General features: G+C 68.1%; 60 protein-coding genes (2 of these 60 running past the window's edge). 39 read left to right on the forward strand and 21 right to left on the reverse strand.

Annotation, left to right across the window (positions count from 1 at the left end):
* The 21 genes from HSX43_RS02575 to HSX43_RS02675 all read left to right on the forward strand — a co-directional run.
* A protein-coding gene (locus tag HSX43_RS02575) for a circularly permuted type 2 ATP-grasp protein (RefSeq protein ID WP_179378513.1) crosses the window boundary here: on the forward strand, positions 1-564 show its 3' end. It extends 864 nt beyond the left edge of the window; only the last 564 of its 1428 coding nucleotides appear in the window; its start codon lies beyond the left edge, outside the window; the stop codon is at positions 562-564.
* Between the two features lie 58 nt (positions 565-622).
* Positions 623-1564, forward strand: a complete 942-nt coding sequence (locus HSX43_RS02580; RefSeq protein WP_179378514.1) for an alpha-E domain-containing protein — start codon at positions 623-625, stop codon at positions 1562-1564.
* Positions 1561-2391 (forward strand): transglutaminase family protein, encoded by an 831-nt coding sequence (locus tag HSX43_RS02585; protein ID WP_179378515.1) that lies wholly within the window; start codon positions 1561-1563, stop codon positions 2389-2391. The genes HSX43_RS02580 and HSX43_RS02585 overlap by 4 nt, the downstream gene beginning before the upstream one ends.
* Positions 2392-2499: 108 nt before the next feature.
* Positions 2500-3231, forward strand: a complete 732-nt coding sequence (locus HSX43_RS02590; protein WP_179378516.1) for a proteasome-type protease — start codon at positions 2500-2502, stop codon at positions 3229-3231.
* A 59-nt stretch (positions 3232-3290) separates the two neighbouring features.
* Positions 3291-3944, forward strand: a complete 654-nt coding sequence (locus tag HSX43_RS02595) for an ABC transporter ATP-binding protein (protein WP_179378517.1) — start codon at positions 3291-3293, stop codon at positions 3942-3944.
* Positions 3941-6313, forward strand: a complete 2373-nt coding sequence (locus HSX43_RS02600) for an FtsX-like permease family protein (RefSeq protein ID WP_179378518.1) — start codon at positions 3941-3943, stop codon at positions 6311-6313. The genes HSX43_RS02595 and HSX43_RS02600 overlap by 4 nt, the downstream gene beginning before the upstream one ends.
* Positions 6303-7319, forward strand: coding sequence for a lipocalin-like domain-containing protein (locus tag HSX43_RS02605; RefSeq protein WP_179378519.1), 1017 nt, complete (start codon positions 6303-6305; stop codon positions 7317-7319). Before HSX43_RS02600 ends, HSX43_RS02605 begins: the two co-directional genes overlap by 11 nt.
* Entirely contained in the window at positions 7312-7851 is a 540-nt protein-coding gene (locus tag HSX43_RS02610; RefSeq protein WP_179378520.1) for a pyridoxamine 5'-phosphate oxidase family protein, read from the forward strand. The genes HSX43_RS02605 and HSX43_RS02610 overlap by 8 nt, the downstream gene beginning before the upstream one ends.
* A gap of 50 nt (positions 7852-7901) precedes the next feature.
* On the forward strand, positions 7902-8720 hold the full coding sequence (locus HSX43_RS02615) for a flagellar motor protein MotB (RefSeq protein WP_179378521.1): 819 nt from the start codon (positions 7902-7904) through the stop codon (positions 8718-8720).
* A gap of 137 nt (positions 8721-8857) precedes the next feature.
* The gene (locus HSX43_RS02620) at positions 8858-10168 is read left to right on the forward strand and encodes a flagellar hook protein FlgE (RefSeq protein ID WP_179378522.1); all 1311 of its coding nucleotides are present in this window, start codon (positions 8858-8860) and stop codon (positions 10166-10168) included.
* Positions 10169-10193: 25 nt separating this feature from the next.
* Positions 10194-11636: a FlgK family flagellar hook-associated protein gene (locus HSX43_RS02625; protein WP_179378523.1), complete on the forward strand. Its 1443-nt coding sequence runs from the start codon at positions 10194-10196 to the stop codon at positions 11634-11636.
* A gap of 1 nt (position 11637) precedes the next feature.
* Complete coding sequence (locus HSX43_RS02630; RefSeq protein ID WP_179378524.1) at positions 11638-12636, forward strand: flagellin; 999 nt, start codon at positions 11638-11640, stop codon at positions 12634-12636.
* Between the two features lie 14 nt (positions 12637-12650).
* A complete protein-coding gene (locus HSX43_RS02635) occupies positions 12651-13766 on the forward strand; it encodes a flagellar basal body P-ring protein FlgI (RefSeq protein WP_179378525.1) in 1116 nt (371 codons plus the stop codon).
* 315 nt (positions 13767-14081) lie between these two features.
* On the forward strand, positions 14082-14888 hold the full coding sequence (locus HSX43_RS02640) for a S49 family peptidase (protein WP_179378526.1): 807 nt from the start codon (positions 14082-14084) through the stop codon (positions 14886-14888).
* Positions 14888-15049, forward strand: a complete 162-nt coding sequence (locus tag HSX43_RS02645) for a hypothetical protein (protein ID WP_179378527.1) — start codon at positions 14888-14890, stop codon at positions 15047-15049. Before HSX43_RS02640 ends, HSX43_RS02645 begins: the two co-directional genes overlap by 1 nt.
* A 6-nt stretch (positions 15050-15055) precedes the next feature.
* Complete coding sequence (locus HSX43_RS02650) at positions 15056-15982, forward strand: calcium/sodium antiporter (RefSeq protein ID WP_179378528.1); 927 nt, start codon at positions 15056-15058, stop codon at positions 15980-15982.
* Entirely contained in the window at positions 15979-16749 is a 771-nt protein-coding gene (locus HSX43_RS02655) for an SDR family oxidoreductase (RefSeq protein WP_179378529.1), read from the forward strand. Before HSX43_RS02650 ends, HSX43_RS02655 begins: the two co-directional genes overlap by 4 nt.
* A 289-nt stretch (positions 16750-17038) precedes the next feature.
* Positions 17039-18907, forward strand: a complete 1869-nt coding sequence (uvrC, locus tag HSX43_RS02660) for an excinuclease ABC subunit UvrC (protein ID WP_179378530.1) — start codon at positions 17039-17041, stop codon at positions 18905-18907.
* A gap of 107 nt (positions 18908-19014) precedes the next feature.
* Positions 19015-19683: a CDP-diacylglycerol--glycerol-3-phosphate 3-phosphatidyltransferase gene (gene pgsA, locus HSX43_RS02665; protein ID WP_179378531.1), complete on the forward strand. Its 669-nt coding sequence runs from the start codon at positions 19015-19017 to the stop codon at positions 19681-19683.
* Between the two features lie 2 nt (positions 19684-19685).
* Positions 19686-19931: a molybdopterin converting factor subunit 1 gene (moaD, locus tag HSX43_RS02670; RefSeq protein WP_407929356.1), complete on the forward strand. Its 246-nt coding sequence runs from the start codon at positions 19686-19688 to the stop codon at positions 19929-19931.
* A complete protein-coding gene (locus HSX43_RS02675; protein WP_179378533.1) occupies positions 19931-20380 on the forward strand; it encodes a molybdenum cofactor biosynthesis protein MoaE in 450 nt (149 codons plus the stop codon). The genes moaD and HSX43_RS02675 overlap by 1 nt, the downstream gene beginning before the upstream one ends.
* A gap of 4 nt (positions 20381-20384) precedes the next feature.
* Here HSX43_RS02675 and HSX43_RS02680 read toward each other — a convergent pair whose 3' ends face one another.
* Complete coding sequence (locus tag HSX43_RS02680) at positions 20385-21377, reverse strand: Hint domain-containing protein (protein ID WP_179378534.1); 993 nt, start codon at positions 21375-21377, stop codon at positions 20385-20387.
* Between the two features lie 143 nt (positions 21378-21520).
* Between HSX43_RS02680 and HSX43_RS02685 the strand changes: the two genes are divergently transcribed.
* Positions 21521-22300 carry an SDR family oxidoreductase gene (locus HSX43_RS02685; RefSeq protein ID WP_179378535.1) on the forward strand — a complete coding sequence of 260 codons (780 nt, stop codon included), beginning with the start codon at positions 21521-21523 and terminating at the stop codon, positions 22298-22300.
* Here the strand turns inward: HSX43_RS02685 and HSX43_RS02690 are convergent.
* The 8 genes from HSX43_RS02690 to HSX43_RS02725 all read right to left on the reverse strand — a co-directional run bounded on the left by HSX43_RS02690 (position 22245) and on the right by HSX43_RS02725 (position 28349).
* The gene (locus tag HSX43_RS02690; RefSeq protein WP_179378536.1) at positions 22245-22985 is read right to left on the reverse strand and encodes a tryptophan-rich sensory protein; all 741 of its coding nucleotides are present in this window, start codon (positions 22983-22985) and stop codon (positions 22245-22247) included. The genes HSX43_RS02685 and HSX43_RS02690 overlap by 56 nt on opposite strands.
* 132 nt (positions 22986-23117) lie before the next feature.
* Positions 23118-24575 carry an ABC transporter substrate-binding protein gene (locus tag HSX43_RS02695; RefSeq protein ID WP_179378537.1) on the reverse strand — a complete coding sequence of 486 codons (1458 nt, stop codon included), beginning with the start codon at positions 24573-24575 and terminating at the stop codon, positions 23118-23120.
* Between the two features lie 65 nt (positions 24576-24640).
* The gene (locus HSX43_RS02700) at positions 24641-25228 is read right to left on the reverse strand and encodes an SCO family protein (RefSeq protein WP_179378538.1); all 588 of its coding nucleotides are present in this window, start codon (positions 25226-25228) and stop codon (positions 24641-24643) included.
* On the reverse strand, positions 25228-25788 hold the full coding sequence (locus HSX43_RS02705) for a hypothetical protein (RefSeq protein ID WP_179378539.1): 561 nt from the start codon (positions 25786-25788) through the stop codon (positions 25228-25230). The genes HSX43_RS02700 and HSX43_RS02705 overlap by 1 nt, the downstream gene beginning before the upstream one ends.
* Positions 25785-26237, reverse strand: coding sequence for a hypothetical protein (locus tag HSX43_RS02710; protein WP_179378540.1), 453 nt, complete (start codon positions 26235-26237; stop codon positions 25785-25787). Before HSX43_RS02710 ends, HSX43_RS02705 begins: the two co-directional genes overlap by 4 nt.
* Before the next feature lie 95 nt (positions 26238-26332).
* Positions 26333-26677 carry a YigZ family protein gene (locus tag HSX43_RS02715; protein ID WP_179378541.1) on the reverse strand — a complete coding sequence of 115 codons (345 nt, stop codon included), beginning with the start codon at positions 26675-26677 and terminating at the stop codon, positions 26333-26335.
* Positions 26674-27084: a FosX/FosE/FosI family fosfomycin resistance hydrolase gene (gene fosX, locus HSX43_RS02720; protein WP_328794972.1), complete on the reverse strand. Its 411-nt coding sequence runs from the start codon at positions 27082-27084 to the stop codon at positions 26674-26676. The genes HSX43_RS02715 and fosX overlap by 4 nt, the downstream gene beginning before the upstream one ends.
* Entirely contained in the window at positions 27081-28349 is a 1269-nt protein-coding gene (locus tag HSX43_RS02725) for an acetylornithine deacetylase/succinyl-diaminopimelate desuccinylase family protein (protein WP_179378543.1), read from the reverse strand. The genes fosX and HSX43_RS02725 overlap by 4 nt, the downstream gene beginning before the upstream one ends.
* Positions 28350-28475: 126 nt before the next feature.
* On the opposite strand from HSX43_RS02725, the gene HSX43_RS02730 reads away from it, so the two are divergent.
* The 10 genes from HSX43_RS02730 to HSX43_RS02775 are packed head-to-tail and all read left to right on the forward strand — an operon-like array spanning position 28476 to position 36628.
* A complete protein-coding gene (locus tag HSX43_RS02730; protein WP_179378544.1) occupies positions 28476-29546 on the forward strand; it encodes a coiled-coil domain-containing protein in 1071 nt (356 codons plus the stop codon).
* Positions 29543-29734, forward strand: coding sequence for a hypothetical protein (locus HSX43_RS02735; RefSeq protein ID WP_179378545.1), 192 nt, complete (start codon positions 29543-29545; stop codon positions 29732-29734). Before HSX43_RS02730 ends, HSX43_RS02735 begins: the two co-directional genes overlap by 4 nt.
* Positions 29731-30231, forward strand: a complete 501-nt coding sequence (locus tag HSX43_RS02740; RefSeq protein ID WP_179378546.1) for a hypothetical protein — start codon at positions 29731-29733, stop codon at positions 30229-30231. The genes HSX43_RS02735 and HSX43_RS02740 overlap by 4 nt, the downstream gene beginning before the upstream one ends.
* Before the next feature lie 3 nt (positions 30232-30234).
* Positions 30235-31350: a hypothetical protein gene (locus HSX43_RS02745; protein ID WP_179378547.1), complete on the forward strand. Its 1116-nt coding sequence runs from the start codon at positions 30235-30237 to the stop codon at positions 31348-31350.
* A gap of 52 nt (positions 31351-31402) precedes the next feature.
* On the forward strand, positions 31403-33319 hold the full coding sequence (locus tag HSX43_RS02750; protein WP_179378548.1) for an AAA family ATPase: 1917 nt from the start codon (positions 31403-31405) through the stop codon (positions 33317-33319).
* Positions 33316-33627, forward strand: a complete 312-nt coding sequence (locus HSX43_RS02755) for a hypothetical protein (RefSeq protein ID WP_179378549.1) — start codon at positions 33316-33318, stop codon at positions 33625-33627. The genes HSX43_RS02750 and HSX43_RS02755 overlap by 4 nt, the downstream gene beginning before the upstream one ends.
* Positions 33624-34376: a hypothetical protein gene (locus HSX43_RS02760; RefSeq protein WP_179378550.1), complete on the forward strand. Its 753-nt coding sequence runs from the start codon at positions 33624-33626 to the stop codon at positions 34374-34376. The genes HSX43_RS02755 and HSX43_RS02760 overlap by 4 nt, the downstream gene beginning before the upstream one ends.
* Positions 34376-35695 (forward strand): DUF6638 family protein, encoded by a 1320-nt coding sequence (locus HSX43_RS02765; RefSeq protein ID WP_179378551.1) that lies wholly within the window; start codon positions 34376-34378, stop codon positions 35693-35695. The genes HSX43_RS02760 and HSX43_RS02765 overlap by 1 nt, the downstream gene beginning before the upstream one ends.
* 2 nt (positions 35696-35697) lie before the next feature.
* Complete coding sequence (locus HSX43_RS02770) at positions 35698-35964, forward strand: hypothetical protein (RefSeq protein WP_179378552.1); 267 nt, start codon at positions 35698-35700, stop codon at positions 35962-35964.
* A gap of 10 nt (positions 35965-35974) precedes the next feature.
* Entirely contained in the window at positions 35975-36628 is a 654-nt protein-coding gene (locus HSX43_RS02775; RefSeq protein ID WP_179378553.1) for a DUF1523 family protein, read from the forward strand.
* 48 nt (positions 36629-36676) lie between these two features.
* Here the strand turns inward: HSX43_RS02775 and mnhG are convergent, their stop codons facing one another.
* From mnhG to HSX43_RS02810, 7 genes are read right to left on the reverse strand one after another with little or no spacing between them, the layout of a single operon-like run.
* Positions 36677-37018 (reverse strand): monovalent cation/H(+) antiporter subunit G, encoded by a 342-nt coding sequence (mnhG, locus tag HSX43_RS02780; protein ID WP_179378554.1) that lies wholly within the window; start codon positions 37016-37018, stop codon positions 36677-36679.
* The gene (locus HSX43_RS02785; protein ID WP_235962449.1) at positions 37015-37365 is read right to left on the reverse strand and encodes a monovalent cation/H+ antiporter complex subunit F; all 351 of its coding nucleotides are present in this window, start codon (positions 37363-37365) and stop codon (positions 37015-37017) included. The genes mnhG and HSX43_RS02785 overlap by 4 nt, the downstream gene beginning before the upstream one ends.
* A 10-nt stretch (positions 37366-37375) precedes the next feature.
* Entirely contained in the window at positions 37376-37852 is a 477-nt protein-coding gene (locus HSX43_RS02790) for a Na+/H+ antiporter subunit E (RefSeq protein ID WP_179378555.1), read from the reverse strand.
* Positions 37849-39363, reverse strand: coding sequence for a Na+/H+ antiporter subunit D (locus HSX43_RS02795; protein ID WP_179378556.1), 1515 nt, complete (start codon positions 39361-39363; stop codon positions 37849-37851). Before HSX43_RS02795 ends, HSX43_RS02790 begins: the two co-directional genes overlap by 4 nt.
* Complete coding sequence (locus HSX43_RS02800; protein ID WP_179378557.1) at positions 39360-39719, reverse strand: Na+/H+ antiporter subunit C; 360 nt, start codon at positions 39717-39719, stop codon at positions 39360-39362. Before HSX43_RS02800 ends, HSX43_RS02795 begins: the two co-directional genes overlap by 4 nt.
* A gap of 1 nt (position 39720) precedes the next feature.
* The gene (locus tag HSX43_RS02805) at positions 39721-40140 is read right to left on the reverse strand and encodes a Na+/H+ antiporter subunit B (RefSeq protein WP_179378558.1); all 420 of its coding nucleotides are present in this window, start codon (positions 40138-40140) and stop codon (positions 39721-39723) included.
* The gene (locus tag HSX43_RS02810) at positions 40137-42374 is read right to left on the reverse strand and encodes a putative monovalent cation/H+ antiporter subunit A (protein ID WP_179378559.1); all 2238 of its coding nucleotides are present in this window, start codon (positions 42372-42374) and stop codon (positions 40137-40139) included. The genes HSX43_RS02805 and HSX43_RS02810 overlap by 4 nt, the downstream gene beginning before the upstream one ends.
* Positions 42375-42472: 98 nt before the next feature.
* On the opposite strand from HSX43_RS02810, the gene HSX43_RS02815 reads away from it, so the two are divergent.
* Both HSX43_RS02815 and HSX43_RS02820 read left to right on the forward strand, forming a co-directional pair.
* Positions 42473-43393, forward strand: coding sequence for a hydrogen peroxide-inducible genes activator (locus HSX43_RS02815; RefSeq protein ID WP_179378560.1), 921 nt, complete (start codon positions 42473-42475; stop codon positions 43391-43393).
* A gap of 47 nt (positions 43394-43440) precedes the next feature.
* Positions 43441-44187 carry a sulfite exporter TauE/SafE family protein gene (locus tag HSX43_RS02820; RefSeq protein ID WP_179378561.1) on the forward strand — a complete coding sequence of 249 codons (747 nt, stop codon included), beginning with the start codon at positions 43441-43443 and terminating at the stop codon, positions 44185-44187.
* Positions 44188-44239: 52 nt separating this feature from the next.
* Here the strand turns inward: HSX43_RS02820 and HSX43_RS02825 are convergent, their stop codons facing one another.
* Both HSX43_RS02825 and deoC read right to left on the reverse strand, forming a co-directional pair.
* On the reverse strand, positions 44240-46549 hold the full coding sequence (locus HSX43_RS02825) for an aldehyde dehydrogenase family protein (RefSeq protein ID WP_179378562.1): 2310 nt from the start codon (positions 46547-46549) through the stop codon (positions 44240-44242).
* A gap of 56 nt (positions 46550-46605) precedes the next feature.
* Complete coding sequence (gene deoC / locus HSX43_RS02830) at positions 46606-47559, reverse strand: deoxyribose-phosphate aldolase (protein WP_328794978.1); 954 nt, start codon at positions 47557-47559, stop codon at positions 46606-46608.
* A gap of 118 nt (positions 47560-47677) precedes the next feature.
* Here deoC and HSX43_RS02835 point away from each other — a divergent pair, with 118 nt between their 5' ends.
* Positions 47678-48691 (forward strand): hypothetical protein, encoded by a 1014-nt coding sequence (locus HSX43_RS02835; RefSeq protein WP_179378564.1) that lies wholly within the window; start codon positions 47678-47680, stop codon positions 48689-48691.
* A 30-nt stretch (positions 48692-48721) separates the two neighbouring features.
* On the opposite strand, the gene HSX43_RS02840 is transcribed toward HSX43_RS02835, so the two are convergent.
* The gene (locus tag HSX43_RS02840) at positions 48722-49516 is read right to left on the reverse strand and encodes an inositol monophosphatase family protein (RefSeq protein ID WP_179378565.1); all 795 of its coding nucleotides are present in this window, start codon (positions 49514-49516) and stop codon (positions 48722-48724) included.
* Between the two features lie 201 nt (positions 49517-49717).
* Between HSX43_RS02840 and radC the strand changes: the two genes are divergently transcribed.
* Complete coding sequence (gene radC / locus HSX43_RS02845; protein ID WP_407929352.1) at positions 49718-50632, forward strand: RadC family protein; 915 nt, start codon at positions 49718-49720, stop codon at positions 50630-50632.
* Between the two features lie 30 nt (positions 50633-50662).
* Here radC and HSX43_RS02850 read toward each other — a convergent pair whose 3' ends face one another.
* The gene (locus HSX43_RS02850; protein ID WP_179378566.1) at positions 50663-51331 is read right to left on the reverse strand and encodes a glutathione S-transferase family protein; all 669 of its coding nucleotides are present in this window, start codon (positions 51329-51331) and stop codon (positions 50663-50665) included.
* Positions 51332-51406: 75 nt separating this feature from the next.
* Here HSX43_RS02850 and HSX43_RS02855 point away from each other — a divergent pair, with 75 nt between their 5' ends.
* Positions 51407-51988 carry a TetR/AcrR family transcriptional regulator gene (locus HSX43_RS02855; RefSeq protein ID WP_179378567.1) on the forward strand — a complete coding sequence of 194 codons (582 nt, stop codon included), beginning with the start codon at positions 51407-51409 and terminating at the stop codon, positions 51986-51988.
* A 3-nt stretch (positions 51989-51991) separates the two neighbouring features.
* On the opposite strand, the gene HSX43_RS02860 is transcribed toward HSX43_RS02855, so the two are convergent.
* Positions 51992-52936 carry a LysR family transcriptional regulator gene (locus tag HSX43_RS02860; protein WP_235962451.1) on the reverse strand — a complete coding sequence of 315 codons (945 nt, stop codon included), beginning with the start codon at positions 52934-52936 and terminating at the stop codon, positions 51992-51994.
* A gap of 77 nt (positions 52937-53013) precedes the next feature.
* Here HSX43_RS02860 and metF point away from each other — a divergent pair, with 77 nt between their 5' ends.
* Together metF and HSX43_RS02870 are read left to right on the forward strand one after the other, a co-directional pair.
* The gene (gene metF / locus HSX43_RS02865; RefSeq protein WP_179378569.1) at positions 53014-53877 is read left to right on the forward strand and encodes a methylenetetrahydrofolate reductase [NAD(P)H]; all 864 of its coding nucleotides are present in this window, start codon (positions 53014-53016) and stop codon (positions 53875-53877) included.
* Positions 53878-53944: 67 nt separating this feature from the next.
* A protein-coding gene (locus HSX43_RS02870) for a PaaI family thioesterase (protein WP_179378570.1) crosses the window boundary here: on the forward strand, positions 53945-54385 show its 5' portion. Its footprint extends 33 nt past the window's final position; only the first 441 of its 474 coding nucleotides appear in the window; its start codon is at positions 53945-53947; the stop codon falls past the right edge of the window.

Consider the following 54385-nt stretch of genomic DNA (forward strand, 5'->3'; position numbering starts at 1 on the left):
GACAGCCAGCTCGGCGTGCCGGGCATCTTCGACGTCTATCGCGCTGGGGGCATCACCATAGCGAACGCGCCCGGCACGGGGGTCAGCGACGACAAGGCGATCTACAGCTACATGCCCGAGATCGTCGAGTTCTACACCGGCGAAAAGGCGATGCTCGAGAACGTGCCGACCTGGCGCTGCTCCGATCCGGACAGTCTGGGCCATGTGCTCGACAACCTGGAGGAGCTCGTCGTCAAGGAGGTGCATGGCTCGGGCGGCTACGGGATGCTCATCGGGCCGACGGCCTCGAAGAAGGACGTCCGCGAGTTCCGCAAGAAGCTCGAGGCGCGTCCAGGCAACTACATCGCCCAGCCGACGCTGTCGCTCTCGACCTGTCCGATCTTCGCCAAGACGGGCCTCACGCCGCGCCACGTCGATCTGCGGCCCTTCGTCCTCGTGTCGCCGAACGGGATCGACATCACGCCCGGCGGGCTGACGCGGGTGGCGCTCAAGAAGGGCTCTCTCGTCGTCAACTCCTCGCAGGGCGGCGGCACCAAGGACACCTGGGTCCTGGAGGAGGAGTGATGGGGACGCACGTGACATCGATCCGGACTGCCGGCCGTCCGACGGGAGGACGGCACTGATGCTGGGCAAGACCGCAGGCGGATTGTTCTGGATGTTCCGTTATCTGGAGCGGTCCGAGAATATCGCGCGTCTCGTCGAGACGGGACAGCGCATCGCCCTGACCCGGCCCGACACGGCCGAGGGCGAATGGGCCAGCGTGCTCAAGACGGCCTGGGCGCATGATGCGTACCTCGAGGCCCATGACACGATCCAGGGCGACGTCGTCGTCAACTGGCTCCTTCGCGATCGCGACAACCCCTCCTGTGTGCTCAACTGCGTCGAGAACGCCCGGACGAACGCGCGGCTCGTGCGCACCGGCCTCACGCGGGAGGTCTGGGAAGCGGTGAACGAGTGCTGGATGACGCTGAAGGAGGATCTCGCCCGCAAGGTGCAGCCGAAGGACCTGCCGCGCGTCCTCGGCACGATCAAGCAGCGGTCTGCCTTCGTGCGCGGAGCCCTGCACGGCACGATGCTGCGCCGCGACGTCTACGACTTCGCCCGCATCGGCACCTTCATCGAACGCGCCGACGCCACCGCGCGGCTCCTCGACGTGAAATACTACGTGCTGCTTCCCTCGGCGGCGGGCGTCGGCTCGCCGCTCGACAATGCCCAGTGGGAGATGATCCTGCGGTCGGTTGCCGCCGAAGGGGCCTTCCGCACGCTCCACGGCCGGACCCGGACGCCCCGCGACATCGCGCGGTTCCTCATCCTGGACGGCCGCCTGCCGCGCAGCCTGGCGTTCTGCTATGCCAAGATCGGCGACAATCTCGGCTACCTCGAGAGCGACTACGGTGTCCGCTTGCCGAGCCACGATCAGGCCGATGCGATCTGCCAGCACCTGCAGCAATCGACCATCGACAGCATTTTCGAGACCGGTCTGCACCAGGTCCTGCAGGATTTCCTGCGCCGCAATGCCGGCCTCGCCGCGCAAATCGAAAGCGACTACAGGTTCATGCAATGACCGAGACGCCCCAGACCGCCACGCTCGACATCCGCCACAGCACGACCTACCGCTGGACGGCCCCCGTCAGCTACGCGCTCCAGCAGCTGCGTCTCACCCCCAAGAGCCGGCGCGGCCAGGACGTACTCGACTGGAAGACGGAGATCACGGGCGGCCAGGTCGAGACGTCCTTCGACGACAGCCACCACAACCGCACGGAGCTCGTCTCCGCGAATGCCGGAAGTCGCGAGATCACGATCACCGCACAGGGGCGCGTGCGGCTGGAGGATACGTTGGGCGTCATCGGTCAGCAGCAGGGATACATGCCGCTCTGGATGTTCCTGCGCGCGACCGACCTGACCCGTCGCGGCAGCGGCACGCTCGGCCTCGCCCGCGACGTCCGCGAGATCGAGGAGCCGCTCGAACGGCTCCACGCGCTCTCCGCCGCGATCCGGGAGACGGTGGCCTACGACACCGGCGAGATGGACGTTGCGCGCACCGCAGAGGAGGCGATCGCCGCAGGCACGGGCGTCTGCCAGGACCATGCGCATGTCTTCGTGACCTGCGCGCGGCTGCTCGACTGCCCCGCGCGCTACGTCTCGGGTTACCTGCGGATGGATGGCCGCGACGATCAGGACGCGACGCACGCCTGGGCGGAGGCCCATGTGGACGGGCTCGGCTGGGTCGGTTTCGACGTCTCGAACGGCATCTCGCCCGACATCCGCTACGTCCGGGTGGCGACGGGGCTCGACTATTCCGACGCGGCCCCCGTCTCGGGCATCCGCAGCGGGGCCGGACTCGAGGCGATGGAGGTGAGCGTCTCCGTCTCCGAAGCACAGCAGCAGTAGCCCGCCGATGCGCCGTTGCGGCAGGCCGGCGCAAATCAACCTCCCGATGCTTGACACGACGGGCCGCGCGCCCGACCTCTGGATCCGATCACAGTTGGACCAGTTCCCATGACCTATTGCGTTGGCCTGCAGCTCGAGCGCGGCCTCGTCTTCCTGTCGGACACGCGCACGAACGCAGGCATCGACAACATCTCCACCTACCGCAAGATGCACACCTGGGAGGTGCCGGGAGAGCGTGCACTGGTGCTGATGACCGCCGGCAACCTCGCGACGACGCAGGCCGTCGTGAGCCTCCTGGAGGAGCGCAATCTGGCACCCTCTGAGCGCGACCCGACGATCCTGAGCGCGCCGACGATGTTCCAGGCCGCGCGCACCATCGGACAGACCCTGAAGGACACCATCGTACAGCAGCGTGAGGGCGGGCCGACCGCGGGCACGACCTTCAACGCCACGATGATCTTCGGCGGCCAGATCAAGGGCGGCCCGGCCCGCCTCTTCATGATCTACCCCGAGGGCAACTTCGTCGAGGCGCAGCCCGATACGCCCTTCTTCCAGATCGGCGAGACGAAGTACGGGCGGCCCATCCTCGTGCGGGCCTACGACGCGGAGATGGAGTTCACGCAGGCGGCGAAACTCCTGATGGTCAGCTTCGACTCGACGATCCGGGCAAACCTGTCGGTCGGCACCCCGCTCGACCTGCAGATCTACGAGACCGGCAGCCTGCGCCTCGGGACGAGCCGCCGTATCGAGGACAGCGACCCGGACTGGCGCGCCGTGTCCGACGGTTGGTCGGACGCGCTGCGCCGGGCCTTCGACAGCTTGCCGGACGTCACGCTCTGAGCCTGCACGCGCGGCGATTTGGCGGTTGAACTCCGTCGCCCGTCGCCTACCGTCCGCCCATGCTTCTTTCTGCCCGTGCCGTCGAAAAATCCTTCGAGACCGCCGACGGCTCCCATCCCGTGCTGCGCGGGGTGTCGCTGGAGCTGGCCGCCGGCCGCACGCTGGCGCTGACGGGCGAGAGCGGGTCGGGCAAGTCGACGCTCCTGCATCTGCTCGCCGGGCTCGACACGCCAGACGGGGGGACGATCGAGATCGAGGGGCAGGACATCGCCCACCTCGATGACGCGGGACGGGCGGCGCTGCGTCGGTCGCGCGTCGGGCTCATCTTTCAGCAGTTCAACCTGATCCCGTCGCTTTCGGTCGCCGACAACCTCACCTTCCACGCCCGCCTCGCCGGTCGGGAGGTCGAGGGCGTCGCCGATCTCGCCGCGCGCCTCGGCCTCGGCGACCATCTCCATCGGTTCCCCGAGCAGCTCTCCGGCGGACAGCAGCAGAGGGTCGCCATCGGGCGCACCGTGCTGGCGCGTCCCGCGCTCGTGCTTGCCGACGAGCCCACCGGTAACCTCGACGAGGCGACGGGTGATGCGACGATCGACCTTCTGCGCGGCCTCGCGTCGGAGACCGGTGCCGGTCTTCTCATGGTCACGCATTCCGACCGTCTGGCTGCGATGCTCGACGCGCGGCTGCACCTGCGTGCGGGGCAACTCGCGTGAACCGCGCGGCGCTCGGCGCGCTTCTGGCGCATTGGCGGCGACATCCGGTGCAGCTTGCGACGCTGGTGATCGGTCTCGCGCTCGCCACCGGGCTATGGATCGGGGTGCAGGCGATCAACGCGCAGGCGCGGCTCTCCTACGACCGGGCGGCGGCCACCCTCGGGCAGGAGAACCTGCCGCGCCTCGAAGGGGCGCTCACGCTCGACGACTTCGTGACCGCCCGGCGCGCGGGCTGGCTCGTGACGCCCGTCCTCGAAGGCCGCATTCCCGGCACGAGCCTGCGGCTTCTCGGGATCGACCCCTTCACCGCGCCGCCCTCCGCCGCCTCGGGGGATCTGGGCGAGGCGGAGGTGCTGACGGCCTTCCTGACCGGCGAGGTCGTCTTCGCGCCGCCGGGCACGGACCTGCCGCCCGGCCTCCCTGCCGTGCAGGCGGCCGACGTCGCGCCCGGCCTCGTGCTGGCGGATATCGCGGCGGCGCAGGCGATCCTCGAGACGGAGCGGATCACGCGGCTGCTGGTGTTGCCGGGGGCGCGTGACGGCCTGACGCCCCTGACCGAGCTTCTGCCAGGAACCACGCGCATCGCCCCGCAAGGCGAAACCGACATCGCGCGGCTCACCGACAGCTTTCACCTGAACCTGACGGCCTTCGGCCTTCTGGCCTTCGCCGTCGGTCTCTTCATCGTCCACGCCGCCATCGGTCTCGCCTTCGAGCAGCGGCGGACGCTCTTTCGCACGCTCCGCGCCCTCGGCCTGCCCGCGGCACGGCTGACCCTCCTTCTGGCGGCGGAGCTCGTCGTCTTCACCTTCGTCTCCGGCACCCTCGGTATCCTCCTCGGCTACGGGGTGGCTGCGCTCCTACTGCCGGGCGTAGCCGCGACGCTCTCGGGTCTCTATGGGGCCGGCGTCGCGGGGGAACTGAGCCTGTCGCCCCTCTGGTGGCTCTCGGGGTTCGCCATGGCCGGCCTCGGTCTCGCGCTCGCGGGCGGGCAGGCGCTCTGGCAACTCGCGCGCCTGCCGATCCTCGCCCCCGCCATGCCGCGCGCCTGGGCCCGGGCGCGCGCCGTCACGCTCCGGCGACAAGGGGCGGGCGGCATCGCGCTCCTCGTCGTCGCGGCGGCACTTGCGCTCTGGGGCGATGGCCTGCTGGTCGGGTTCCTCTGTCTCGGCGCGCTCCTTCTCGGGGCCGCGCTCCTCCTGCCGCCACTCCTCGCCGTCGCGCTCGACTTCGGGGCAGGCCGGGCGCGCGCGCCGTTCACGCAATGGCTCTGGGCCGACGCGCGGCAGCAGGTGCCGGGCCTGAGCCTCGCGCTCATGGCGCTCCTCCTCGCGCTTTCGGCCAACATCGGGGTCGGGACGATGGTCGGCAGCTTCCGCGCGACCTTCACCGGCTGGCTCGATCAGCGGCTCGCGGCGGAGCTCTACCTCTACGCGGCCGACGCCGAGGAGGCGCGCGCGATGGAGGCGTTTCTCGACGGCCGGGTCGACGCCGTCCTGCCCGTGGCCATCGCGCCCGCCCGGATCGAGGGCGCACCGGGCCAGATCTTCGCTCAGACGGACCACGCGACCTTCCGCGACAACTGGCCGGTCCTCGATGCCGTGCCGGGGGTCTGGGACAGGCTGGCCGCGGGCGAGGGGGCGCTGGTCAACGAGCAATTGGCGCGGCGCGAGGGGCTCTGGGCCGGGGAGAGCGTCGATCTGGGGCAGGGTGGGATGCGCGAGATCCTCGGTGTCTATTCCGACTACGGCAACCCGGCCGGGCAGGCGATCCTGAACGCGGCGCCTTTTCGGGAGGCCTTCCCCGACACGCCCTTCCTGACCTTCGGTCTGCGGCTCGATCCCGGGGATGTGCAAGCGCTGTCATCGGAACTCGTCGCCCGCTTCGACCTGCCCGCAGACCGGATCGAACGGCAGGCCGAGGTCAAGGCCGCCGCGCTCGCCATCTTCGAGCAGACCTTCGCCGTGACGGCGGCGCTCAACGTGCTGACGCTCGGGGTCGCGGCCTTCGCGCTCTGGGCGTCGCTCACCACGCTCGGCACGATGCGCCTCCCGCAGGTGGCCCCCGTCTGGGCGCTGGGAACGACGCGGGCGCGGCTCGCGCAGGCCGACCTTCTGCGCGCGCTCCTCCTCGCGACCTTCACCGCGCTCCTGGCGATCCCGACGGGGATCCTGCTTGCCTGGGTCTTGCTGTCGGTCGTGAACGTGCAGGCCTTCGGCTGGCGTCTGCCGCTTCTGGCGGATCCGATGGGATGGATCGTCCTCGCGCTCGCAGCCATGGCGGCCGCGGTGCTGGCCGCGACGCTCCCCGCCTGGCGGCTTTGGCGCATGTCCCCTGCCGAGCTTGTGAAGGTCTTCGCCCATGAACGTTAAGGCCCTTCTTCTCGCACTCTGCCTGGCCATGCCGGCGCAGGGGCAGGGCTTTGCCGGTCTGGGGCAGGGCGGCGAGGGGTTCGCGCTGCCGACGCCCGACCCCACGTTCACCTTTCCCGAAGACCATGGACCCCATCCCGACTACCGCATCGAATGGTGGTATCTGACCGCCGCGCTCGAGGACGCCGAAGGCCGGGCCTACGGCGTGCAATGGACGCTCTTCCGCTCCGCGCTCACGCCCGAGGGGCCGCAGGTCTGGATGGGACACTTCGGGCTGACCACGCCCGAGGCGCATTTCACCGGCGAGCGTCTGGCCCGCGGCGGCATCGCGCAGGCCGGTGTGACGGCCGCGCCCTTCGCCGCCTGGATCGACGACTGGCGGATGGAGGGGACGGACCTCGCCGCGCTCGACCTCGTGGCGCGCACCGGGGAGGCGGGCTATGACCTCGCGCTCTCGGCCGAGGGGCCGCTCGTCTTCCACGGGGACGCGGGCTTCTCGGTCAAATCCGCCACCGGACAGGCGAGCTACTACTATTCCCAGCCGTTCTACGCCGTCTCGGGCACGCTGCATCTGCCCGAAGGCGACGTCGCGGTGACGGGCAGGGGCTGGCTCGACCGGGAATGGTCTTCGCAACCGCTCGAGGGCGACCAGGAGGGGTGGGACTGGTTCTCGCTCCACCTCGACGACGGCGCGCGGTTGATGGCCTTCGCGCTGCGCGGCGGGTCGGACTTCCACTACGCCTCCTACATCCATCCCGACGGCCGGCTCGTACCGTTCTATGGCGATGCGCTCGAGCTGACGCCCCTCCGGACGGCCGAGGTCGCCGGACGTGACGTTCCGGTGGAGTGGCGGCTGTCCCTGCCGGCCGAGGGCATCGACCTGACCGTCGAGGCCGTGAACGACGATAGTTGGCAGGCCACGCTCTTTCCCTATTGGGAGGGGCCGGTGCGGGCCACCGGCACCCACGAGGCCGTCGGCTTTCTGGAGATGACGGGCTATGAGTGACCCCTTCGACCGGCTCGGCACGCTCGAGGCGCATATCTGGGCGCGCCTCGCCGAGGGGGCGGCGGATGCACGCGATCCGTTCCGTTTCGTTACGCTCGCGACGATCGGCGCGGACGGCCCCGAGGCGCGGACCGTTGGCCTGCGTCGCGCGGATCGGGCGGCGCGCGAGGTCGAGGTTCATTCCGATCTGCGGACGGCCAAGGTCCGCGCCCTCGAAGGCGACCCGCGCGCCGAGATCCTCTGCTGGGGCGCGGCGGTGCAGCTTCAGGTCAGGCTCCGGGTGCGGGTGACGTTCCTGCCGGCAGACCCCGATCGCTGGGCCCGCGTGCCCGACGAGGCGCGGCTCAACTACGGCACCGACCCGGCCCCCGGCACGGCGATCCCGGCCCCCGAGACCCTGCGCCGGACGCCGGACATCGCCCGGTTCGTGGCGCTCCTCGGCCGGGTCGAACGGATCGACGTCGTCTCGCTCGCCCACGATCCGCACCGGCGTGCGATCTTCGCGCCGGAGGGCCGCTGGGTCGCTCCCTGAGGTAACCGGATCTTCATCTTTGCCGCCTAGGGCCGGGGTCGGAGGTGCCCATGGCTACCGGCAAGGACGACAACGCCCGCCCGATCATCATCAAGCGCAAGAAGGTGGTGCAGGGCGGGCATCACGGCGGTGCGTGGAAGGTCGCCTACGCGGATTTCGTGACCGCGATGATGGCGTTCTTCATGCTGATGTGGCTGCTGAACGCGACCACGGACAAGCAGCGCCGAGGCCTCGCCGACTACTTCAGCCCCACCGTCACGATCAGCGCGACCTCGGGCGGCGGCGACGGCGCGCTCGGCGGAACCTCGATGTCCGCGGACGCGAGCCGGGTGCAGTCGGGGCGGGGCGGCGTCGCGCCCACCGACGCGAACGGTTCGACCGAGGAGGACCGCGCGCTCGAGGCGCTCGAAGCCGCGATCCTCGGCAAGGGGGGCGAGAGCCTCGTGGAGGAGGAGGTCCTTCGGCACGTCTCTATACGCCTCACCGATCAGGGGCTCGTGCTCGAGTTCTTTGCCCTGCCCGGGTCGCCGCTCTTCGACGGCGAGGGGCCGACGGCTTTGATGACGCGTCTGCTGCGGTCCGTCGGGCCCGAGCTCGCCGCCGTCCCGAACGCTCTCGCGGTCGAGGCGTTCGCCGCCGCCCAACCCGTCGTGACACGCGATCCCCAGGCCTGGGCGGCGTCCCAGTCCCGCGCCGATGCCGTGCGCCGGGCCCTGCCGGGGGCCGGCGTGGCAGGCGCGCGCGTCATCCGCGTCACGGGCCACGGCGACCGGCGGCCCGTCGCGGAAGACCCGCTCTCGGTGCGCAACAATCGCGTGGAGATCGTCGTCCTGCGCGGCACGGTCCCGCCGGCTCTCGCGGGACGATGAAAACTTGAATCATTCGGCCGGGTCTCTGCCCCGAAAAGGCCGCAGACGTTAGCGCGTCCTTAACTCCTCGAACGCGAATGTCCGGTCATCGGCGGGCCGCGTCCCGCGCGCCCAGGACTTTCCAGAAAGGACGATAGATGACGATTTCCTCTTCCCTGAACGCCGGTGTCACGGGGTTGAACGTCAATGCCAGCCGTCTCGCGACGATCTCCGACAACATCGCGAACTCCGAGACCTTCGGCTACAAGCGGGCGACCGCGGATTTCCACTCGCTCGTCCTCAACCAGAGCCGCGGCACCTATTCGGCCGGCGGCGTGCGCGTCACCACCGGCCGCGCGGTCGATCAGCGCGGGGCGCTGGTGACGACGAACAATCCGACCGACCTGTCCATCAGCGGCCGCGGAATGCTCCCGGTCACGCCGTTCACTGCCGTCACCGCCGGGAATGGCGACCTGCCGCTCTACATGACGTCGACCGGATCGTTCCGGCCTGACTCCAATGGCATCCTGCGCAATGCCGCGGGCCAGGCGCTTCTCGGCTGGCCCGCCGATCGCGACGGCAACATCCCGAGCTTCCCGCGCGATACCACCGGCGGGCTCGAACCGATCCGCATCGCCGAGAACCAGTTCGAGGGCGATCCGACCACGCGCATCGGCCTCGGCGTCAACCTGCCGGCGACCGACACGCTTTCCGACGGCACCGGCGATCCGCGCGTCCTGGTACTGGAATACTTCGGGAACCTCGGTGAATCGCAGAACCTCGACATCACCTTCACGCCCACCCTGCCGACCCCGCCGGCGACCGATGCCACGAACGAATGGACGGTCACGGTCAACGACGGGGCGCAGGGCGGTGCGCTCGTCGGCGAATACACCGTCGTCTTCGACGATACCCGACAGAACGGCGGCACCATCGCCAGCGTGACGCCGGGCTCCGTCGGCACCTACGACCCCGCGACCGGTCTGATGTCTGTGAACGTCCTCGGCGGTGCGCTCGAGCTCGATATCGGCGAGCCGCTGCAGGGCGGGGGCCTGTCGCAACTCTCCGACCAGTTCTCGCCGCTCTCGGTGACGAAGAACGGCTCGCCCGTGGGCAACCTCGCCGGGATCGAGGTCGATGCCCTCGGGCTTCTGACGGCGGTCTACGACAGCGGCTTCACGAAGACGCTGTTCCAGATCCCGGTGATCGACGTGCCGAACGTCAATGGGCTGACCCCGCTCGCGAACCAGACCTATCAGGTCTCGCAGGACAGCGGGCCCTTCTACCTCTGGGATGCCGGTGACGGCCCGGTCGGCGACATCATCGGTTATTCCCAGGAGGAGAGCACGACCGACGTCGCCGGCGAGCTCACACAGCTGATCCAGACCCAGCGGGCCTACAGTTCAAATGCCAAGGTCATCCAGACGGTCGACGAGATGCTGCAGGAAACAACCAACATCAAGCGCTGACCGCGCCTAGCCGAGGAGCGTCACCATGAGCCTGTCCTCTTCCCTCAATACCGCGATCGCCGGGCTCGACCTGAGTTCCCGCCGCGCGGAGGTCGTCTCCCGCAACGTTGCCAATGCCGATCGCGCGGGCTATGCCCGGCGCAGCGTCACCGCGGGTGGCCCGTCCCTCGGAAGCCCGGGCGCGTCGCACGGTATCGACCGTGCGGTCGACGCCCGGCTGCAGCACCTTCGCCGGGAGGCTCAGGCCCGCGCGGCGCACCAGGAGACGCTCTTCGATTTCCACGCACGTCTCGACGCGGCGATCGGCGATCCCGACACACCGGGCAGCCTGCAGGACAGGCTCGCGCGTCTCGATGCCGCCTTCGTCGGCGCGGCGGCGGATCCCCAGTCGGATGTGCGCCTGACCGAGGTCGTGACCGCCGCCTCCGATCTCGTCACGCTGCTCAACGATCTCGATGATCTGGTCATCTCCGCCCGAGAGGGTGCCGATGCCGATATTGCCGGCGACGTCGCCCGTCTCAACGCGGACCTCGCGGAGGTCGCGCGGCTCAACACCCAGATCAAACGCTTCAGTCTGGGTGGCAGCGAAACCGCGGATCTGGAGGATCAACGCACCGTCCTCGTGGACCGGATCTCCGAGATCGTCCCGGTGCGGTCCCTGCCGCGCGACGACGGGGCCGTCGCCCTCGTCTCCCACGGTGGCACGATACTTCTCGATGGTCGGCCCGGTACGTTCGAGTTTGCCCCGCGGCGTCCGATCACTCCCGCCATGACGAACCCCGGTCAGCTCTCGGGCCTTCTGTTCAACGGTCGTCCCCTCGCAACGGCCGGCGCGTCTTCCGCGATCCCCGGAGGGCGTCTTGCGGCCAACTTCGAGCTGCGGGACGAGATCGCGCCGGATGCCACGGCGCTTGTCGACACCGTCGCTGCCGATCTCATCGGCCGCTTCGAGGATCCTGCTGTCGATCCGTCGCGTCCTGCCGGCAGCCCCGGTCTCTTCACCGAGGCCGGGGCAGCGCTCTCGGCGGCCCCCGATCCCGGTCTTGCCGGTCGCCTCCGCCTCAATGGCGTCGTCGATCCTGCCGCCGGCGGCCAGGCCTGGCGGATCCGCGACGGCCTCGGAGCAGCCGCGCCCGACCCCCGTGCCCCGGGCGACCTGCTCCTGGATCTCGGCGGCCTGATCGGTGCCGTCCGTCCGGCTCCGGGTGCGCCCGCCGGACCGTCGCGCACGCTCGTCGGTCTGACGGCAGACCTGAAATCCGGGGTGTCCGGCAACCGCCTCCGCGCGGAAGACGCACTCAACATCACGCGCTCGGAGGTTGCCGGGCTCGTCGATGCACGGGACGGGGGCGGTGTCGACATCGACACCGAGATGCGCCGCCTCATCGAGATCGAACAGGCCTACGCCGCGAACGCGCGCGTGATCCAGGCGGTCGACACGATGCTCTCCAGACTGACGGAGCTCTAGGATGCTGACGAAGACCGCCCTGCTGCCGCTTCTGTCCCCGCGGGACACATCAATCGAGACGCGCGCCCAGATCGATCGTCTGTCGGAAGAGCTGGCGTCCGGACGCGGCAGCGATACCGGCCGTGCCTTGCGCGCCGACTTTTCCGGGTTTTCCCGCGCGGCCCATGCGCTCCGCACCCTGGAGGCCCGCGAGACGGCCCTGTCACGCGGCGCGTCCTGGCTTTCAGCGGCACAGGACGCGCTTGCCACCTTGGAGACTGCGGGAGCGGCCGTATCCCAGGGCTTTGGCGCGACATTCTTCGGAGGCACGGCAGCGGATCTCTCGGCGCTCGCCGGCATCGCGTCCGGGCGGCTGTCCGACGCGCTCTCCGCCCTTTCCGGAACCCATGGCGGGCGCGCGCTTTTCGCGAACGGGGACGCGTCGGGCGCGGCCCCTCTCGACACTGCGACGTTCCTCTCCGATATCGAGACCCTCGCCCGGGGCAGTGGTGATCCGGGCAGTCTGCTGCAGGCATTCGACAGCTATTTCACGCCGGGCGGCGGCTTCGACCTCGTTCTCTCCGGCGCACCGCCCGATCCGGTCCGCATTTCGCTCGGGGAGGGTACCGCGCTCGAGGTTCCGCTCGCCCTCGGCGATCCCGAGATCCGCACGATGCTGCGCGATCTGGCCGTCGTCGCATCGCTCGACGAAGCCGGCTTTGCCATGGGGGCGGGCGAGCTGAACACGCTCGGTCTTGAACTGCCCCGCCGTGCTGCGGAAGGTCAGGCCGCCCTTGCTCGCAAACGCGGCGAGGTCGGCGCAGTCGAGGCTCGGGTCGATGATCTTGCCGACCGCCTCGCGCAGGATCGGCTCCGGTTCGAGCAGGAGAGGTCCGATGCGGTCGGGGTCGATGCCTTCGACGTGGCGAACCGGCTCCAGAACGAAATGACCCGGCTCGAGACGATCTACTCGGTCACGGCCAGACGATCGCGTCTCCGCTTGACGGATTACCTGCGATGACCGGGCCGGGCAGAATGCCACGTGCCGTGATCGTCGGTCTCTTGGGCCTCGTCCTGCTACTTGGCTGGGCCGGGACGGGGCAGGCGCAGTCGATCCGGATAAAGGATCTCGTCGAATTCGACGGGGTGCGGGGCAACGACCTCGTCGGCTATGGCCTCGTGGTCGGTCTGAACGGCACGGGTGACGGTCTGCGCAATGCGCCCTTCACCGAGGAGATCATGACGAACATCCTGGAACGGCTCGGCGTCAACGTCACGGGCGAGCAGTTTCGCCCGAAGAACGTCGCCGCGGTGATCGTAACCGCGGAACTGCCGGCCTTCGCACGGTCGGGCGGACGGATCGACGCCAGCGTCTCGGCGATTGGCGACGCCGACAGCCTGCTCGGGGGAACACTCGTGATGACGCCGCTCACGGCGGCGGATGGCGAGATCTATGCGGTCGCCCAGGGCACCATCATCGCGGGGGGCGTCTCCGCGACCGGAGACGCGGCCACGGTAATCGAAGGGGTCCCGACGGCCGGTGTCGTCCCCGGGGGCGCGCGGGTCGAGCGGGAGGTCGACTTCGATTTCACAACGATGACACAGATCCGGCTCGCGCTGCGGAGCCCCGATTTCACGACGGCCGCCCGGGTCGAAACGGCGATCAACCGGCAGTTCGGGCGCGGCGTCGCGCGGATGCTCGATGCGGGGACTGTTCTGCTGGATACGGCACGGGCGGGGCGCGCGTCGCCGGCCCATCTCATCAGTGACCTCGAGAACGTCACCGTGACGCCCGAACATCGGGCCCGCGTCGTCGTGGATCAGGCCTCCGGGACGATCGTGATGGGAAGCACCGTCCGGATCTCGGAGGTCGCGGTCTCTCAGAACAACCTTACGCTGAGGATCGAGGAGGCGCCGATCGCGGTGCAGCCGAACCCGTTCAGTGCGGGGGAGACGGTCGTCGTACCGCGCACCGGCGTCGCCCTTCAGGAGGAACCGGGGCCGGGGCTCGCGATCGTTCAGGGCGGAACGACCTTGTCGGATGTGATCGCCGGGTTGAACGCACTTGGCGTTTCGGCCCGCGACATGATCGATATCCTGAAGAGCATCAAGGCGGCGGGCGCGCTCCACGCCGAGTTCATCGTCCGCTAGATCGAGCCCGCGAACCGCGGGGCATCGGCGCAACGATCGGTGCCTCGTCCGCAACGCCTGTCCGGCAATGTCCGCTGCGCAAAGCGCCGGCACGGGAAGCACCGGAACAGAAAGAGACCGGACGGCGAGCGTTTCGAGCGGACGACAGTCGCCGTCACGGACAGCAACAATCGACGGGCGCGGATCGTAGGAACCGGCCATTCCGTTGCCGTTCGGACGCATGGGATATGCCAAGAGCGGCCGAACCCAAGGGAAGCCATCGCGAAGTACGGACCGCGCCTTGTTCCCCACCCCCCTGCGCTATACATCCTGCCCATGCTCGCACGCCTGCGCCACCCGCTTCGCCCCCGACCGAACCGTGTCACGGTCCTGCGCCTCCAGGGGGTCATATCCGGGACGGCCGGACGCGGGGCGCTCAATCACGCCGCGTTGGCCCCGCTTCTGGAACGCGCCTTTCGCAAGGGCAAACCGAATGCCGTCGCGCTCTCGATCAACTCGCCCGGCGGCTCGCCCGTGCAGTCCTCGCTGATCGGGGCGCACATCCGGCGCCTGTCGGAGGAGCTTTCGGTCCCGGTTCACGCTTTCGTCGAGGACGTGGCCGCCTCGGGCGGTTACTGGATCGCCGCGGCGGCGGACGACATCTGGGTCGACGAGAGTTCGATCACGGGCAGTATCGGGGTCATCTCGGCCAGCTTCGGCTTTCAGGAGCTCATCGCCCGCTATGGTGTTGAACGGCGCGTCCACACCGCCGGCGAGGACAAGTCCATGCTCGACCCGTTCCGGGCTGAGCGGGCCGAGGACGTGGAGCGACTGAAGGATCTTCAGGCCAAGATCCACGTGCAGTTTATCGATCACGTCAAGGCACGCCGCGGAACGCGCCTCGTGACCGACCGCGACCTCTTCACCGGCGAGATCTTCCTCGGCCGCGATGCCATCGACACGGGGCTGGCGGATGGCGTCGCCCATCTGGTCCCGAAGCTGCAGGAGCTCTACGGCGAGAAGGTGAAGCTCACCCATCTCGGTCAGAAGCGCCCGCTTCTGCAACGGCTCGTCCCTGGACTGCTCGCATCGGCGGAGCAGGCGCTGGTCGAGCGCGTGGCCTGGGCGAGGTTCGGCCTCTGATGCTCGTGAAGATCGTCACCGTCTTCCTGATCGGCATCGCCGTTCTGGCGATGTTCGGTCGCTTGCGGTTTCCGGGGGTGCCCCGGATCGGACAGCGGAAGTGCGCGTCCTGCGGGGCTCCCCGTGTCGGGCGCGGGGCCTGCCCCTGCGGCAAGGGGTAGATCGGGATGATCCTCGAGTTCCTGATGGTCGCGCTCGGCCTGGTGATCCTCATCCTCGCCGGCGATACGCTGGTGAAGGGCGCGGTCAACCTGGCGCTGCGGCTCGGCATCCCGGCCCTCGTCGTCAGCCTTACGGTCGTGGCCTTTGGGACATCCGCGCCGGAGCTTCTGGTGAGCGTGCAGGCGATCCTCGACGGGGCCCCCGGGCTCGCGCTCGGCAACGTGGTCGGATCGAACACGGCCAACGTGCTCCTCGTGCTGGGCGTGCCGGCGCTGATTGCGGTGATGCACACCTCCGGGCACGATACGCGGCGCGACTATCTCTACATGCTGGGTGCCACGGGGATCTTCATCCTGCTCTGCCTGACCGGCCGCCTCGTCTGGTGGCACGGGCTTGTGCTGCTGACGACGCTCGCGATCGTTCTCTCGGCGACCTTCCTGGCCAGCCGGGGACAGGACGTCGAGGTCGAGGGGGCCGAGCCCGGCCTGCCGGGCTGGAAGATGACGGTCTATCTCGTCATGGGGCTCATCGGGCTGCCGATCGGGGCGAACCTGCTGGTCGAGGGCGCGACGGAGATCGCGCGCGCCTACGGCGTCAGCGAGACGGTGATCGGCCTTACCCTCGTCGCGATCGGGACGTCGCTTCCGGAGTTGGCCACGACGGTCATGGCGGCGATCCGGCGGCATGCCGATGTGGCGCTCGGCAATGTCATCGGGTCCAACCTCTTCAATCTTCTGGGCATCATGGGCGTCGCCGTCCTCGTCGGACCCGTCCCCGTTGACCCGGCCTTCCTCGCGAAGGATCTATGGGTCATGCTCGCGGCGACCCTCCTGCTCGTTCCGTTCGTTTTCCTCGGCCGTAACATCACGCGGACCTGGGGTGTCGTGCTGTCCGTGTTCTATGGCCTCTACCTCGTCTGGGCGCTCGCATGAGGGCCCTGGTGACAGGCGGTGGCGGGCGGCTCGGAGCCGCGATGGCGGTCGAGCTCGCGCGGCTGGGGCACGACGTCGCCGTGCACTATGCCACCAGTGCCGAAGGTGCGGAGGCGACCGCGCGCGCGATCCGGGCCGAGGGGCGGCAGGCGGCGCTCTTGCAGGCGGATCTTCTGAACCTGGATGCCTGCGAAGGGCTCGTTCCCGCGGCGCAGGCGGCACTGGGCGGGCCGCTGACGGTTCTCGTCAACAACGCATCGATCTTCGAGCACGACACGATCCACACGGCCACCCGCGAGAGCTGGGACAGGCATCTGGGCTCCAACCTGCGCGCGCCGCTGATCCTGACGCAGGCCTTCGCCGCGCAGGTTCCGCCCGCGGGGCACGACGGGGAGCCGGTGGCGACCGCGAACGTCGTCAACCTGATCGACCAGAGGGTGCGCAAGCTGACGCCGGAGTTCATGACCTACACGCTGGCCAAGTCGGCGCTCTGGACGCTGACGCAGACGACTGCTCAGGCGCTTGCGCCCGGCATCCGGGTCAATGCCATCGGACCGGGCCCGACGTTGCAGGGGGCGCGGCAGTCGGCCGAGCATTTCGCGGCGCAGCGGGCGGCGACGGTGCTGGAGCGCGGGGCCGATCCGGACGACATCGTGGGGGCGCTGCGATACCTGCTGGGCGCGAAGGCGGTGACGGGCCAGCTTCTCTGTATCGACGGGGGCCAGCACCTCGGTTGGCAGACCCCGGACGTGCGCGGTGTGGAGTAGAGTCGGGCTCCACACGCGAATTTTGTTCACCCCTGGTTGCACGCCCCCGCCGCCCGCTGACCCTGACCGCGAAAACACCCGTTGACGTAGCGTTAATAAAAAATGTTCTTTGATGTCATCAAGTTACACAATTTCCGATCCCGAGGCCGATTGTAACGATTTCTTGAAATCTGCTTTGATGACTGTGCCCTAGCGATTCCGCCCCCAGTCTTATCCACATGTTTCGGCCGGGCTCCGCTTCTTGCGGACACAGCCGGAAAAATGCAGCGGTCGAGAGAATCAGCGTGCCATGACAGAAGTCCCTGAAAACACCGCAAAGCCGACCGGACCGGAGGTGATCAAGCGCTTCCTGCGGACGCTCGACGGCTCGCCCGGGGTCTACCGGATGCTCGATGTGGAGAACCGGGTTCTCTATGTCGGCAAGGCGCGCAACCTGAAGAACCGGGTGGCGAACTACACCCGCTTGCAGGGCCATTCGGGGCGCATCGCGCGGATGATCTCCGACACCGCGTCGATGATGGTTCTGACGACGAACACCGAATTGGAGGCGCTGCTTCTTGAGCAGAACCTCATCAAGCAGCTCAAGCCGCGCTACAACGTGCTGCTGCGCGACGACAAGTCGTTCCCCAACATCGAAGTCACGACCGGCCATGCCTTCCCGCAGATCCGCAAGCATCGGGGCAAGAAGGGCAAGGGGCTCTACTTCGGACCGTTCGCGAGTGCGGGTGCGGTCAATCGCGTCCTCAACCAGTTGCAGCGCGTATTCTTGCTGCGCAATTGCTCGGACAGCGATTTCGAAAGCCGCACTCGCCCCTGCCTCAACTACCAGATCAAGCGGTGCAGCGCACCCTGCGTCGGGTTCATCGACGCGGCCGACTACGCCCGCGCGGTCAAGGATGCGGAAACCTTCCTGCGCGGCGAGACGACGGGCATCCAGGAGCGTTTGGCCGAGGAGATGACCACGGCGTCAGAGGCGATGGAGTTCGAACGGGCCGCGGCGCTGCGCGACCGAATCAAGGCGCTGACGAACGTGCAATCGGTGCAGGGCGTGAACCCCCAGGGCGTGCCAGAGGCCGATGTGATCGGCCTGCACATGGAGGGGGGACAGGCCTGCATCCAGGTGTTCTTCATTCGCGCGAACCAGAACTGGGGCAATGTCGACGTCTATCCCCGCGTGGTCGAGGACATGTCGCCGACCGAGGTGATGGAGGGTTTTCTGGGCCAGTTCTACACCGGCAAGGAGCCGCCGCGGATGCTCCTGCTGTCGCATGGCGTCGAGGAGGAGGAGCTGATCGCGGAGGCCCTCTCCGAGAAGGCGCGGCGCAAGGTGCAGATCCTGGTGCCGCAGCGGGGCGAGAAGGCGGAGCTGGTGCAGGGCGCGGTCCGCAACGCGCGCGAAAGTCTCGGCCGCAAGGTCTCGGAGAGCGCGACGCAGGCCCGGCTTCTGAAGGACATGGCGACGGCCTTCGATCTGCCGGAGCCGCCGCAGCGGATCGAAGTCTACGACAACTCCCACATCCAGGGCAGCCATGCCGTCGGCGCGATGATCGTCTCGGGACCCGAGGGGCTCGAGAAGTCGCAGTACCGCAAGTTCAACATCCGGGGCGACGAACTCACGCCGGGCGACGATTTCGGCATGATGAAGGAGGTGCTGACCCGCCGCTTCAAGCGGCTCCTGAAGGAGGACCCGGAGCGCCGGTCGGGGCTCTGGCCCGATCTTCTGCTGATCGACGGCGGGGCGGGGCAGGTGAGCGCCGTGCGCGAGATCATGCGCGACCTCGCCGTCGAGGACATCGCCATGGTCGGCGTCGCCAAGGGCATCGACCGCGACCACGGCAAGGAGGAATTCCACCGCACCGGTCAGCGGCCCTTCGCGCTGCGTCGCAACGATCCGGTGCTCTATTTCGTGCAGCGGTTGCGGGACGAGGCGCACCGCTTCGCCATCGGCACGCATAGGGCCAAACGGTCGAAAGCACTCGTCGCCAACCCGCTCGACGAGGTTGCGGGCGTCGGACCGGGGCGCAAGCGCGCGCTCCTGCAGCATTTCGGCTCGGCCAAGGCCGTCTCGCGCGCGGCGCTCGCCGACCTGAAGGCGGTCGATGGCATCTCGGCGGCTCTGGCGGAGCGCATCCACGCGCATTTCCACGACAAGGGCTGAGCCGCTTATGGCCGACACCGCATCTTGCCCCGCAAGGGACGGAAAAGGTTAACTCGCGCGTGGAATGACCATGGCCCCGGCCCCGGGTGCGCGCTAGGAATGCCGACATGACGTGGACGATCCCGAATATCCTCACGGTGCTGCGGTTGCTGGCCGCGCCGGGCGTCGCCGTCATGTTCCTGTTCTTCGCCCGCCCCTGGGCCGATTGGTTCGCGCTCTTCCTCTTCGTGACGGCGGCGATCACCGATTGGTTCGACGGCTGGATCGCGCGGGAGTGGAACCAGGAGAGCCGCTTCGGGGCCATGCTCGACCCGATCGCCGACAAGGCGATGGTGGTGATCGCGCTCCTCGTCATCACCGGCTTTTCGGGCATGAACCCCTGGATCCTGCTGCCAGCGACCATCATCCTCTTCCGGGAGGTCTTCGTCTCGGGCCTGAGGGAGTTTCTGGGCAATACCGCCGGGCTCCTCAAGGTGACGCAACTCGCCAAGTGGAAGACGACGGCGCAGATGGTGGCGCTCGCCGTGCTGTTCTCGACCGGCATCTTCGAGCACCACTTCGCCGAGCGCGTGCACGGCATGGACGTGGACACCATAGGCGCGATACTCTCGGGAGAATTGCCGGACGAGCTGTCGCTGGTGCGTCTACTCTGGTGGCAGGACGCGACCTTCTTCGGCGGCGTCGTCCTCCTGTGGCTCGCCGCGGCGCTGACCGCGCTGACGGGCTGTGACTATTTCGTGAAGGCCGTGCCGCATCTGAAGGACAGACCGCAATGAAGCTGCAGGTTCTCTACTTCGCCTGGCTCCGCGAGCGGATCGGCCTTGGTCGAGAAGAGGTGGAGACCCAGGCCGCGACGATCGCCGACCTGGTGGCCGAGCTCCGCGCGCGGGAGGACCGCTACGATCTTGCCTTCTCCGACATGGCGGCCGTGCGCTGCGCCCTCGATCAGGAGTTGGTGCCGATCGACACGCCGCTCGGCACTGCTCGGGAGGTCGCCTTCTTTCCGCCGATGACGGGGGGCTGATGGCCGATCTTCGGATCCTCGTGACGGCCGATGATTTCGACCTCGGAGCCGAGGCCGCGCGGCTCGAAGCCGGTGCCGACACGGGGGCCGTAGTCACCTTCACCGGCCGGGTGCGCGACGTGGACGGCGGGCTGCGGCATATGGAGATCGAGCATTATCCGGGGATGACCGAGGTCGCGCTGACCCGCATCGCCGAGGAGGCTGCGGCCCGCTGGTCGCTGGCCGCAGTGACGATCGTGCATCGCCATGGCCGGCTCGCACCGGGCGCGCGGATCATGATGGTCGGCACGGCCTCCCGACATCGCGAAGCGGCCTTCGAGGCGGCGTCCTTCCTGATGGACTACCTGAAGTCGCGAGCACCATTCTGGAAGAAGGAAGTCACGGCCGAGGGCGCGGAATGGGTCGCGGCGAAGGACAGCGACGAGGACGCGCTCGACCGCTGGACCTGAGCGCCTAGCGCGACGAGGCGCGGCGCAGGATGCTGGCGGCATCGAGGCCGTCGAGGTCGGATGCAGCGGGCTCGACCCCGTGGTGGGGCGTTTGCGACCGGTCACCCACAGTGGTGCGCACTTCGCTGGCCAGATCCTCGCCCAGACCAGCCAGGACTTCGGGCGACACCAGAAGGCTCTCGGCCGGGATGCCGGCGACATAGATGATCTCATGCGCGTCGAAGAGGAGGTGGAAATAGTCCACGTGCCCCGGAGCCGCGCGCCAGATCGTCTCGCCATTGACGAGATGCCGAACCCGAACCAGAAGCTCCGCCCGGCCGAGGCCAACGGCATCGCGCCGCTGATAGATGAAGAGCCGATGGTCGGGTGACAGCACCAGCTCCTCGGCGTTGTTGAGCGCCTCGGGGGCGAGCACCACGGGCGCGTTCTCGCCTTCGGTGCGCACGGTCTGTCGGCCGATCCAGCGCACCGGCTGCGGCCCGTGATCGCGGGTGAGGACGCGGTCACCCACGTTGAGGTCCTCGACGGGCTTCTGCAGCCCGTTCGCCATGGTGACCCGCGTGCCGCGCGTGAAGCTGACCTGCGCGACGTTCGACAGCTCGCCCTCCACCGCGCAGGAGGAGATGAGTGTGTATTCGTCCGACGGTGAGAGCGGCCCGAGCGGCAGCGCAAGCCGTTCGCCCTCGAGGTCGAGGACCAGCACTTCCACCGCCGCCCCGCGCTCGCCCATGATCTGGTGACGGGCCAGTGGCACGACGGCCTGCCCCGCTGCGCCGACCGAGGAATCGTCCGCAACGACGGTCGCCGTGCCCACCTGGGCGAGCATCAGCTCCCGCGCCGCCTCTTTCCCGTCGAGGACGTAGATATCGCCCGCGACCACTTCGCCGAGGTCGCCGATCGCGTCGCCCATGAGGGCTCCGGTCTCCACCGCAAGCGCCTCCGCGGGGAGGACCATGCACCGGCTCAGGCTGCCGAAGGAATCGCTTGTCGTTTCCATCTGTTCTTTATGTAGCCTGACGAACGTCAAAAACAGGGCGCTTGCGGGGAAGTTCCGGGGAGTATCCCGGCAAAGTCGCGCGAACCTGCGTGTTCTCCTGTCGTTGCGGTGCTAGAGAGGCGGCAACGAACGGAGGGCTTGCCATGGATCTGGGCATCAGGGGAAAGCGCGCGCTGGTCTGCGCCTCGTCGAAGGGGTTGGGCCGTGGCTGCGCCGAGGCGCTGGCGGAGGCGGGCGTCGACCTCGTACTGAACGCGCGCGGGGCCGAGGCGCTGGAGGCCACGGCGGAGGAGATCCGTGGCCGCTATGGCGTGAGTGTCACGACCGTCGCCGTCGATGTCACGACGTCCGAGGGACAGGCCGAGGTTCTGGAGGCCGCCGCCTCGCCCGACATCCTCGTCACCAACGCGGGTGGCCCGCCGCCGGGTCTCTGGTCCGACTGGGATCGGGCGGATTTCATCGCGGCACTCGACGCGAACATGTTGACCCCGATCGCGCTGATGAAGGCCTGCCTTCCGGCGATGATGGAGCGGGGCTGGGGGCGGGTGGTGAACATCACGTCCCAGTCGGTCAAGGCCCCGATCCCGGTCCTCGGGCTTTCGAACGCGGCGCGCACCGGGCTGACCGGCTACGTCGCCGGCACCGCGCGGCAGGTCGCGCCCGAGGGCGTGACGATCAACAACCTGCTGCCGGGCATCCACGCGACAGACCGCGCCAAATCGCTGGATGAAGGCGTGAGCCGGGCGCAGAACATCAGCGCGGACCACGCGAAGGCGCAGCGCGAAGGCACGATCCCCGCGCGGCGCTACGGCACGGCAGCGGAGTTCGGCCAGACCTGCGCCTTCCTCTGCTCGCAACACGCGGGATTCATCGTGGGGCAGAATATCCTTCTTGATGGCGGCGCGACGAACGCCACGATCTGAGCCGCCGGAGCGTCATGGCGGCCACGAAGACCGCCGCGCCGAACGCGAAGCCGCCGACGAGGCTCAGACCGTTCTGAACGACGACCCCGACGAGCGCCCAGGCGACGGCGATACCGTACAGCAGGCTAGGCCGTGCCCGCAGGACCGCCACCGTGATGACGAGCGCGAGCACCAGGGCGGCCAGCGCCCAGCCGACAGGGCCGAACGGCCCGATCCCGAACCCCGGTAGGTTGATCCCGAGCGAGACGCAGCTCGCCGCCGTGAGCCATCCGGCATAGAGGCCGACCGGCGCGCGGAGCCACCAGAGATCCGCCTCGGGCGTGTTGAGAAGCGCCAGCAGCGCCGAGACGAGCATCACCCAGATCAGGACCGTCGCCCAGACGAGCGAGGCCACGGCCACCGCAAGCCAGCTTGTCCCCACGCCGAGGCTCACGATGAGTGGCAGGCGCGTGGCGTCCCAGTTCGCGTCGTCGCTCCGACGGAGCACCCCGAAACCCGCCATGGCAATCAGCCAGAGATAGATCACCCCCCAGATCGAGAAGGCATAGCCGGCCGGTTGGACCGGCGGGTCTTCGATCTGAACGGGGAACTGCGTCGGGTCGAAGCCGGCGAAGCCGTCGACGAAGAAGGGGGAGGCCGCGAAGGTCGCGGTCAGGATCAGGGTGAGGAGGGCACGAATTTTCATAGCCCGCAGGTAATTCGCCCGGCCCGGGTGACCACCCGCACTATCCGTCTTTCACGGTGCGTAGCTGCCAGCGTCGCATGAACGAAAGGGCCCGCACCCGGCGGCGCGGACCCCAAATCAAGTTGCGTCGGATCACTCCGTCCAGCGCACGCCGGTCAGGTCGTTCGCCTGCGTCGGCGAGTTTTCCCAGAGGCCCTCGATGCGCGCGTCGGCAACCCCCGTCTTGGCCAGCTGGAAGAGGTACGCATTCACCGCGTCGTCCGCGATGATCTGCTGCGCCTCCTTCAGCATGACGCTGCGGGTCGACGGGTCGCTCGTCATCTCGATCTTGCCGATCAGATCCTGGAAGGCGGCGTTGTCGTACTGGAAGTAGTAGTCGGGCCGGGCGTAGATGTTGATGTCCGCGGGCTCGGTGTGGCTGACGATGGTCAGGTCGTAGTCCTTGCCACGGAACACCTGTTCGAGCCATTGTGCCCATTCGAGGTTCTGGATCTCCGTCTCGATCCCGACCGCGCGCAACTGGCTCGCGATGATCTCCCCGCCCCGACGCGCATAGGCCGGGGGCGGCAGCATCAGGCGCAGGCTCAGCCCCTCGACGCCCGCCTCGGCCAGAAGGGCCTTGGCCTTCTCCGGGTCATGCGCCGACTGCCCCGTCAGGTCGACATAGTCGGGATTGTGCGGGGCGAAGTGGCTGCCGATCGGCGTGCCGAAACCGAACATCGCGCCGTCGATGATCGCCTGCCGGTCGATCGCGTGGGAAATCGCCTGCCGCACCTTCACGTCCGTCAGATTGGCGTTGTTCATGCCGAGGATCGTCTCGCCCTCGGTCGAGCCGACAATGACGGTGAAACGCGGATCGGCCTCGAAATTCGACAGCGTCTCGGGCGCGGGGAAGACGGGGAAGGCGTCGATGTCGCCGGCCATCATCGCCGCGAAGGCGGCGTTCGGATCGGAGATGAACTTGAACGTCGCGGCCGTCAGCGCCGGGGCCTCGCCCCAGTAGTCCGGGTAGGCCGTCAATTCCACGCGGTCGCCCTGCACCCAGTTAGCGAACTGGAAGGGGCCGGTGCCGACCGGGGCGGTGGCGTTCGTCTCGGCGCTTTCGGGGGCCACGATCACCGCGTCGCCCCAGGCGAGGTTGAAGCCGAGGTTCCCGTTCGGGTCGGTCAACGTGATCGTCACGGTTGTGGCATCCGTCGCCTCGACGCTCGCGATCCCGTCGAAGAGCGCCTTCTGGGCATTGGTGCTCTCCTCCGCCCGCGCGCGGTCGAGCGAGAAGACCACGTCGTCTGCGTCCATCGTCGTTCCGTCGTGGAAGGTGACACCCTCGCGGAGCGTGAACGTCCAGGTCTTGCCGTCTTCCGAGACATCCCAGCTTTCGGCGAGCGCCGGCTCGATTGCGCCGTCCGGGCCGAAGCGAGTCAGCCCCTCGAAGAGGTTGGCATAGACCACCTCGTCGATGGCCGCCGCCGCGCCGGCCGTCGGGTCGAGGTTCGGCGGCTCGAGCTGCATTCCGATGGTGATGTCGGTCTGCTGCGCCAGGGCGGTCGTCGCCTTCAGCGCGAGCAAGGCTGTGGTTCTTATGAGCATGGGTCTTCCTCCCTCGTCCTGACATGCAGGTTAGGCAGGCGGGCGGGCAGGGGGCAAGTCTCGGGCTAGCCTGCGGCCTCCGCGGCGTAGCCCTCCACGATCTCGACCATCCGCTCGACGGAGAGGACCGGCGGCAGCAGCGTCAGGAACGCACCGTCCCCGTCCATGACGTAGATGTGGGAGCCGTGGGCGTAGACGTCGACGCCGCGCGGATCGGTGAAGAGGAGCGTCTTCTCCACGTGGAAGAGGTCGCGCGCATGCGCGAGCTCCGCCTCCGTCCCGGTCAGCCCCGTCAGGCCCGGCGCGAAGGCGTCGAGCGCGGGGCCCATGCTCTCCACCGTATCCGTCTCCGGGTCGATCGTGATGACGAGGGGCGTCACGTCGGTGCCCCGCGCGGAGAGCGCGTCGGTCATCTCCGACATGATCGGCAGGGCGACGGTGCAGATCGCCTCGCAGGTGGCGTAACCGAAGAAGACGAGTTGCAGGTTGCCCTGCGGGTCCACCTCCGTCCGGCGCTCTCCGTGGTGGTCGGTGAGCGTGTAGGCCCCGCCGAAGTTCGACGGGAAGAGCGTGTCGGGCAGCTTGGCCTCGACCGTCGCCTGCTGTGCCGCAGCCGGGAAAGCGAGGACAAGGGCGAGGAGCGTCGCGCGCATCAGAACCAGTCCTTGAAGAACTCCTGGTCCGCTTCTTCCCCGAGGCCGAGGTAGCCTTCGCGCTCCAATTCCTCGAGGACGCGGGGATCGCGCCGGAACCAAGGGCCCGGTCCCTCGGTTTCCGGGTTCTTCTCGGCCCAGTTGTCGGTCCAGGTGTTGGCACGCTGCCATTCGCCGCCCTCGGGGCGGATGCGCTGTACCAGGTAGACGTTGGTCGCGCCGATTTCCGGATCCTCGATCAGGAGCCCGTCGACATCCACCGTCTGCCCGCAGAAGGGGGCGAGGTCGGCCACGGCCCCGTTGAAGGCCGATTGCGCGTTCTTCAGGGGGAAGACCATGGCATTGTCGGCCTTCCGGATCAGGACGACCTGCCGCGTCCCGCCGCCGCAGTCATCGGCGCAATCGCCGGCGAGTTCGCAGAGCGGGTCGCTGACGGTGGCGGTGAAGAGGGCCTTCTGCTCGGCGAAGAGACCCCATTCGCGGGCCTCCGAACCTTCGGAGAAATCCTGCGCGAGGGCGGGGGCGGCAGCGAGCGTGGCGATGAGGGCGAAGCGGATCATTCGGGGGCCTCCGAGTCCGGAATGGCGAAGCCGGGGATGACCCCGAAGTCCTCGTGCGTGGCGTTGACGATGTCCTGATCCGCGATCACCTCCTCCACGATGAGGTAGTTGAGCCCGTCGCGCCGGTAGAGCATCCCGTCCGCCTCGATGGTGTGGGACGCGATCCGCAGGTTGGTGTCGCCGCCCGCGTTCTCGTCGTCGCCCTCCATCTTGAGCACCATGTAGACCGTCCCGTCGGGTGCCAGCAGGCCCACGGGGATGCCGCCCGCCGAGCACCAGAGCGCGCAGGTATGATGCGCCGTGCCGACGACGGCGTCGGGGCCGCCCATCACGCCCGAGAAATAGCACCAGGTGTCGATGACCTCGCCGGTCACCTGCACCCGTTCGCCATCCGCGGCGAGGGCCGGGCCGGCGAGGGCCGCAAGGGCAAGGGGGATCATGGCGCGCATGGCGGTCTCCTCTCTGGTGTCAGGACAAGTTGACGCTATGGAAGCCCGATCTGGCAAATCACGTTTTGCCCGTGGGGCCTCCCGCAGTCGCGGCTTCAGGCATCGAGCGCCGCGCGCACGGCCGTCTGCACGTGGCGAAACCGGTCGCCGCCCAGATGCTTGCCGCCGTACCAGCGTGTGACGATGACCACCCGGTCGCGCACCCCTTCGCGTTCGAGCATCCGCAGGATGACCATGCCCGCCCCGGCCTCGCCATCGTCGTTCTTGACCGGGCCCTCCGCGCCTAGGAGCGCCCAGGTGTTGTGCGTCGCCTTGGCGAATTTCTTGTCGCGACAGAGCGCTTTTACGACCGCCTTCGCCGCCTCCGCATCGGCCGCCGGGGCGATAGTGACGGCGTATTTGCTGCCGCGGTCGTTGATGTCGAGGTGGATCGTCCTCACCCGGCGTCCCGTTTCGCATAGCGCGCGAGCCGCTCGGAGAGCGTGCCGGTGTGCAGCTCGAAGAGATGGTTGTCGTGGTCGTGGAAATAGATCGAGCGCCCCTCGCCCTCCACGCGTGGGCGCGGCTCCCGCAGGTCCAGCCCGAGCGTTCGGATCGCGGCGAGCCGCGCGTCGAAGTCCGCCTCGGTGATCTTGAAGGCGACGTGATTGTAGGTGCGCTCCGCAAGGCTCTCGCCCTCCATCACCGCGACCCAGACGCCGCCGACGTCATAGAACCGCTCGGGCGAGAGCGAGAAGGTCGCGTCACCGCTGTCGTAGACCTTCTCGCCCTTCAGCACGTCGAGCACGACCCGCTCCATCCGGTTCAGGTCGCGGCAGATGAAGGTGACGTGGCTCAGCCCGCTCACGTCAGAAGCCGCGCGAGCGCGAGCGCCATGACCTTGCCGCTGTCGACCATGTCGTCGACGCCGATCCATTCATCGGGCTGATGCGCGAGGTCCAGAACGCCGGGCCCGTAGGCGATGCAGTTCTTCAGCCGCCCGATCCGGTCGATATGCTTCTGATCGTAGGTGCCGGGCGAGACGACGAATTCGGCCGACTTGCCCATCACCTCCTCCACCGCCGCCTGCACCGTGAGCACGACGGGCGCGTCCTCGGCGGTCATCGTCGGCTGCACCTCGAAGAGATCGCGGATCTCGTAGCGGAAGTCGGGCCGCCGCTCCCGCACCCGCTCCATCATCTGCGCGACCTCGCGTTTCACCTCGGCGATGTCCTCCTCGATCAGGAACCGCCGGTCGATCGTCAGCGTGCAGCGGTCGGGCACGCAGGCCGAGGGCAGGCCCGTATAGCCCTCCTCCTGCACCGGCTCTCCGCCATGGATGGAGTTGATGTTGAGCGTCGACTGCTTCGCGCCGTCGGGCACGACGGGCATTTCAGTGCGCTTGCCGGCCAGAAGCGGGAAGAGCGTCTCCTCCATCTCTTCCAGAACGGCCCCCATGTGCCGCACCGCGCAATCGCCGAGGAAGGGCATGGAGCCGTGGGCGATATGCCCCTTCGTCTCGATCTCCGCCCACCAGACGCCGCGATGGCCAAGGCAGATCCGGTCCTTGTTGAGCGGCTCGGGGATGATGACGTGCTGCACGCGGGCGGGGTCGAAGAACCCCTTCCCAGCCAGGTAGGCGACCCCGCCGAAGCCGCCCGACTCCTCGTCGGCGGTGGCCGAAATCTCGATCGCGCCGGCGAAATCGGGGTGGAGCGCGACGAAGGCCTCCGCCGCCACGATGCTCGTGGCGAGCCCGCCCTTCATGTCGCAGGCCCCGCGCCCCCAGACGCGACCCTCCGAGTGCTCGGCCCCGAAGGGATCCTTCGTCCAGCCGTCGCCGACGGCAACGACGTCGTGGTGGCTGTTGAAATGGACGCACTCGCCCGTCCGCTGGCCTTCGATCCGGCAGATCACGTTCCAGCGCGGATAGCGGTCGCTGTCGCCGAGCGCCCCCTCGGCGCGGACCATCTCGACCTTCCAGCCCTGCGCGCCCATCCGCTCGCCCACGAGCGCGCAGATGTCGCGGTAGTGACGGCCCGGCGGGTTCAGCGTGGGGATGCGGATCAGCTCCTGCGTGCAGGAAATCAGGTCGTCGCGGCGGTTTTCGATTTCTGCAAGCAAGCGGTCCATGGGGCCTCCTCGTGGCGGTGGCGCCACATTGGGGGGAAACCCGGGCACTTGCCACTCCCGCTTCCGCAATTCATTCCCATCTGTAGACTATACACGTGACAATCAATTGAGAGGGGATGACGTTCGGTGGCCGATTTCGACGCACAGGTGAGGGAGAGCCAGGCGCAGGTCGCCGCGGCGCAGGAACAGATAATCAAGGTGACGAGCCGGATCTCCGAAGCGCGCGAGAAGCTGGAACAGGGGATCTCGATCGACGTCGAGAACGCTACGCTCGAAGAAGTCCACGCCCATACCGACGCCATGAACGCCAACATCGCCGAGCTCATCATGGGCCTCGATGACGTGACTGCCGGCTTCTCCAAGGATTTCGACGAAATGCGGTCGAAGACGGGGATGGAGACGTTCGTCGGCTTCTTCGCCCGCGGCAAGTCCGAGTCGATGCGTCAGGAGCGTCTGCGCTCCGCCTCGATCGACGACAAACTGCAGGATCTGATCTCCAAATCGGACACGATCACCAAGCTGCTCGAGGGCCAGCTCGCCACGCTCAACGAGCAGAAGGCGCAGGTCGAGGGCAACCTGTCGACCACGCTCGAGGAGCGTGAGGCCGCCGTCTCTGAACTCGAGGGTATCCGCGCCGAGATCACCGCGATGGATCCGCGCCTGATCGAGCTCGAGAACAAGATCAGCGTCGAACAGGACGCCGCCACGCGCACCCAGCTCGAGACCGACCTCGCCGAGGCCAACACCCGGCACAACGAACTCGTCCAGGCCGAACAGGTCGTGCTCGCCCGCTCTCAGACGCTCGAACGCTACATCGAGAAGGGCAAGACCTGGGTCGACAGCCTGCAGAACCAGGCGGCGACCCAGATGGTGCTCATCAACAAGCTGGCGACCGACACCAAGCAGCGGGTCGTTCTCTATGATGCGCTCTCGAAGTCGCTCAAGACCGCGCAGCAGCAGGACGTCGCCCACCGCATCAACGAGATCGGGGTCAAGACCGATCAGGAGGCGCAGCAGGCCATGGCTGCCATCGGGGCTGCGACCAACACACGCATGGCCGAGATGCTGGAGGCGCACGAGGATCACATGGTCTTCGCCCGCGACGTGCTGGAGGCCAAGCAGAAGGCTGACGAGCGCTTCGCCCGCCGCTTCAGCGCCATCGTCGAGAAGCACGACAAGAACCTCTACGGCGGATGAGCCCCGGCACCGCATCTGCGGACGGGGGTAGGGCGGACGTCTGCTCCGACGGCTGGGACAGGATCGTCCTGCGCCTTCTGGTGAAGGCCGGCATCTGTCTCCCGATCGGCCTCGCCTTTCCGTTCTTCGCGACGGCGGTTTTCCTGTTTTCCGTCGCGCTCTTTGCGCTTGCGGTCGCCGTCGCATGAGTGCCGCCGTCCCCCGCCACCGCGTCCGGCCGATCCTCGGGGCGCTCGCGCTCGTCGCCGCGATCCTTCTGGGCGGAACGCTCTTCGTCGCCGGATGGGTCGGAGCCGCCTTCGACGCGGCAACAGACCGCAACTGCCATCCGCCCGGGGGCCCTTCCGAGGCGAACCTCGCCTATGCCGCCGGTGCCGTTGCGGAGGCCTTTCCCGATCTCGGCCCGGTGCTCACGCCCGAGAACACGAGCCTCTGCCGCGTGCCGCTGCAGCCCGACATGACCGGGTTCGCCCTGCTGCCGCCCGACGCTCTCGGTCCGGTCGCGTTCAGGCCGGTGACCGGGGACACGCCCCTGCCGGACGTCTCCGTCGCGCCGCACCTCGACTTCGGCGGGCGCGGGGCCGTCGTCGCCGTCGCCGAAGGGCACTCCGACGAGCCGCCCGCCCGTGTCGACCTCTTTCGCCTGGCCGATGGGCATGCGATCCTTCACTACCGGGATTTCTGACCCATGACGCTCAAGGAAGACCTCGTCCGCGATCATGTCGGCCTGCAGGAGAACCGGCAGGCACGACGCTACTTCGCCAAGTTCGAGACCATCCTCGAACACCTGCCGCGCATCGCCGGCGAGATGGAGCGCGACGGCCGCCTCACGCGGGCGGAGCTCGAAGCGGTGGCCGGGCATCTCTCGGGTCTCAATCACAGCTTTCGCGCGCTCAGCCACAAGTACCTGATGACGGGCCGCGACACCGGCGTCTTTCTGGGCTCGCTCATGGTCGATCGCCGTGCGTCCGGCTTTCCGGTGCTTCAGGAGCTTCTGTCCATGGCCTCGGACGCGGGTCAGGCCACGACCGCTCTCGCGCGTCTGCCGGACCCGGCGACGCTGCGCGAGCAGATGATCCAGGCGATCGTGGCCGAGCGTCGCATCCCGACGGATCTGCAATACGCCATGTCGCAGCGGCTCTACTTCGACGAGCTGCAGCAGGGCGATCTCTTCTGGCCGCGCAACGATGTGCGCATGGTCCTTCTGCCCGGTGAGCCCGAGCGCCACCTGTTGCATTGGTCGGTCTGGGACGGCCGACGCAACCTGCCGGTGATCTGGCTGATGGAGGTCGAGGACAGCGGGGCAAGCGGCCTGCCGTCGGACTTCGCCCGGATGGCGCGGGTGAGCGGGCATCTGATGGCGCAGGCCCTTCCGGAGCTGAAACTCTCCACCGTCGCCAGTGGGTTCGACACCGACTTTCCCGACGTCCATCCGAAGCGCCTCCTGCGTCTGACGGTCGGGCCGATGTATTCCTCGGCCTTCACGCAACAGACCGAGGGCCTGGGCGAGGTGCTGGTGGCGGCCCGCGCGCCGGCCGGGGAGGACTGGGCGCTGGCCTGGACGCTCGAAACGCTGGTGTCGCGCGGGACGGAGCGGATGCGCTCCGGCTGGTTCGGCAGCGTCGAGCGCCAGATCTGGGATTTCCCCGATCTCGCCGCCGCACAGGCCGGTGCCACGCAGACGGAACGCGCCGCGATCCTTCCGAAACGGGTCTACCAGGCGCTGGCGGAGACGCGGGTGGCGGGTTTCTCGGATGTGGTGAAATACGTGGTCGGCGGGGGGCGCCTGTGGCGGGCGGAATAGCGAGGCCCCGCCCCGGACCCCTGGGTATTCGAGAAACGAAGAGGATTGCGAGATGAGCCTGTCCGGCGATGCGATGGAACTGACCGAGGCCGAGATCACGGCCCGTTTCGAGGCGGCGCTGACGCTTCTGTCGGGCTTCGATCATGCGCCCCGTCTGGGCAAGGCGGCGGAGGCCCCGCGCGCGGAGCGCTCGCCCGGGATCGGCACACGCGGGCGGTTCCGGTCGACGACGCCGGGCCTCGTCACCCGGCGCAGCGCGCCTGCGGGCGGCGTCCACCTGCGCGAGACGGTGGAGGGCGAGGGCCTCGTCACGCCCGCCCGCGCGCAGGTGCTTCAGGGAATGCGCCGCGCGCTCGCCATCGCGCTCGCCGTGGGCGCGAAGCTGGAGGACCGCACCGGCCTCGACACGCTGAAGACCGCGAACCTCGCCGGGCGTCTGCCCGAGACCGACCGCGCCAAGTTCACCGAACTGCTGGAGGCGGAGGCGCTGGCCGTCGGCCACGTCTTCGCCAATGCGCTGGCCTTCTTCCTCGCTCCCCTGCGCGGCACCGCGACCGCCGAGGTGCCGAGCCCGGAGGAGGTGCTGACCGACAACGCACAGATCATGCTGGAGGGCCTTCTGTGGGAGATCGACCAGCGCATCGACGGTCAGGACGACGACGCGCTCGTCGCCACGCTCGCCGCGCAATGCGAAGCCCTGCTGGAGCGGCTCTCGGACCGGGCACGCACGGCGGCGCGCGGGGCCGTCTTCGGCGATGTCTCCTACCGGATCGAGGCCGACGACCTGACGCTCAACGGGTTCACCCCGGCCGCCCGAGCCGCCGGCAAACCGCTCGTGATGCAGTTCAAGAAACCCCATGAGGTCGTCGGCAACCATATCGCCAAGCATCAGGCGCTGAAGCTGTCGAAGATGCTCATGGCCTACGACTTCGAGCGCAAGATGAACCCCTTCGCCGACCTCGGCGGTTTCATCTTCACCTTCATGGGCGACGGCGCGCCGGGCACGGGCAAGACGACGCTGATCCAGATGATGGCCGGCCTGATCCACGACTATTGCGAGGTCGCCGGCTATCCGTTCCGCTACGAGAACCTCTCGACCGACAGCATCGACAGCTACCAGGGCAAATCCGCCCAGAATGCCAAGGCCTTCATCAGCGGCGTGCTCGACCCGAGCGTCATCGGCTTCGGCACCATCGACGACATCGACCAGCTCGCGGGCAAGCGCGGCGACCGGCAGGCGAGCGCGGGGCAGCTGGAGATCACCGCCGTCCTGATGGAGAGTTTCGCGGGCGCCAACACCGTCGTGCGCGGCAATTGCACCTTCGGCATGTTCTCGAACTATCCCGAGAACGTGGACGACGCCCTGCGCCAGCGCGCGGGCGCGCGGTTCCTCGTGGACGGGCCGCAGACGCGGGCGGACTACGTTGACATCCTCGCGCTCCTTCTGGGCAAGCGCCACGACATCCCGCTCGGCGATCACGAACTCTACGCCGCGCAGGAGCTGACGAAGGCCGTGGCCGAGAGCTTCGAGAAGCATTCCCGCCCCGCCGAACGCAAGCTGGCCGAGGTCTTCGACGCGGTGCAGGGAAAGATCGGGGAGCTCGACACGATCGCCAAGATCGGCACCTACCTGAAGGGCATCCAGGAGGCCGACACCCGCTTCACCGGCCGCGCGATCAAGAACATCACCGACGCGGTGAAGGTGCGCGCGATGGACGTCGAACTACCTGACGCCTGGTTCGAGGACGCGGCGACCTTCATGCACCAGCCCTACGAGACCAAGATGGAGATGGTGGGCGAGATGCGCGTGCCGATCACGACCGAGATGGTCCTGCAGGAGGTGAACCGCTACGCCGACTCCGAATTCCGCTACGCCGACAAGTCCGACGAGGTCGCCATCGAGGACGCGGTACGCGACATGAGCCGCATGGAGGAAGCCAAGCGCCGCTACATGGAGCAGCGCGGATGATGACCTCCGTCGCGCTCCCCCTCGTCCTGCTGGCGCTCGCCGCCTGGGCGATTCCGTGGCTCTTGTCGAAGCTGCTGCCCGAGGGGGTGTTCTGGCTCGTCCTGATCGGCCTCCTCTCGGCCGTTGCGCTCGCGGTGATCTCGGCCGTCGGCTTCTACGTGCTCTACGGCGAGGCCGGGGACGAGGTGTTGAGCGCCGCACCGTGGCACTTCGTGAAACTCTCGGCACAAGCCGCCCTCGTCTGGGGCCCGGTCATGGTGCTGTCGCTCGCGAATATTCCGCGCGGGTGGAAGGAGGCGGTGTGGTGAAAAAATCCCTCGCGAAGATTGCCAAAATTCCTCGAAGTGCCTCACAGATCGCAAAGCTGCCGCCTCAGCAAGCAGCTTTTTTGGGTGTTCTCGATTACGCAGTTTCTGAGATAAATATAGCTCAAAGACTGTTCCTGCTTTCTTGTCACGAGGCTCCTGAATGTGAGGAGTTGAAGATAGCTGTTACTCTTCAACAGAATCTCCTAATCAGACTCTCATCCAGTAAAATTTTCGAGGTTTACGAGGAGACGAAGGTACTGTCCCTAAACTCCTCGGACCAATCGGTGAAAGAGTTATCATCAGAATTTGTTTCCGAATTTGACAAACTGTCAAAGGCTGACGGTTACCAAATTGCGCGCGCGATACGACATGAATCGACAAATCACTATAGCACTAAGGCCGCGTCAAAGAATATGGATTTCTTGCTGGAGGGTGCCGATGCGAGTCTGTATGTCACAGATCGACAAGGAAACGGGTTTTATCCCTTCGGCGACGCTTTGATGTTTGATGCTCGGTTAAATCGACATGGTGGGCGTCGCGGCGATGGGGATCGGATGGTTAAGTGCTGGCTTGACTGGGCTTCGACAGCGAACAGAGCGTTGCATGAGCTTCATGGTGCGGCCTTTGTAAAGTTGTGGCTGGACAGATATCCTACGCGAAAGAGGCAAATGAGAAACTTATGGGTTGAGCCTGAGCTGACTCACGATTTTTCTCCGCTACTTCCAGTGTATCTCCATAAGGGTAATTGATGCACCGCCTGATCCGCCACGGCCTGATGTTCGGCGGCCTCTTCGAGGTCGCCTCGCCCGCGCTCGTCGAGCGTTATAACCGCGCGCTCGAACATCTGACGGGCAAGCGGACCGCGCTCGATCATTTCCACGTCGACCTGAGCGGCTTTTCCCCCGAGATCGGGGATGAGCTGGGCGACATGGACTATCTCAACCCCGGCGGCTGCAATCGGCAGATCATCCTTCTGTCGACCGGGCAGCGGAGTGCGCCGCTCCTCGAAATGAAGTTCTCGACGACGCAGGCGATCCTGCGCGCCTTCATCGACGCCAACGAGGCGCAGCTCTTCCGCCTCACCGCGCGCGATGCCGTCGCGGGCGAGTTGCAGAATTCGGTCTTTTCGGTGCCCGCGCCAGAGCGGCTCCTCGACATCCGCGCCGTCACGGTGGAGGCCGATACGACCACGGGCATCGTCCGCGACGCGGCCGAGCTCGACAGCCTCATCGCACGCTTCCGGACGGAGCCCGACGCTTGGTGGGACGACGTGCTGGTGGCGCAGATGATCGGGCTCGCGCAGAGCACGGGCGACGTCACCCGCGCGCCCGTCGCCTTCGACGCGCCGACCTTCCGACAGGACGATTTCTGGACGTCGCATCACGGCGGGCTCTACGTCTTCCGTTCGGTGCCGAAACCGGCGGTGATCGCGAACCGGCTCTTCGACGTCCCGAACATCGAGGTCATCGACCTCAGCGACGCCAACCATATCGCGACCTTCCTGCAGGCCAATGGCCTCACGCAACCCATCGTCGAGGGCCGGGGCGAGGCGGCCGCCGGTATCCTGCGCGAGAAACTGGACCATCTGGCCATCGCGGCACTCGGCCGCGCGGGGCACCTGCCCGGGACGGTGGACGATCGCGCCCTGCGCCGCGCAATGCAGACATACGGCGATGCGCTGCCCGAAGCGGTGCACGCGCTCGGGGCGATGCTCGCCTGGGCCGAGGGGCGCGGCGACTGGCCCCGTATCGACAGCACGAACCCCGCCTACTTCCACACGCTGCGCGCTGCGCCCGGGCCGCTGCGCGACCTGACGAACATGATGCTGGCCGAACTCGCCCCGCAGGACTTCCGGCAGCTTCACATCTGCCACAAGCCGCTCTTCTACGATCGCTATCGCGCGATGCCGGACCCCCTGAAGGAGTGGGTCGCCGCCCGGCTCGCCCGCGACTATGCTGCCGACAGGTCGGGGGTGTGGAAGCATCTCTACGCGGCGGACGTGCCCGTCGACCTGCCGAAGGTGAAGCGGCCCGAATGGCCGGACGGTAAAAGAGGGCCCTGGGGGTAGTCATGTTCGCGTTGTTGCGTCTTTTCGTTGTCCTGATGGTCCTGCTGACGATCGTCTACTGGGCGCTCGTCTTCTACTTCCGCGCGGGAGAGCGCGACCGCCTTGAGGCAGAATGGGAGGCGGAGCAGCCGCCCTTGCCGCGCGACACCTACGTCGAGAACGGCATCCGCGAATACCGTCGCAGCCTGCGTCGCAAGCTGCTCTGGGGGGTGTATATCGTACCCATCGGGACCATCTGTATCCTGATCTATGTCGTGAACTACGCCTGAGGGGAGCGCGATGGCCTACGTGAAATGGACCTTTCTGCTACTGCTGCTGGCAGTCGTCGGCTCCTTCCTGCACTACACCCTGCCGCAGACGGACATCGTGCGCGTCGTCGGCACGGAGGTCCGACGGATCGACTACGGCGAGAACTCGATCTTCTGGCAGGGCGGCGACGTCGGGGCCGCCGGCAACGCGATCAATCAGGACGTGCGCTTCATCAACACCGTGCGCGAGAACGGCCGCCCCTCGGTCTATCGCAACGAGGATACGGGCTGGGGCTGGCCGCCCTATTTCAAGCTCGACAGCTCGAACCTGCAGACCGAGGCCGAGGATCTGCGCTCGACCCCTGCGGACCGGCAGTGGGTCGCGCTGACGCATTACGGCTGGCGGTCGGAGTTTCTGACGATCTTCCCCAATGCCGTCGGCATCCGCCCGGTCGAGGGGCCGGACGTGACGATCGTGCCCTGGTTCAACATCGTCTTCCTGACGATCCTGCTGGCCATCGTCTGGGCGATCACCGTCCGGGTCATCCGCTTCCGCCGCAATCGCATCGATCCGCTCTTCGAGGAGGCCGGAGACGCCTGGGACGACGCGGGCGAGGCCGTGGCACGCAAGCGCGGCCGGTTCCGGGCCTGGCTCGACACCTGGAAGGGGAAGCCGAGGGTCTAGACGACGTTCCGCCATCTTCGGGCTCGACCCCGACGATCTCCCGGTGCCCTAGTCGTCGTCCACGCCCAGTTTCGTCTTCGCGTTCGGGTCGATCGTCGTGCGCCAGAGCGGCACGCCCGAGCGGAAGGCCGCGCGCCCGATCATATGCGCGCCGACCGGAGCCGTGATGAGCAGGAACACCACGATCGCCACCGCCCGCGCCACCGTTGGCGCATCGCCATAGCCCGCGCCCACCGCCAGCATGATAAGTCCGGAGGCCAGCGTGCCCGCCTTGGTCGTCGCGTGCATCCGGATCAGAACGTCCGGCAGGCGCAGGATGCCGAGGCCCGCGACGAAGGCGAAGAACCCGCCCAGCAGCACCGAGATCGCGAGGAAGAGGTCGAGGATCATCGTGGCTCGCCCCCGTCGTCGCGGTCGTCCGCCTGGCGGAGCTTGTGCGCGTCGGGACGCTCGCGCTTGCGCTCCACGAACCGCGCCAGCGCGACCGTGGCGAGGAAGCCGATCAGCGCCAGCACGACGGCCACGTCGAGGAAGGCGGTCGTCCCGGTGTCGAGCACGTAGAGCCCGCAGAAGGCCACGATCAGCACCGTCATCGTGTCGAGCCCCACCACCCGGTCGGGGAGGGTCGGCCCCCTGATGAGCCGGATCATCGCCAGGATGACCCCCGCCATGACCAGCACGAAGGAAATCTGCACGGCCACGGCGGTGATCGGCATCTCGGATGTCAGGGCTGTCATCGCGTCCCCCTCATTCCATCGCCTCGCGCACCCAGCGTTCCATCCCGTTCTCGATGCTCCGCGCCAATTCGTCGGGATCGTCCGCGAACATCGCGTGGATCACCAGCGTCTTGCAATCCGGGGCCACGTCGAGGCTGAGCGTGCCCGGCGTCAGCGAGATGAGGTTCGTCACCAGAAGAACCTCGGCTTCGCCCTGGGCTTTGAGCGGAATGCACACGAGGCCGGGTCGCGCGCGGTGGCGCGGCGTCAGCACGTCCCAGGCGACCGAGACCGACGAGACGACGAGTTCGTAGTGAAAGAGTACCAGCAGTTTCACCCAACGCCAGACGCGGGTGAAGTAGTTGCCGGTCTCGCCGAAGAGCGGCTGGATCACCCAGAGTGCGAGGAAGCCCACGCCGAAGCCGATGGCGAGGCCGCCGAGCGTGAACTGACCGGTCAGCGCCGCCCAGGCGACGGCGAGGAGGAGGTTGAGGAGAAAGACGCTCATTCCGCCACCTCCGTCACGGGCGCACCCAGAACGGCGGTGACATAGGCACTCGGGTCCAGAAGCTCTTCGGCGGCGCGGGTCGCCACCTGCACGAAGGGCTCGGGGAAGAGCCCGATCACCACCGTCAGGATCGCAAGTCCCGCGATGGGCGAGAGCAGGAAGAACCGCTCCGACGCGGAGAGGCTTCCGAGGCTCGGGACCGTGCCGCCCGGATGCGGCTTCCAGAACGCGCGGCCCCAGATTTTCGTCATCGAGTAGATCGTCATCAGGCCCACGGCCAGCGCCGCCGCCGCGACGAGCCAGAGTTCGAGGTCGAGCGAGGCCTTCACCAGCACGTATTTCGCCCAGAAGCCGGAAAGCGGCGGGAAACCGGCGAGCGAGAAGGCGGGGACGAGGAAGAGGAACGCGAGCAGGGGCGCGCCGCGGTAGAGGCCGCCGATATGGTCGATCTCGGTCGAGCCGGCGATGCGGTTGGCCACGCCCGAGACGAGGAACAGGTTCGCCTTCACGATGATATGGTGGACTAGGTAGAAGACCGCCCCCATCAGCGCGAGTGGCGTGAGGAGCGCGAGGCCCAGCACCATGTATCCGATCTGGCTGACGATATGGAACGACAGGATGCGGCGGAAGTCGGTCTGCGCCGCCGCCCCCAGAACGCCTGTTATCATGGTCGCCACCGCGACCCAGAGCATCAGCCCGTGGGTCCAGCCGATATCCTGCGTGAAGACGAGCGTGAACATGCGCATCATCGCGTAGACGCCCACCTTCGTCAGCAGTCCCGCGAAGACCGCCGAGACCGAGAACGCCGGCGTGTGGTAGGCGGCCGGCAGCCAGAAGAAGAGCGGGAAGACCGCCGACTTGATGCCGAAGCCGACGAGGAAGAGCGTCGCGATCACCGTCACGAGACCCGGATCCGCCGCCTGCACCTTCTGATGCAGGTCCGCCATGTTGAGCGTGCCGGTGACCCCGTAGAGCAGGCCGATCCCCGAGAGGAACATGATCGTGGAGATGAGGTTGAGCGTCACGTATTTGATGCCCGCGTCCATCTGTACCCGTCGACCGCCGAGCACCAGAAGTCCGAAAGAGGCGATGAGCATCACTTCGAACCAGACGTAGAGATTGAAGAGATCGCCGGTCAGGAAGGCTCCCGAAACACCCGCGATCAGCACCTGGAACAGCGCGTGATAGCCGCTCTCCTCCATCTCGGGGCTGATGTCCGCGGTGGCGTAGACGGCGACGGCGAGCCCGGTGATCCCGGTGATGACGACCATCACCGCCGACAGCGTGTCGGCGACGAGCGTGATGCCGAAGGGCGCGGCCCAGGTTCCCATCTGCGCGACCTGAATGCCGTCGGTCAGCACCTGCGACAGGAGCATCGCCGCGGCGATCAGCATCGCGACGGAGCCGGCGACCGAGATCCAGCGCCCCTCCGGTCCGCTCCGGAAGAAGAACGCCAGGATCGCGGTGGCGAAGGCGATCAGGATCGGCAGGGGAAGGAGGAGGTCGCTCACGCGCGATCCTCCGGCTCGGCGAGGCGCATCTCGTCGCTGTCGAGCGTGCCCATGGTCTGATAGGCGCGATAGACGAGGACGAGCGCGAAGGCGAAGAGGCCGAAGCCGATCACGATGGCCGTCAGGACGAGGGCCTGCGGCAGGGCATTGGCCACGCCCTCGGGCGGGGCGTCCATCCCGTATTCGATGAGCGGCGGCGATTCCGGCGTCAGCCCGCCCGACGCGAAGATCAGAAGGTTCGCCGCGTTCGAGATCAGGATCAGCCCGAAGAGGAACCGCAGCACGTTGCGCGCCAGCATCAGGTAGACTGCCGCCGCGACCATCACCCCGCACATCAGAGCGACCAGGAATTCCATGTCAGACCTCTTCTTCCAGTGCGAAGACGAGCGCGAGCACGCTGCCCAGAACGACGAGATAGACGCCGAGATCGAAGAGCAGGATCGTCGAGAGCGGCGTGCCCTTGTCGGTCTCCGTCGCCCCGATGAAGAGCCACTGCCCGGCAAAGAGCCCGTCGCCCGGCAAGAACCCCGCGACCCCGGCCAGGAGCGCGAGGCCGAGCCCGCCCACGGCGATCGACCGCGGATCGAGGCGCAGGGCCTCCCGCGCTGCCTTGCTGCCGTGGGCCACGGCATAGAGGATGAACCCCGTCGCCCCGATGAGCCCGCCGATGAAGCCGCCGCCCGGCTCGTTGTGCCCGCGCAAGAGCATCCAGATCGAAAAGAGGAGCAGGAGGCCGACGAGAAGGCGCGTCGCCGCGCGCACGATGAGGGACGTCATGGGCTCGGCCTCCGGACGCCCTTCAGAAGCGCGTAGGCGCCGAGAGCCGCCACCGCGACCACCGCGATCTCCCCGAAAGTGTCGAGCGCACGGAAGTCCACGAGGATCACGTTGACGATGTTGCGTCCGAAGGCGAGCGGGGCCGAGGCCTCCTCGAAGAAGGCTGTCAGCTCCAGGTCGAGCGGCGCGGCCTGAACCGCGAGGAGGATCACCGTCGTCATGGCTCCGATCGAGATGGCCAGCAGCAGATCCCAGCCGCGCACCGTCTTGACGTACTCATGGTTGAGATAGGGCAGCTTCAGCATCGCGACCGCGACGAGCACCACCTGCAGCACCTCGACGAGAAGCTGCGTGATGGCGACGTCCGGCGCGCCGAAGATGATGAAGACGAGGGCCACCCCGATGCCGACCACGCCGAGCGCGGCGACGGCCGTCATCCGCGAATTCGTGAAGGCGGTCAGGAGGGCGCCCGCCAGGATGAAGGTGAGGACCGACCAGTGCTTCACTTCCAGATCGTCGAGCGGCGGGATCTCGGGCGAGAGGCCCGCACGCCAGACCGCGACCGCGGTCGACAGCCCGAGCGCCAGGAAGGTCACGAAGATATAGCGCCGCAGCCGCCCCGTCTGGATCAGACCCGTCAGCCCCGCCGCGCCGGCGGCGACGCCGTCCATCAGACGGTCCCAGCCCGGATCGAACCGCGGCTTGAAACGGGCGAGGCCGCTGCGCAGCCGCCCGTGCAGCAGGTAGAGGACGAAGCCCGTCGCAAACGTCACGAGCGAGAGGACGAAGGCGGCGTTCACTTCCTTGAAGAGGTAGAGATCCACCTCGACCGGCCGTCCGGCAACCGCCGTCGCCGCGGGCGCGACGAGCGCTTCCGCCCAGTCCGGCATCAGCCCGAAGGCAAGGCCCAGCACCGAGAGCAGGACCGGACCCGCCAGCATCGGCCAGGGGCCCTCGTGCGGCTCGACCGGCGTTTCGGCTAGTGGGCCGGTGAAGGGGCGCCAGGCGGCGATACCGGCCGCCACGAACATCAGGACCGAGGCCGCGAAGATGCAGCCCGTGACCCAGATCATCGCCGGCGCGCCGAGAGCCGCCTTGTAGAGGAACTCCTTGCCGACGAAGCCGAAGAGCGGCGGCAGCCCCGCCATGCTCGCCGCCGCCAGCATCGCCGCCAGCATCGTGACCGGCATCGCCCGTCCGAGGCCCCGCAGGACCGTCGCGTCGCGCGTGCCGGTGCCGTGATCCACGACGCCGATCATCAGGAAGAGCGCGGCCTTGTAGAAGCTGTGCACCAGAAGGAACGCCATCGCCGCCTCGAGCGCGTAATCGGTGCCCACCCCGATGAACAGGACGAGCGTGCCGAGCGCCATCAGCGTCGTATAGGCCAGCACCTGCTTGATGTCGGTCTGCCGGATCGCCAGGACCGAGGCGAAGACAGCGGTGAACCCGCCCGCGATCGCCAGCGTCCAGAACCAGAGGTCGGTGCCGCCGAGCGACGGGTTCATCCGGGCGAGGAGATAGACGCCGCCCTTCACCATGGTCGCCGAGTGGAGGTACGCCGAGACGGGCGTCGGGGCCGCCATGGCGTTCGGCAGCCAGAAATGGAGCGGGAACTGCGCCGACTTGCTGAAGGCTCCCGCGATCACCAACCAGAAGATCGGCAGGTAGAGCGCGTGATCGGCGAGCGAGCCTTCGATGGCAGAGATGGAGAACGTGCCCGCCGCCGTCCCGATGAGGACGATGCCCGCGAGGAAGGCGAGGCCGCCCGTGCCCGTCACCACGAGGGCCTGCAGCGCGTTGCGCCGAGACTTCGCCTCGTCGGCGTTGAACCCGATCAGCAGGTAGGAGGACACCGTCGTCACTTCCCAGAAGACGAAGAGTGCCAGAAGGTTGTCCGACAGCACGAGGCCCAGCATCCCCGTCATGAAGGCCATCAGGTAGCACACGAAGCGCACGTAATGCGGGTGCCCGCCGAGGTAGCTTGCCGAATAGAGCGTCACCAGCGCGCCGATGCCGCTGATGAGAAGCGCGAAACTGAGCGACAGGCCGTCGAGCAGGATGCCGAGCGTCACGCCGAGCGAGGGGATCCACTCGACGTCCCATCTGAGGACGGCCCCGCCCGCGACGGCGGGTATGTGTTGTGCGAACCATAGGAACAGCCCGAACGGCAGCAGGATCGAAATCCACCCGGCCGGCCCGCCCAGAAATCGTCTGTCTGTCCCGTCGTCGGCCATTCGGTTCCCTGTCGTTGAGATGGGAAATAGACGAGCTGTTTGATTGTTCAACCCGGTCGTCTATCTATTTTTCAATAGCTGCTATCTATCGGTGCCCGATGCCTACCCTGCAACAGTTCCGCTATCTCGTCGCCGTGGCCGAGACGCTGCACTTTCGGCGCGCGGCCGAGAGCGTGAACGTCACCCAGCCGACGCTCTCGACCCAGCTGCGGGAGCTGGAGGAGAAACTCGGCGTCCAGTTGGTGGAGCGCTCCCGCGCCGGAGTCACGCTCACGCCGGTGGGTCAACAGGTCGCCGCCCGCGCCCGCGCCGTGCTCCGCGACGTGGCCGACATCTCGGCCCTCGCCCGCGCCGGGGCGGACCCGCTGGCTGGCACGCTGCGGGTGGGCGTGGTCGGCTCGCTCGGCTCCTATTTTCTGCCGCTCGTGATCCCGGCACTCCATGCCGCCTATCCCCGGCTCAAGTTCTACGTGCGAGAAGGCACGGCGCAGGACCTGATGACGCGGCTGCACGACGGCGCGCTCGACCTGCTGTTCTTTCCCACGCCTCTCGACGATCCTGCGCTGGCGAATGCCGCGCTCTTCCACGAACCGCTCCTCGTCGTCATGCCGTCGGATCATCCGCTCGGCGCGCGCGCCGTGGTCGAGCGGGGGGACCTTCGCGGCGAGACGGTGATGACGCTCGAGGCCGGGCATCGCCTGCACGATACCGTCGCCGACCTCTGCGCCGAGACGGGGGCCCATCTGTCGCTCGACTACGAAGGCACCTCGCTCGACACCCTGCGGCAGATGGTGGCGACGGGCCTCGGCCTCTCGGTGCTGCCGGCGCTCTACGTCCGCTCCGAGGTCGCGCGGGAGGATCTCGTCACCGCCCGCCCCCTCGCGGATCCGGCCCCGGGGCGCGACATCGGCATGGTCTGGCGCAAGACCTCGGCGCGCGGCGCGGCCTACGACACGCTCGCGGCCGCCATCCGCGAGACGCTCGCGCGCACCGCGCCGGAGGTGCGGGTGATCGAATAGGCGCGACTGGCCCTATCCCGATCTGCGCGGGCGGGGCAGGGTGAACCATGGAGCTTCTCGCCCTCACGCCCGCCGACATCGCCCTACTCGCGCTCATCGCATTCTGTGCCGGTCTCGTCCGGGGGTTCTCGGGCTTCGCACTCTCGGCGCTCGTCATGGCCGCGGCGGTGCCCATCCTGCCGCCGGCAGAGCTCATCCCGGTCTGCTGGGTTCTCGAGATGGTCGCCTCGCTCCTGATGGTGCGGGGCGGGGTGGCCGATGCCGACAGACGCATCGCCCTCGGCCTCGCCCTCACATCGGCACTCGGCGTGCCGCTCGGGCTCTATCTCACGACGACGCTGCCGGTCGACACCACCCGGTTCATGGCGCTCTCGGTTCTCATCACGCTCGCCGTGCTGCAACTCGCGCGTATCCGCTTGGCCTTCCTTGCCACGAACCCGGGGCTCTACGGGTCGGGCCTGCTGGCCGGCATCGTGACGGGCATCGCCTCCATCGGCGGCATGGTCGTCGCGCTCTACGTCCTGGCGCAGGATCGGCCGGCCCGCGTCATGCGCGGCTCGCTCGTCCTCTTCCTCTTCGTGTCGTCGTTCTTCTCGCTGATGTGGCTCCTGGGCTACGGCGTCATGGACGCCCGCGCACTTGCCCGTGGCGCGGTCCTCGCGGTGCCCTGCGCGGTCGGCGTCATCCTTGGCAAGCGCCTCTTCCGTCCGGCGCTGGAGCCATACTACAAGCCCTTCGCGCTGTGCCTCCTGATCGGTCTGGCCGGGCTCAGCCTGCTCAGGACGATGATGTAGGGCCCGCGCCGGCCGTCATCCTCGGGCTCGACCCGAGGATCTCCGGCAGCGCTCAGGTCCCGAAGGGAACCCAGATCGTCTGCACCTCAGTACCCGCCGCCAGGAAGGGGGCCGCGTCGGCTGCCGACCAGTCGCGTCCGCGCCCGTCGTTGACCCAGGTCCGCTTCAGGTCTCCGGCGGCCTCGGTCTCGATCACCTTCGAGAGGTCGGCCGAGGAGAAGCTCCAGACCGCGTCCACGTCCATATGCCCCGCCATTTGGGCGGCGAGCTCCGCGTGGTCTCCGGTCAGGATGTTGAGAACGCCCGCGGGCACGTCCGACGTTTCGATCACCTGATAGAGGTCCGTCGCTGTCAGCGGCGCGCGTTCGGGGGCGACGAGGACGAGGCGGTTGCCCGTGGCGAGTGCCGCGCCGATCACATGCGCCATCGCCACGAGCGGCGTCTCCTCCGACGCGAAGGCCCCGATCACGCCCAGCGGCGTGTTGAGCGCGAGGGCCAGGCCCCCCATCGGCACGCCGAGCGTGCGCCCGTCGTGCTTGTCGGCCCAGGCGGCCCAGCGGAAGAGATGGCGCACGGCTTCGGCCGCTTCGCCCTTGCCGCCGGTCTGGGCGGCGAGGCGGGCGTCGAACTCTTCGGCCCGGGCCGCAAGGTTCTCGGCCAGGTAGTAGAGGATCTGCGCCCGCAGGTGCCCCGTCGTCCGGCTCCAGCCCTTCGCTCCGTTCGCGGCCTCGACCGCGTTGCGCAGGTCCTTGCGGTTGGCGATGCCGACCTCGCCCACAACGCCCTTCGGGCCGGTCACCCGGCGGGAGTAGCCGCCATCGGGCCGCGCCTGCTTGCCGCCGATGTACATTTTGGCCGTTCGGTCGATTTCGTTTTGTACAATTTGTTCATTTTCGGGGGTCTTGACGGGTTTGAGCGTTGCACCCGCCGCCGGCCGCACATAGGCCGAAAGCCCCGCGATCCCGCCCTCGCGCCCGAAGCCCGACTCCTTCATCCCGCCGAACGGCGCAGCCGCGTCGAGCATGTTCGTCCCATTCACCCAGACGACGCCCGCCCTGATCTTCGGTGCCGTATCGAGTGCGACGTCGAGGTCCTGCGACCAGACCGATGCGGCGAGGCCATAGCGTGTATCGTTGGCCAGCTGCACCGCCTCGGAGGGCGTGCGGAAGGTGGTCGAGACGAGGACCGGGCCAAAGACTTCTTCCGCCATCAACGGGTCCGCCCCGTGCACGTCCGTCACCAGCGTCGGCGGCAGGAAACAGCCCTCGGGGCAGGTGCCCTGCGTGATCGTGCCGGAGGTTTTGCCCAGCATCGCCAGTACGTTGTCGCGATGCTCGGCATGAACCATCGCGCCCATGTCGACCGCCTTGTCGAGTGGATCACCCACGCGGATCTTGGCGATCCGTGCCTTGAGGCGGTCGTGGAAGTCGTCCGCGATCCCCTCCTGCACCAGAAGGCGCGACCCGGCGCAGCAGACCTGTCCGCCGTTGAACCAGATTGCGTCGACCAGCCCCTCGACCGCGCTGTCGATGTCGGCATCCTCGAAGACGATGTATGGGGATTTTCCCCCGAGCTCCAGCGTCAGCCCCATCGCCCGCCCCGCCGTCTCGCGCCGCAGGATGCGCCCGACCTCCGTCGAGCCGGTAAAGGCCAGCTTGTCGATCTCGGCCTTCACGAGCGCGGCCCCCGTCGCCCCGTCGCCGGTGACGATGTTGACCACTCCTTCGGGTACACCCGCGCTCTCGCAGACGTCTGCGAAGGCGAGCGCCGTCAGGGGCGTCCATTCCGCCGGCTTCAGGACCACGGTGTTCCCCATGGCAAGCGCCGGCGCGACCTTCCAGGCCAGCATCAGGAGCGGGAAGTTCCACGGCACGATCTGTCCGCAGACGCCCCAGGGCTCCGCCCCCGGCATCACCTCCGCCCGCAGCTCCGCATGGCCCGCGTGGTGGTAGAAGTGTCGCGCGGCAAGCGCCACGTCGATGTCGCGCGCCTCGCGGATCGGCTTGCCGGTGTCGAGCGTCTCCAGCACGGCGAAGAGGCGCGAATGTTTCTGCAAGCCCCGCGCGATGGCATAGAGCACGCGGGCGCGGTCGTGGTCCGACGCGGCGGCCCAGCCTTTCGCGGCCTTGCGCGCGGCTTTCACGGCCTTCGCCACGTCGGCCTCGGTCCCTTGGGTCACGCGCGCCAGCACCTCGCCCGTCGCGGGGTTGACGGTGTCGAACGTTTCGCCCGGTTTCAGCCGCTTGCCGTCGATGACGTGCCCGAAGGCGCGGTCGTGCCTGTCGAGCCAGGCATCGGCCTCGGCGCGGCTTTCGGGGGCGGGGCCCCAGTCCATGCTCTCGAAGATCTCGGCCACTGTCATGTCGCGCCTTCTTTGTTTCAAGTTGTCCCCGGGCTACGGGGGTGCCCCCGGCTGTCTCAGCCTGCAGGGTGCCGATGGGCGGCCGAATACCGCCCCGTCACGTGATGCTCCAACTGCCGCTCGATGTCGCCCAGAAGGGACGAGGCCCCGAAGCGGAAGAGATCGGGGCGGAGCCAGCGGTCGCCGAGTTCCTCCTTCAGGAGCGCGAGATAGCTGATCGCGTCCTTCGCCTTCGACACGCCGCCCGCCGGCTTGTAGCCGACCTTGAAGTCCGAGGCTGCCTCGTAGGCGCGGATCGCGCGCATCATGGTCAGAGAGACCGGGAGCGTCGCGTTCACCGCTTCCTTGCCGGTCGAGGTCTTGATGAAGTCCGACCCGGCCATCATGGTCACCATGCTGGCCTTCATTACGTTCTTCAGTGGGCCCAGTTCCCCCGTCGCCAGGATCGCTTTCATATGCGCCGGCCCGCAGGCCTCGCGCATGGCGCGGGTCTCGTCGTAGAGCGCCTGCCAGTCGCCGGTCAGGACGTGGCGGCGGGAGATGACGATGTCGATCTCCGTGGCTCCGGCGGCGACGCTCTCCTCGATCTCGCGCAGACGCAGCGGCAGGGGCGAGAGGCCCGCGGGGAAGCCGGTCGAAACGGCGGCCACGGGCAGCTTGCCCTGCACGGCGTCGACGGCGACGGGCACCATCTCGTGATATACGCAGACCGCACCGGTCGTGAGGCCCGGCAGGCCGATCGCTTCCAGGAGGTCCGGGCGGACCGGTTGCAGGGCCTTGGCGCAGAGCCGGCGCACGCGACCGGGCGTGTCGTCGCCCGAAAGCGTCGTCAGGTCGATCATGCTGACGGCGCGGGCGAGCCAGGCGGCCTGCCAGTCCTTCTTGACCGAGCGGCGCGCGGGCAATGTGCCGGCGCGGCGCAGGGTGGCTGGCGTGTTGACGCGCACGGCCTCCACCACGGCTGGGTCGAAGGGCAGTCCGGCGTTGCGGGGCAGGTCGGTGGCGGTCACGCGCGGTCCATCGTTTGGGGCGGGGCAGGAGGGAAAGTCGTTGCACGGGGTCCGGCGGAGTGCAACCATGACGCACCGACGCTGGGGGGCGAGGTGGCATGGTCTGGGAGACGCAGCGGTGAGCGACGCGACGACGTTCGAGCCGGGGTCCATCGGTTGGCTGAAGGCGCGGGTTCAGGAGATTTCCGGCCTGCAGGCCGAGCGGTTTTCAGCGCCGGGCGGGGTCGGGCGCGCCTCCGTTCGCGTCCACCTGAGCGACGGGACCACCGCGATCGCGACGCGCCGCGACACGCCCGCGCGCACCGAGACGGAGGCCGGCCTGCTGCAGGTTCTGTCCGCCGAGGGCGCGTCCGTGCCGAACGTTCTGGGCTATCGGGACGGGTTGCTCCTGCAGGAGGATCTGGGGCGCAATCGTCTCTCCTATGCCGTCGCCGGGGCCAGTGATGCAGATCGCCCGGCGCTCCTGCGGGCCGCGCTCACGGCGCTGCAGGGCTGTCGGGCCGCGATCGCGCGGCGACCGGAGGTGGCGGCCCGGCTTCCGGGTCTCGGCACCCGGTCGGGCTGGGCGGAGGATTTCGTGTCGCGCCCCTTCTTCCTGTCCGGAGATCTGTCGATCGCGATGCCCGCGGTGGACGCCGACGCTCTGGCGCAGTCGCTCGCGGCGGACCCGGTGACCTTCACCCGCTGGGACGCGCGTCTCGCCAACGCGACGCTGCGTGCCGACGGAACGGTCGCGTGGTTCGACTGGGCCGTCGCCGGATTGCGCGGTGGCGTCGAGGATCTGGGTGCGGCGCTCGCCGATGATTACTGCGACCTTGCGCCCGCGACGACGCTGGGCCTCCTCGGGGAGGTGCTGCCCGACGACGCGGCGCGCGGGCTGGCGCTGAGGACGGGGGTGCTCGTGGCGGCCAACCGGCTGGCGCGCATCCAACGGCGGATCGAGCGGGACGGATGGATCGACGCGGAGGAGGCGTTGCGCCTCGACCGGATGACGGCGGTTCCGGCGGTCGTGGCCGCCCTGACGGCGCGGATGTCCGCGCTCGCGACCGAGGATGCGCTGACCGCAGGTCTCGCGCCGTGGTTCGCTGCTGTGGGCGATGCGCTTCTGGCTCGGGCCGACCACGCGGCCTGATGCCTCGATCCCCGCGATCGCGCCGTCGGCTCAGGCCTCCGCGCGGATGACCCCGGCGAATTTCTCGAAGATGGCACCCGACCCGGCAAGGACGTGTCCTTCCTCCATCATCGTCTGTGCCGGGCGCATCGGTTCCACGAAACCGCCGGCTTCGCGCACGATGAGGATGCCGGTCGCGAACTCCCAGGGCTTCAGCCCGCGCTGCCAGAAGCCGTCCATCCGCCCGGCGGCGATATGGGCGAGGTCGAGCGAGGCGACGCCCGACTGCCGCAGGCCCGCGACGGCCGGCATCAGCTGCGCGATGTCCTTGATCGCGGCGGGCAGGTATTTCCCACCCGCGGCGGGCAGGTTCGTTGCGAAGACGCAGTCGACGAGCGCGATGCGGCCCGAGACGCGCAGGCGCGTGCGTCCGTCGAGCCAGGCCCCGGTGCCCTTCTCGGCCCAGAAGAGTTCGTCGCGCAGCGGATCGTACGTCACCGCCGTCGCGATCTGCCCCTTGTGCCGGAGCGCGATCGACACGGCCCAATGGGGGATGCCGTGGAGAAAGTTCGCGGCCCCGTCGAGCGGGGTGATGACCCAGTGGCGGGTCGGGTCTGTCCCTTCCTCCTCGCCCGCGGCCGAGAGCCAGCCGTAGTTCTCGCGGGCGTGGGCAAGGTCGTCGCGCAGGATCTCCTCGGCCTTCGCGGCGGCCCGGGTGGTGAAGTCGCGCGGTTGCTTGACCCCGGTCTGCAGGTTCTCGACTTCGCCGAAGTCCTTCAGAAGGCTGCGCCCTGCCTTGCGGGCGGCCTTTATCATAACGTTGAGGTTGGCGCTGCCCTGCTGCATCTCGTCGCTCCGAAGTCCGGTCAGAGGCTGCCTTTAGCCGAGGTCGCGGGCCGCGACCACCCCCAAGCGCCGCGGGGCGGACATGCTGGGGAAAGGACGCTCGGGCGGCCCGTGGCGTTAACCTTCGGTTTACCATCGGCCGACTACCGTAAAAGGCGAGTCGTTTAACGAGTTTCGCCCTTGACGTCACCGCGCCATCCCTTGGCCCCTCTGGTCGGCCTGTTCACGCGCCGTCGCGCTGCGCCCGCGCCGCGTGATGCGGTAACCGGATTCGCCGAAGCGCGGCCGGACGGGTTGGCCGACCTCGAGGCGCGTCTGCCGCCGCCGGGCACCGAGACCGTGCCTGCGGCCGCCCCGGGTTGGCGACATCGCCGTCGCCTCGAGGGCAGCGAGAGCGCCGGCGGCGGGCTGGTGCGGCAGGCGGACGGGTCGATGCGCCCGCACTACTGGGGCCATCGGGAGCGGTTGCGCACGCGGTTCCTCGCCGGCGGGCACGTGGCGATGCCGGAATACGAGCTTCTGGAACTCGTCCTCTTCAACGCGATCCCGCGGATCGACGTGAAGCCGCTTGCGAAGCGGCTTCTGGCCGCTTTCGGCGACCTCAACGGCGTCATCGCTGCGTCCGAGGCCAATCTTCTGAAGGTCGAGGGCGCGACGCCCAAGGTCTTCCTGCAGCTTCGTATGCTCGAGGCCATCGCACACCGCATGGGGCAGGCGAAGATCCTGCATCGCGAGGTTCTGTCGTCGTGGTCGGCGGTCGTCGACCATTGCCGCACGACCATGGCGCACCGCGACACCGAACAGTTCCGCGTTCTCTTCCTCGATCGGCGCAACCGGCTCATCGCGGACGAGGCGCAGGGCGAGGGGACGGTCGATCATGTGCCGGTCTATCCGCGCGAGGTCGCGCGTAGGGCGATCGAATTGAACGCGAGCGCGCTCGTCCTCGTCCATAACCATCCTTCGGGCGACGTGACGCCCAGCCGGGCGGACATAGAGATGACGGAGAAGATCGTGGCTGCCTGCGGCGCGCTCGACGTGGTCATCCACGATCACATGATTATCGGCCGCGACGAGGAAGTCTCCTTCCGCGCGCTCGGCCTGATCGCGGAGCGCTGACGGGGCGGTCGTCCGCCCCGTGCGCGGGTCTCAGAAGTTCTGCGGGAACATCGCGCGCATGGCGGTCTCGTCCATCTCGGCCTTGAACTCGAACTTCGAGGCCCAGTCGCCGGCCTTTGCTGCGGCAGGACGCGCGTTCACCTTGTCGAACCACGCCTGCACGTTCGGATAGTTCGAAAGTCCGCCCTGGCTCTCCATCACGAAGCCCGCGGCGCGGACCCAGCCCCAGAGCGCGATGTCGGCGATGCCGTAATCCGGCCCACCCAGCCATTCCGACTTGCCCAGCCGCTCGTCGAGCACCTTGTAATGGCGCGCGATCTCCTTGGTGTAGCGATTGGTCGCGTAGTCACTGTCGGTATGGACGCGGGTGAAATGGACGCATTGGCCCGAGTAGGGTCCGATGCCGGAGGAGACGAAGAAGAACCACGACAGCATCTCGCCCATCGCGGCCCCCTCGGCCGGGAGGAACTGCCCATGCTTCTGCGCGAGGTAGAGCAGGATCGCGCCCGAGTCGAACACCGCCTGACCGTCGTCCTCGATCGCCGGCAGCTTGGCGTTGGGGTTCACGGCGAGGAAGTCGGCCGTATGCTGCTCGCCCTTGCGGGTGTCGATTGGCACAATCTCGGGCGCGAGGCCCAGTTCCTCGATCATCAGCGCGACTTTGAAGGGGTTCGGCGTGGTGTGGAAATAAACTTTCATGGGGCCTCCGGGCCTGTCGGTTGAGAAGATGTGTAGTGACTGCTAAATTAAATTTGGATGGTCAAGAGTATTATAGTGAGCACTAAAGAAAAGAAACGGGGTCGTCCTCGCGCCTTCGACGTCGAGGCCGGTCTCGACGTCGCGCTGAAGGCCTTTGCCGCGCGCGGGTACGATGCCGTGGGCGTCGCCGATCTCTGCGCGCAGCTTGGCGTGAAGCCGCCCAGTCTCTATGCGGCCTATGGCTCCAAGCGCCGGCTCTTCGAAATGGCCATCGCGCGTTACGGCGCGGGAACGGCGGCGATCTATGATGCGGCGACGGCCGAGGCTACGGATCTGCCCGACCTCCGACGCCGCGTGCTGACGGCGGCGCTCGATCTCTACCTGCGGGACGGCGGGCTCGGGTGCCTCGTTCTGGGCACGATGGCCAGTACTGCCGAGCCCGAGTTGCGCGCCACGCTCGGCGGCATCGTCGAGGCGAGACGGGACGCGATGGTCGCACGGGCCATGGCCCTCGGCGCGGACGAGGCCGAGGCGCGGGCGGAGGTCATGGCGATTTCCGTCGCGATGATGGGGCTGTCGGCGGCGGCGCGGTCGGGGCTCGACGCGGAGGGCTTGCGGGCCGCGCTGGATCGGCTGATCGACGGGGCGGGCCCGTGAGTGTCACGAGACCAGATCCTGCCCCCGCTGCAGCTTGAGCGGCTCGGTTCGCATCAGTCGCAGGACGTTCGCCATGAAGGGCTTGGCCGCGTCCGTCTCGCGCACGGCTGCGTAGAGCCGCCGGGTGAGTCCCGTCTCCGTCAGCGGCCGGGTCACGTAGTCGGAATTGTAGCGCACCTCCCGCACGACCCAGTCGGGCAGGACCGAGACACCCCGGTTCGACGCCACGAGAAGGAGGATCACCGCCGTCAGCTCCACCTGCCGCAGCGCCGCCGGCTCGACACCCGCGGGCGTCAGGAGCTGCGAGAAGACGTCGAGGCGCGGGCGCTCGACCGGGTAGGTGATCAGCGTCTCGCCGGCGAAGTCCTCGGCTTCGACGAAGGGTTTCGCGGCGAGCGGATGGGCGGCGGAGGCAAGGAAGACCGGTTCGTAGTCGAAGAGCGGCGCGAACTCGACGCCCGGCAGATCGGCGGGGTCGGAGGAAACGACGAGATCGACCTCCTCCTTCTGGAGCGCGGGCAGCGCCTGGAACTGGAGACCGGGGCGGATGTCGACGTCGACGTCGGGCCAGGCGCGGCGGAACTGCTCGAGCACCGGGAACAGCCATTCGAAACAGGCGTGGCATTCGATGGCGATGTGCAGCCGCCCGGTGCGTCCCGTCTTCAGGCCGGCGAAATCCGCCTCCACGGCCTCCACCTGCGGCAGCACCTCCTCGGCCAGCCGCAGGAGCCGCTGGCCCGCCGCCGAGAGCGTCATCGGCTTCGAGCGGCGCACGAAGAGTTCCATCCCGATCTGTTCCTCGAGGTTCTTGACCTGATGCGAGAGCGCCGACTGCGTGATGTTGAGCCGCTCCGCCGCCCGCGCGAGCCCGCCGCATTCGGAGATGGCGCGGATCGTGCGAAGGTGGCGGAATTCGAGGTGGAGCTTCATTTCTCGCGCCCGGCTCATGTTCATGTTGAGGATTATGAGCCTGTCTCACGAAACCGGGTTGGGGCACAAGAGAAGAGAGCCAAGAGGACAGATCCATGCCGACCCCCGCCGTCTCCTTCGAATTCTTCCCGCCGAAGTCGCTTGCCGGCTCCTTCCGTCTTTGGGACTGCGTCAGTACGCTGGCCCCGCTCGCGCCCGAGTGGGTCTCCGTCACCTACGGGGCCGGGGGCACTACGCGCGAGTTGACGCGCGAGGCCGTGGGCGCGATCGGCGCGCAGTTCGGCCTGCGCGTGGCGGGCCATCTGACCTGCGTGGACGCGAGCCGCGCGGAGACACTCGCGGTCGCGGAGGGCTTCCGCGCTGCCGGTGTGGAGGACATCGTCGCACTTCGGGGCGACCCGCCGAAGGCAGCCGACGGCTTCACGCCGCACCCCGACGGCTTCCGCAACTCCGTCGAGCTGATCGGTGCGCTCGCGGATCGGGGGTTCAACGTCGGGGTCGGGGCCTATCCCGACGTGCATCCCGAGGCGCGCGACGCGCAGGCCGATATCGACTGGCTCAAGGCCAAGGTCGACGCGGGGGCCCGAGAGGCGATCACACAGTTCTTCTTCGACGCGGAGACCTTCCTGCGGTTCCGCGACCGCTGCGCCGCCGCCGGCATCGACGCCCCGATCGTGCCCGGCCTCCTGCCGATCGAGGACTGGGCCAAGGCGTCGCGGTTCGCCGAGGCCTGTGGCGCGACGATCCCCGACGACCTGCGCGCGGCCTTCGAGGTGGCCTTGCGCGACGACCGGGCCGATCTCCTCGCCATCGCGCAGGCGGCCGAACTGGCCGACCGTCTGGTGGAGGAGGGCTGCCATCACCTGCACTTCTACACGCTCAACCGCCCCGAACTGACCCGCGACGTCTGTGCGGCTCTCGGGGTCGTCCCCCGACCCTCGCTGAGCCGCGTCGCCTGAGGCCACTGGTTCCCCACCAACGGGGCGGTTACTGTCCCCGGAAAGCGCGCCTTTCCGGGGATCTTTCATGTTCGCGACCACGTCATCTGGGCTTGCCAACCGCGAGACGCTTTTGTCGATGTCGGGCCTCGCCTTCATGGAGGCGATGAAGGACGGCACCCTGCCGCATCCGCCCATTGCCCAGGGTCTCAACTACCGTGTCGATGTCGTCGAGCCGGGCCGCGTGACCTTCGTCGGCGCGCCGTCCTTCGCCCATTGCAACCCGATGGGCACGGTCCACGGCGGCTGGTACGGCACGCTCCTCGACAGCGCGATGGCCTGCGCGGTGATGACGACGGTGCCGCGGGGCAGTTTCTACACGACACTCGAATACAAGGTGAACCTCGTGCGCAGCATTCCCCTCGATACGGAGATCGTGGCCGAGGGCGTCGTGCAGCACGGTGGCCGGTCGACCGGCGTGGCGGAGGGCACGATCCGGGGGCGGGCGGACGGCAAGCTCTACGCGACG

Source organism: Jannaschia marina, from assembly GCF_013404595.1.
Lineage (GTDB): Bacteria > Pseudomonadota > Alphaproteobacteria > Rhodobacterales > Rhodobacteraceae > Jannaschia > Jannaschia marina.

What these genes read in the sequence shown, in the direction of transcription:
- metF (WP_179378569.1), top strand. Translation starts at nt 53,014, where the DNA reads ATGCCGACCCCCGCCGTCTCCTTCGAATTCTTCCCGCCGAAGTCGCTT.
- HSX43_RS02580 (WP_179378514.1), top strand. Translation starts at nt 623, where the DNA reads ATGCTGGGCAAGACCGCAGGCGGATTGTTCTGGATGTTCCGTTATCTG.
- HSX43_RS02710 (WP_179378540.1), bottom strand. Translation starts at nt 26,237, where the DNA reads ATGCGCGCCATGATCCCCCTTGCCCTTGCGGCCCTCGCCGGCCCGGCC.
- HSX43_RS02650 (WP_179378528.1), top strand. Translation starts at nt 15,056, where the DNA reads ATGATCCTCGAGTTCCTGATGGTCGCGCTCGGCCTGGTGATCCTCATC.
- HSX43_RS02675 (WP_179378533.1), top strand. Translation starts at nt 19,931, where the DNA reads ATGGCCGATCTTCGGATCCTCGTGACGGCCGATGATTTCGACCTCGGA.
- HSX43_RS02705 (WP_179378539.1), bottom strand. Translation starts at nt 25,788, where the DNA reads ATGATCCGCTTCGCCCTCATCGCCACGCTCGCTGCCGCCCCCGCCCTC.
- HSX43_RS02735 (WP_179378545.1), top strand. Translation starts at nt 29,543, where the DNA reads ATGAGCCCCGGCACCGCATCTGCGGACGGGGGTAGGGCGGACGTCTGC.
- HSX43_RS02595 (WP_179378517.1), top strand. Translation starts at nt 3,291, where the DNA reads ATGCTTCTTTCTGCCCGTGCCGTCGAAAAATCCTTCGAGACCGCCGAC.
- HSX43_RS02810 (WP_179378559.1), bottom strand. Translation starts at nt 42,374, where the DNA reads ATGGCCGACGACGGGACAGACAGACGATTTCTGGGCGGGCCGGCCGGG.
- HSX43_RS02790 (WP_179378555.1), bottom strand. Translation starts at nt 37,852, where the DNA reads ATGAGCGTCTTTCTCCTCAACCTCCTCCTCGCCGTCGCCTGGGCGGCG.
- HSX43_RS02815 (WP_179378560.1), top strand. Translation starts at nt 42,473, where the DNA reads ATGCCTACCCTGCAACAGTTCCGCTATCTCGTCGCCGTGGCCGAGACG.
- HSX43_RS02775 (WP_179378553.1), top strand. Translation starts at nt 35,975, where the DNA reads ATGGCCTACGTGAAATGGACCTTTCTGCTACTGCTGCTGGCAGTCGTC.
- HSX43_RS02640 (WP_179378526.1), top strand. Translation starts at nt 14,082, where the DNA reads ATGCTCGCACGCCTGCGCCACCCGCTTCGCCCCCGACCGAACCGTGTC.
- HSX43_RS02785 (WP_235962449.1), bottom strand. Translation starts at nt 37,365, where the DNA reads ATGACAGCCCTGACATCCGAGATGCCGATCACCGCCGTGGCCGTGCAG.
- HSX43_RS02690 (WP_179378536.1), bottom strand. Translation starts at nt 22,985, where the DNA reads ATGAAAATTCGTGCCCTCCTCACCCTGATCCTGACCGCGACCTTCGCG.
- HSX43_RS02625 (WP_179378523.1), top strand. Translation starts at nt 10,194, where the DNA reads ATGAGCCTGTCCTCTTCCCTCAATACCGCGATCGCCGGGCTCGACCTG.
- pgsA (WP_179378531.1), top strand. Translation starts at nt 19,015, where the DNA reads ATGACGTGGACGATCCCGAATATCCTCACGGTGCTGCGGTTGCTGGCC.
- HSX43_RS02585 (WP_179378515.1), top strand. Translation starts at nt 1,561, where the DNA reads ATGACCGAGACGCCCCAGACCGCCACGCTCGACATCCGCCACAGCACG.
- HSX43_RS02840 (WP_179378565.1), bottom strand. Translation starts at nt 49,516, where the DNA reads ATGCAGCAGGGCAGCGCCAACCTCAACGTTATGATAAAGGCCGCCCGC.
- HSX43_RS02745 (WP_179378547.1), top strand. Translation starts at nt 30,235, where the DNA reads ATGACGCTCAAGGAAGACCTCGTCCGCGATCATGTCGGCCTGCAGGAG.
- HSX43_RS02820 (WP_179378561.1), top strand. Translation starts at nt 43,441, where the DNA reads ATGGAGCTTCTCGCCCTCACGCCCGCCGACATCGCCCTACTCGCGCTC.
- HSX43_RS02700 (WP_179378538.1), bottom strand. Translation starts at nt 25,228, where the DNA reads ATGCGCGCGACGCTCCTCGCCCTTGTCCTCGCTTTCCCGGCTGCGGCA.
- HSX43_RS02750 (WP_179378548.1), top strand. Translation starts at nt 31,403, where the DNA reads ATGAGCCTGTCCGGCGATGCGATGGAACTGACCGAGGCCGAGATCACG.
- HSX43_RS02770 (WP_179378552.1), top strand. Translation starts at nt 35,698, where the DNA reads ATGTTCGCGTTGTTGCGTCTTTTCGTTGTCCTGATGGTCCTGCTGACG.
- HSX43_RS02610 (WP_179378520.1), top strand. Translation starts at nt 7,312, where the DNA reads ATGAGTGACCCCTTCGACCGGCTCGGCACGCTCGAGGCGCATATCTGG.
- HSX43_RS02850 (WP_179378566.1), bottom strand. Translation starts at nt 51,331, where the DNA reads ATGAAAGTTTATTTCCACACCACGCCGAACCCCTTCAAAGTCGCGCTG.
- HSX43_RS02765 (WP_179378551.1), top strand. Translation starts at nt 34,376, where the DNA reads ATGCACCGCCTGATCCGCCACGGCCTGATGTTCGGCGGCCTCTTCGAG.
- HSX43_RS02825 (WP_179378562.1), bottom strand. Translation starts at nt 46,549, where the DNA reads ATGACAGTGGCCGAGATCTTCGAGAGCATGGACTGGGGCCCCGCCCCC.
- HSX43_RS02635 (WP_179378525.1), top strand. Translation starts at nt 12,651, where the DNA reads ATGCCACGTGCCGTGATCGTCGGTCTCTTGGGCCTCGTCCTGCTACTT.
- mnhG (WP_179378554.1), bottom strand. Translation starts at nt 37,018, where the DNA reads ATGATCCTCGACCTCTTCCTCGCGATCTCGGTGCTGCTGGGCGGGTTC.
- HSX43_RS02860 (WP_235962451.1), bottom strand. Translation starts at nt 52,936, where the DNA reads ATGAGCCGGGCGCGAGAAATGAAGCTCCACCTCGAATTCCGCCACCTT.
- uvrC (WP_179378530.1), top strand. Translation starts at nt 17,039, where the DNA reads ATGACAGAAGTCCCTGAAAACACCGCAAAGCCGACCGGACCGGAGGTG.
- HSX43_RS02615 (WP_179378521.1), top strand. Translation starts at nt 7,902, where the DNA reads ATGGCTACCGGCAAGGACGACAACGCCCGCCCGATCATCATCAAGCGC.
- HSX43_RS02800 (WP_179378557.1), bottom strand. Translation starts at nt 39,719, where the DNA reads ATGGAATTCCTGGTCGCTCTGATGTGCGGGGTGATGGTCGCGGCGGCA.
- HSX43_RS02740 (WP_179378546.1), top strand. Translation starts at nt 29,731, where the DNA reads ATGAGTGCCGCCGTCCCCCGCCACCGCGTCCGGCCGATCCTCGGGGCG.
- HSX43_RS02805 (WP_179378558.1), bottom strand. Translation starts at nt 40,140, where the DNA reads ATGACGTCCCTCATCGTGCGCGCGGCGACGCGCCTTCTCGTCGGCCTC.
- HSX43_RS02755 (WP_179378549.1), top strand. Translation starts at nt 33,316, where the DNA reads ATGATGACCTCCGTCGCGCTCCCCCTCGTCCTGCTGGCGCTCGCCGCC.
- HSX43_RS02630 (WP_179378524.1), top strand. Translation starts at nt 11,638, where the DNA reads ATGCTGACGAAGACCGCCCTGCTGCCGCTTCTGTCCCCGCGGGACACA.
- HSX43_RS02685 (WP_179378535.1), top strand. Translation starts at nt 21,521, where the DNA reads ATGGATCTGGGCATCAGGGGAAAGCGCGCGCTGGTCTGCGCCTCGTCG.
- HSX43_RS02725 (WP_179378543.1), bottom strand. Translation starts at nt 28,349, where the DNA reads ATGGACCGCTTGCTTGCAGAAATCGAAAACCGCCGCGACGACCTGATT.
- HSX43_RS02645 (WP_179378527.1), top strand. Translation starts at nt 14,888, where the DNA reads ATGCTCGTGAAGATCGTCACCGTCTTCCTGATCGGCATCGCCGTTCTG.
- HSX43_RS02605 (WP_179378519.1), top strand. Translation starts at nt 6,303, where the DNA reads ATGAACGTTAAGGCCCTTCTTCTCGCACTCTGCCTGGCCATGCCGGCG.
- HSX43_RS02680 (WP_179378534.1), bottom strand. Translation starts at nt 21,377, where the DNA reads ATGGAAACGACAAGCGATTCCTTCGGCAGCCTGAGCCGGTGCATGGTC.
- HSX43_RS02695 (WP_179378537.1), bottom strand. Translation starts at nt 24,575, where the DNA reads ATGCTCATAAGAACCACAGCCTTGCTCGCGCTGAAGGCGACGACCGCC.
- HSX43_RS02620 (WP_179378522.1), top strand. Translation starts at nt 8,858, where the DNA reads ATGACGATTTCCTCTTCCCTGAACGCCGGTGTCACGGGGTTGAACGTC.
- HSX43_RS02655 (WP_179378529.1), top strand. Translation starts at nt 15,979, where the DNA reads ATGAGGGCCCTGGTGACAGGCGGTGGCGGGCGGCTCGGAGCCGCGATG.
- HSX43_RS02590 (WP_179378516.1), top strand. Translation starts at nt 2,500, where the DNA reads ATGACCTATTGCGTTGGCCTGCAGCTCGAGCGCGGCCTCGTCTTCCTG.